The sequence below is a fragment of the Acetivibrio sp. MSJd-27 genome, assembly GCF_018918095.1.
GTDB lineage: Bacteria > Bacillota > Clostridia > UMGS1840 > HGM11507 > HGM11507.
The window spans coordinates 1-42,194 of the sequence record NZ_JAHLPV010000025.1; the positions used below are offsets into that span (position 1 = coordinate 1).

The 42,194-nt window shown below is 46.7% G+C and carries 42 protein-coding genes and 1 riboswitch; of the genes, 37 read left to right on the top strand and 5 right to left on the bottom strand.

The features are described from left to right. Positions 1–269 (bottom strand): transposase (locus KQI32_RS08980; protein WP_216423449.1); only part of this gene is annotated, 269 nt, incomplete at its 3' end. Positions 270–770: 501 nt separating this feature from the next. Here KQI32_RS08980 and KQI32_RS08985 point away from each other — a divergent pair. From KQI32_RS08985 to KQI32_RS09025, 9 genes are read left to right on the top strand one after another with little or no spacing between them, the layout of a single operon-like run. Continuing rightward, positions 771–1,094: a hypothetical protein gene (locus tag KQI32_RS08985; RefSeq protein WP_177689568.1), complete on the top strand. Its 324-nt coding sequence runs from the start codon at positions 771–773 to the stop codon at positions 1,092–1,094. Continuing rightward, a complete protein-coding gene (locus tag KQI32_RS08990; RefSeq protein ID WP_216424755.1) occupies positions 1,087–2,139 on the top strand; it encodes a V-type ATPase subunit in 1,053 nt (350 codons plus the stop codon). The genes KQI32_RS08985 and KQI32_RS08990 overlap by 8 nt, the downstream gene beginning before the upstream one ends. Positions 2,140–2,149: 10 nt before the next feature. Next, complete coding sequence (locus KQI32_RS08995; protein ID WP_216424756.1) at positions 2,150–4,090, top strand: V-type ATP synthase subunit I; 1,941 nt, start codon at positions 2,150–2,152, stop codon at positions 4,088–4,090. 16 nt (positions 4,091–4,106) lie between these two features. Beyond that, positions 4,107–4,529 (top strand): ATP synthase subunit C, encoded by a 423-nt coding sequence (locus tag KQI32_RS09000; protein WP_177689572.1) that lies wholly within the window; start codon positions 4,107–4,109, stop codon positions 4,527–4,529. Between the two features lie 12 nt (positions 4,530–4,541). Further along, a complete protein-coding gene (locus tag KQI32_RS09005; protein WP_177689573.1) occupies positions 4,542–4,850 on the top strand; it encodes a V-type ATP synthase subunit F in 309 nt (102 codons plus the stop codon). Positions 4,851–4,872: 22 nt separating this feature from the next. Further along, the gene (locus KQI32_RS09010; RefSeq protein ID WP_216424757.1) at positions 4,873–5,445 is read left to right on the top strand and encodes a V-type ATP synthase subunit E; all 573 of its coding nucleotides are present in this window, start codon (positions 4,873–4,875) and stop codon (positions 5,443–5,445) included. A 14-nt stretch (positions 5,446–5,459) separates the two neighbouring features. Further along, positions 5,460–7,229: a V-type ATP synthase subunit A gene (locus KQI32_RS09015; RefSeq protein WP_216424758.1), complete on the top strand. Its 1,770-nt coding sequence runs from the start codon at positions 5,460–5,462 to the stop codon at positions 7,227–7,229. A 12-nt stretch (positions 7,230–7,241) separates the two neighbouring features. Beyond that, complete coding sequence (locus KQI32_RS09020) at positions 7,242–8,627, top strand: V-type ATP synthase subunit B (RefSeq protein ID WP_216424759.1); 1,386 nt, start codon at positions 7,242–7,244, stop codon at positions 8,625–8,627. Positions 8,628–8,629: 2 nt separating this feature from the next. Then, positions 8,630–9,247, top strand: coding sequence for a V-type ATP synthase subunit D (locus tag KQI32_RS09025; RefSeq protein ID WP_374197070.1), 618 nt, complete (start codon positions 8,630–8,632; stop codon positions 9,245–9,247). A 585-nt stretch (positions 9,248–9,832) separates the two neighbouring features. Here the strand turns inward: KQI32_RS09025 and KQI32_RS09030 are convergent. From KQI32_RS09030 to KQI32_RS09040, 3 genes are all read right to left on the bottom strand, one after another. Then, the gene (locus tag KQI32_RS09030) at positions 9,833–10,084 is read right to left on the bottom strand and encodes a hypothetical protein (RefSeq protein ID WP_216424760.1); all 252 of its coding nucleotides are present in this window, start codon (positions 10,082–10,084) and stop codon (positions 9,833–9,835) included. A 183-nt stretch (positions 10,085–10,267) separates the two neighbouring features. Further along, entirely contained in the window at positions 10,268–10,573 is a 306-nt protein-coding gene (locus KQI32_RS09035) for a DNA-directed RNA polymerase subunit alpha C-terminal domain-containing protein (protein ID WP_216424761.1), read from the bottom strand. A 52-nt stretch (positions 10,574–10,625) separates the two neighbouring features. After that, positions 10,626–10,955 carry a sigma factor-like helix-turn-helix DNA-binding protein gene (locus tag KQI32_RS09040; RefSeq protein ID WP_216424762.1) on the bottom strand — a complete coding sequence of 110 codons (330 nt, stop codon included), beginning with the start codon at positions 10,953–10,955 and terminating at the stop codon, positions 10,626–10,628. Between the two features lie 192 nt (positions 10,956–11,147). Between KQI32_RS09040 and KQI32_RS09045 the strand changes: the two genes are divergently transcribed. The 10 genes from KQI32_RS09045 to KQI32_RS09090 all read left to right on the top strand — a co-directional run bounded on the left by KQI32_RS09045 (position 11,148) and on the right by KQI32_RS09090 (position 21,957). After that, positions 11,148–11,381: a helix-turn-helix domain-containing protein gene (locus KQI32_RS09045; RefSeq protein ID WP_216424763.1), complete on the top strand. Its 234-nt coding sequence runs from the start codon at positions 11,148–11,150 to the stop codon at positions 11,379–11,381. Positions 11,382–11,781: 400 nt separating this feature from the next. After that, on the top strand, positions 11,782–12,360 hold the full coding sequence (locus KQI32_RS09050; RefSeq protein WP_216424764.1) for a TetR/AcrR family transcriptional regulator: 579 nt from the start codon (positions 11,782–11,784) through the stop codon (positions 12,358–12,360). A gap of 18 nt (positions 12,361–12,378) precedes the next feature. After that, the gene (locus tag KQI32_RS09055; RefSeq protein ID WP_216424765.1) at positions 12,379–15,309 is read left to right on the top strand and encodes an acyl-CoA dehydratase activase; all 2,931 of its coding nucleotides are present in this window, start codon (positions 12,379–12,381) and stop codon (positions 15,307–15,309) included. Position 15,310: 1 nt separating this feature from the next. Continuing rightward, complete coding sequence (locus KQI32_RS09060) at positions 15,311–16,618, top strand: 2-hydroxyacyl-CoA dehydratase (RefSeq protein ID WP_216424766.1); 1,308 nt, start codon at positions 15,311–15,313, stop codon at positions 16,616–16,618. 54 nt (positions 16,619–16,672) lie between these two features. Continuing rightward, on the top strand, positions 16,673–17,428 hold the full coding sequence (locus KQI32_RS09065; protein ID WP_216424767.1) for a putative ABC transporter permease: 756 nt from the start codon (positions 16,673–16,675) through the stop codon (positions 17,426–17,428). A 77-nt stretch (positions 17,429–17,505) separates the two neighbouring features. Continuing rightward, positions 17,506–18,459, top strand: a complete 954-nt coding sequence (locus KQI32_RS09070; protein ID WP_216424768.1) for an acetylxylan esterase — start codon at positions 17,506–17,508, stop codon at positions 18,457–18,459. A gap of 121 nt (positions 18,460–18,580) precedes the next feature. Continuing rightward, positions 18,581–18,688: riboswitch (TPP riboswitch) on the top strand. A gap of 264 nt (positions 18,689–18,952) precedes the next feature. After that, the gene (gene thiW, locus KQI32_RS09075; RefSeq protein WP_374197071.1) at positions 18,953–19,507 is read left to right on the top strand and encodes an energy coupling factor transporter S component ThiW; all 555 of its coding nucleotides are present in this window, start codon (positions 18,953–18,955) and stop codon (positions 19,505–19,507) included. Further along, positions 19,470–20,273, top strand: a complete 804-nt coding sequence (thiM, locus tag KQI32_RS09080; protein ID WP_216424769.1) for a hydroxyethylthiazole kinase — start codon at positions 19,470–19,472, stop codon at positions 20,271–20,273. Before thiW ends, thiM begins: the two co-directional genes overlap by 38 nt. Then, positions 20,270–20,908, top strand: a complete 639-nt coding sequence (thiE, locus tag KQI32_RS09085; RefSeq protein WP_216424770.1) for a thiamine phosphate synthase — start codon at positions 20,270–20,272, stop codon at positions 20,906–20,908. Before thiM ends, thiE begins: the two co-directional genes overlap by 4 nt. Before the next feature lie 335 nt (positions 20,909–21,243). Further along, positions 21,244–21,957 (top strand): HAD family hydrolase, encoded by a 714-nt coding sequence (locus tag KQI32_RS09090; protein WP_216424771.1) that lies wholly within the window; start codon positions 21,244–21,246, stop codon positions 21,955–21,957. Positions 21,958–22,064: 107 nt separating this feature from the next. Here the strand turns inward: KQI32_RS09090 and KQI32_RS09095 are convergent, their stop codons facing one another. After that, positions 22,065–22,259 carry a YlcI/YnfO family protein gene (locus KQI32_RS09095; protein WP_216424772.1) on the bottom strand — a complete coding sequence of 65 codons (195 nt, stop codon included), beginning with the start codon at positions 22,257–22,259 and terminating at the stop codon, positions 22,065–22,067. Between the two features lie 128 nt (positions 22,260–22,387). Here KQI32_RS09095 and KQI32_RS09100 point away from each other — a divergent pair, with 128 nt between their 5' ends. The 18 genes from KQI32_RS09100 to KQI32_RS09185 all read left to right on the top strand — a co-directional run bounded on the left by KQI32_RS09100 (position 22,388) and on the right by KQI32_RS09185 (position 42,008). Beyond that, complete coding sequence (locus KQI32_RS09100; RefSeq protein ID WP_216424773.1) at positions 22,388–22,705, top strand: hypothetical protein; 318 nt, start codon at positions 22,388–22,390, stop codon at positions 22,703–22,705. 132 nt (positions 22,706–22,837) lie between these two features. Then, positions 22,838–23,848: an aspartate--ammonia ligase gene (asnA, locus tag KQI32_RS09105; RefSeq protein ID WP_177691238.1), complete on the top strand. Its 1,011-nt coding sequence runs from the start codon at positions 22,838–22,840 to the stop codon at positions 23,846–23,848. Positions 23,849–23,934: 86 nt separating this feature from the next. Further along, the gene (asnS, locus tag KQI32_RS09110) at positions 23,935–25,329 is read left to right on the top strand and encodes an asparagine--tRNA ligase (protein WP_216424774.1); all 1,395 of its coding nucleotides are present in this window, start codon (positions 23,935–23,937) and stop codon (positions 25,327–25,329) included. 9 nt (positions 25,330–25,338) lie between these two features. Next, positions 25,339–26,124: a tetratricopeptide repeat protein gene (locus KQI32_RS09115; RefSeq protein ID WP_216424775.1), complete on the top strand. Its 786-nt coding sequence runs from the start codon at positions 25,339–25,341 to the stop codon at positions 26,122–26,124. Continuing rightward, positions 26,102–26,887, top strand: a complete 786-nt coding sequence (larE, locus tag KQI32_RS09120; RefSeq protein WP_177691241.1) for an ATP-dependent sacrificial sulfur transferase LarE — start codon at positions 26,102–26,104, stop codon at positions 26,885–26,887. The genes KQI32_RS09115 and larE overlap by 23 nt, the downstream gene beginning before the upstream one ends. 13 nt (positions 26,888–26,900) lie before the next feature. Then, entirely contained in the window at positions 26,901–30,620 is a 3,720-nt protein-coding gene (locus KQI32_RS09125) for a phosphoribosylformylglycinamidine synthase (RefSeq protein WP_216424776.1), read from the top strand. Positions 30,621–30,764: 144 nt separating this feature from the next. Next, entirely contained in the window at positions 30,765–31,589 is an 825-nt protein-coding gene (locus tag KQI32_RS09130) for a purine-nucleoside phosphorylase (protein ID WP_216424777.1), read from the top strand. Between the two features lie 16 nt (positions 31,590–31,605). Then, a complete protein-coding gene (locus KQI32_RS09135; protein WP_216424778.1) occupies positions 31,606–32,832 on the top strand; it encodes an adenosylhomocysteinase in 1,227 nt (408 codons plus the stop codon). Positions 32,833–32,843: 11 nt separating this feature from the next. After that, positions 32,844–34,136, top strand: coding sequence for an amidohydrolase (locus KQI32_RS09140; protein WP_216424779.1), 1,293 nt, complete (start codon positions 32,844–32,846; stop codon positions 34,134–34,136). A 49-nt stretch (positions 34,137–34,185) separates the two neighbouring features. Next, on the top strand, positions 34,186–34,797 hold the full coding sequence (locus KQI32_RS09145) for an NUDIX hydrolase (protein ID WP_177691246.1): 612 nt from the start codon (positions 34,186–34,188) through the stop codon (positions 34,795–34,797). Further along, entirely contained in the window at positions 34,776–36,509 is a 1,734-nt protein-coding gene (locus KQI32_RS09150; protein WP_216424780.1) for a VanW family protein, read from the top strand. The genes KQI32_RS09145 and KQI32_RS09150 overlap by 22 nt, the downstream gene beginning before the upstream one ends. 90 nt (positions 36,510–36,599) lie before the next feature. Continuing rightward, the gene (rsxC, locus tag KQI32_RS09155; protein ID WP_177691248.1) at positions 36,600–37,928 is read left to right on the top strand and encodes an electron transport complex subunit RsxC; all 1,329 of its coding nucleotides are present in this window, start codon (positions 36,600–36,602) and stop codon (positions 37,926–37,928) included. 64 nt (positions 37,929–37,992) lie between these two features. Then, a complete protein-coding gene (locus KQI32_RS09160) occupies positions 37,993–38,970 on the top strand; it encodes an RnfABCDGE type electron transport complex subunit D (protein WP_216424781.1) in 978 nt (325 codons plus the stop codon). Beyond that, on the top strand, positions 38,963–39,508 hold the full coding sequence (locus KQI32_RS09165) for an FMN-binding protein (RefSeq protein WP_216424782.1): 546 nt from the start codon (positions 38,963–38,965) through the stop codon (positions 39,506–39,508). The genes KQI32_RS09160 and KQI32_RS09165 overlap by 8 nt, the downstream gene beginning before the upstream one ends. After that, the gene (gene rsxE, locus KQI32_RS09170) at positions 39,505–40,104 is read left to right on the top strand and encodes an electron transport complex subunit RsxE (protein ID WP_177691251.1); all 600 of its coding nucleotides are present in this window, start codon (positions 39,505–39,507) and stop codon (positions 40,102–40,104) included. Before KQI32_RS09165 ends, rsxE begins: the two co-directional genes overlap by 4 nt. A gap of 1 nt (position 40,105) precedes the next feature. Further along, positions 40,106–40,684: an electron transport complex subunit RsxA gene (gene rsxA, locus KQI32_RS09175; protein WP_216424786.1), complete on the top strand. Its 579-nt coding sequence runs from the start codon at positions 40,106–40,108 to the stop codon at positions 40,682–40,684. Between the two features lie 13 nt (positions 40,685–40,697). Then, positions 40,698–41,489, top strand: coding sequence for an RnfABCDGE type electron transport complex subunit B (locus tag KQI32_RS09180; RefSeq protein WP_216424783.1), 792 nt, complete (start codon positions 40,698–40,700; stop codon positions 41,487–41,489). Between the two features lie 108 nt (positions 41,490–41,597). Beyond that, positions 41,598–42,008, top strand: a complete 411-nt coding sequence (locus tag KQI32_RS09185) for a GNAT family N-acetyltransferase (protein ID WP_374197072.1) — start codon at positions 41,598–41,600, stop codon at positions 42,006–42,008. The last annotated feature ends 186 nt before the right edge of the window (positions 42,009–42,194 follow it).

Below are 42,194 nucleotides of genomic sequence, written 5' to 3' on the forward strand. Positions count from 1 at the left end.
TATGCGATGTTCATGCCAATCTCCTGCATGGTACGGCGCAGCGAGGGGATGCCGTACAGGTGCTGGATGAACACAATTTTGAACAATACCACCGGGTCAATGCTGGGACGGCCGTTGTCGCGGCTGTAAAGCGCATCCACCAAGTCGTACAGATGCGTAAAATCCACCGCGCTGTCAATCTGCCGCAGCAGATGCTCCGATGGAACCAGCTCCTCCAAACATAGGATTTCTACTACATTTCTGCGCAATTCCTGCTCTTTTGCTAGCACACGCCGTCCCTCCCCAGTCTTTTCTTATCTTTATTTTACCACACATACGCAAAAAAGCCCAGTGTATACTGGACTTTTTCGACAGGCTGATGGATACAAAAGAAATTTTGTATCCATTTTTGTTTTTCAGAATGAAAAATTTTTTATAACATAGAAAATTGCGCGGAATCGTGGGCAATTGCATATTTCAAAAAACTTTTTTATTGTATTGAAAAATGTTGTACCGCTATGGACAACCAGCAGTGTGGAAATTTGTGTGTATCGTAGATTTATGATAGAATGATGCTTCAGTGGACATACTATGAATATATCGTTCGAAGATACTTTGAAAGAAACCGTTCGGCAAAGTGACAATTTTATATGCATTTTGACGAAAACAAAATAAAAAAATTATGAATTTTCACTAAAAGTCTTCCCTTTTTTGAAAAAAGGAGTATAATAAGTTATCATTGGATCGCAAGAACGAAGTATTCTGTGAAAGCATGGAAAGGCGGTGGTGACATGAAAGAAATCATCGATAAAATTATTCAGACGGAATTGGAAGCCCAGAAACAGGGAAAAAGGCTGGAACAGCAGGAACAGGAATTCAGAAAATCGCTGGATAAAGAGATAGAAGCTTACCGCGAAGAAAAGATGGAACAGGCAAAACAACGTGTCCGGAAAGTAGAGGAAGCGGAAACAAAAATTTTAAAAGAACAGATTGAAAAAATTGAAGCAAAATATAATCGTAAAATGGTTCAGCTGGAAACGAAATTTCAAGAAAACCGGGAAAACTACCTTCAGACGTTGTTTTCAAGAATAACAGGCGGTGAAAAACATGCTTAAAAACCAATTGGATTACGGCGCTGTTTATGCGAAAGTGAAAGCTCTGTATGGAAAGCGTCTGAAACAGGAGGACTACGATGCACTGACCAGATGCAATACGGTTCTTGAAATCGCTACATATTTGAAGGAGCATACCTGCTATTGTGAAATATTTAACAAAATAGACATCCTGTCCCTTCACCGCAGTGATTTGGAAATTATTCTTAGAAACGAGTATGAGAGCGAGTATACAAGATTTTTCCGTTTCATTGATAAAAAGGATATTGAATTTATCAAATTATTTGAATCCCGAATGAACATCAATGAAATTTTAAAATTTTTGTTGCTGTTCAATAATGGAAGACAGGAGAAATACCAGTGTACCTTGCCGGAAAAATTTTTGGAAAATTATCAGATTGCCTATGATAAGCTTCGCAGTGCGGAGACCTATGAAGCATTTTTGGCAATTGTCAAGCCCTCCATTTACTATGATCTGTTTGTTCAGGCGGCGCCTCAGAAGGATGGGAGAGTGGACATACCGCTTTTGGAAAGTGCTCTGAACACGGCCTATTATAACTATTTGTTTGCCTACATTAAAAAGGAAAGGCAGAAGGATGCAAGAAAGAACATTGATGTTCTGTTGAAAGCGGAGATTGATCTTTTGAATATTATCCGAATCTTAAGGCTCAAGAGGTATTATAAGATTCCAAAAGATGAGTGTCTGGTGTATATGATATCAAATCATTATCAATTTGGAAAGGATTTGGCCGGAGAGATGCTGGACGCACCTGACTTTGAGGCGGCTTTATCTGTGCTTGGCAAAACGCCTTATGGAACATTATTTCAAAATGAGCCGGAAGCTATCTGGGATCAGAAAGTGCAGCGTTATGAATACCGGATCAATAAGAAGATTATTCAGATAAGCCCGCCATCCATTTATTCCATTATCAGCTATCTGAATTTGAAGGAGATTGAAATACACAATCTGGTCAATATCATTGAGGGTGTACGGTACCATATGCCAAAGGAGCAGATAGAAAATTACTTGATCGGGTATCAAAGTTAGGGGGATAGAAATGGCGATTGAAAAATTTAAGCTTTTGACGATTGTCGCACCTGTTGAGAGCTTTGATCATGTGGTGACCAGTACAGTTCTGGATAGTTCTTTTCAGGTGGAAGAAGCGGATAAACTTCTATATCATGTGACAGACAAGCTCCAGCCATTTGAGTTTATCAATCCTTATGATTCTTTGCTGCGGAAGTCGATTGAATTGGCGACCACCTTTCATGTCGATCTAAACTATGAGAGTTTTCAAAACAAAGAATGGAATCTAGATCAGATTGCAGAGTTTTTTTCAGATTTTGGTACAACAATCCGTTCCCTCAAAGAACAGCAGGTAACTTGTGTAAAGACAATGGAATCCAACACACAAATCCTAAAGAAGCTCAAATATATTGAAAATATTGATATGAGTCTGGATGAGCTTTTGAACTGCAAATATACCAAATTCCGTTTTGGACGAATTTCCAATGAAAGCTATGAGCGTTTTAAGGAATACCTGTCGGAGGATAGAAATGTATTTTTTATTCCTACCTCTACAAGCAAACATCATGTTTATGGGATGTATTTCACGACGCAGGAGGAGAGCAAGACGGTGGACTCCTTCTTTGCCTCTTTGAATTTTGAACGGATTTGGATCCCTGGTGAGCACGGAAAGCCGAAAGAAGCCTATTCCAATATTCAAGCTGAAAACGAGAGATTGAAAAAAAAGGAGTCTGAACTTGGAAAACAGATAAAGGGATATCTCAACCAGAATCGGAAAGAGTTTTTAGCATGCTATTCTTATTTAAAATTTTATCATACGGCTTATGAACTGCGAAAATTTGCACGAAAAACAGAAGAAATGTTTTTTCTGGTGGGATGGATCCCACAGGATAAATTTAAGGAGTTCACAAAAAAATTGGAAAAGTTGGATATTCAATACGCAACCGATCAGGAGACGTTGATGTATCTAATGGAAGAGCCGGAGGAAGTGAAAAATTCCGCACCTCCTACCAAACTAAACAATAAAGGTTTTTTCCGTTTTTTTGAACAGTTTGTCACCATGTATGGTCTTCCAAGCTACAACGAGCTGGATCCCACACCCTTTGTAGCAATTACCTACACGCTTCTGTTTGGAATCATGTTTGGTGATATTGGACAGGGGTTGGTGCTGGCAATCGGAGGTTTTCTCTTTTATCGGTGGAAAAAGCTGAAACTGGCGCGGATTATCAGTGTAGTTGGACTATCATCCACATTTTTCGGCATCCTGTATGGTTCGGTTTTTGGCAGTGAGGATTTGCTCCCTGGCTTTAAAGCCATGGAGAACGGGAATACCATCAATATCACCTTGATGACGGCCATCGTTCTGGGGGTATTGATTATCACTATCGCTATGGTAATCAATATCATCAATGGCTTTAAACAGAAGGATATGGAAAAGGCGCTGTTTTCCCCCAATGGCTTTGCGGGTATGGTGTTCTACTGGGCAATTATCATCGGCGTCCTGCTCTTGATGGGGAAGGGCATCAATGTTTTCTCTGTTCTGTATATTATTTTGTTCGCAGTGCTGCCGCTGATTTTGATGTTTTTGCGGGAACCCCTAGGCAACTTGATTTCCGGAAATAAGGCGAAGGTCAAGAACAAAGGCGAATATGTCGTCGAAAATCTCTTTGAGCTGTTCGAGGTATTGCTGTCCTATATCACAAATACCATCAGTTTTGTCAGGGTCGGCGCCTTTGCATTGAACCATGCAGGTATGATGCTGGCGGTATATATTCTTGCACAGACGGCAGCGGGGACGCATAACCCTGTGGTGCTGGTGTTGGGAAATATCCTGGTGATCGGGCTGGAAGGATTGATCGTAGGGATTCAGGTACTCCGTTTGGAGTTTTATGAGATTTTTTCACGGTTTTACAGCGGTGAGGGAAAAGAATATAAGCCCCTTACCGTAGACTATCAAACAAAAAATATTTAATTTGGAGGTTCTAATTATGATGTATTTATTCACGTTGGGTTTGGTTGTTGTGCTGATGCTGCCGTTGTATGCGATTTACAAAAAGAAGGTTACCGGGAAAAAGGCAAAGTTCACGCTGGGGGTTAATCTGGCTTCCTTTGCGGCTTTCTGCGGGATTGTGATTCTGGCATCCACACATGGAGCAATGGCTGCCGCAGGTGCGGAAATGTCCCCTGCTATCGGTATGGGCTTCTTAAGCGCTGCTTTGGCGACCGGCCTTTCCTGTATCGGAGCTGGTATTGCGGTTGCATCCTCCGCAAGTTCGGCTTTGGGCGCAATCAGTGAAAATTCCTCTATTTTGGGAAAATCTCTTATCTTTGTCGCATTGGCGGAAGGGGTTGCGCTGTACGGCTTGCTGATTTCCATCCAGATCCTGAACAAATTGCCCAGCTTAGTATAAGCGGTGACAACAATGAAATTTTATTTGATTTCCGACAATATTGATACATTGACGGGAATGCGTCTTGCAGGGATCGAGGGAGTAGTGGTCCACGAGGCGGAGGAAACGAAAAATGTGATTGAAAAGGCTGCTTCGGATCGGAATGTGGGCATTCTTTTGATTACAGAACAATTGTCCAATCTCTGTAAAGAGACAGTAGACAGGATTAAAATGGAGCAAAAAATGCCCCTGGTTGTCATCATTCCGGACCGCCATGGTACCGGTCGTGACAAGGATTCCATCACCCGCTATATCAATGAGTCAATCGGGTTGAAGCTGTAATAAAAGAGAAGGTGGAGAAGCAATGAGCGCAGAACAAAAGCTGGATCGCTTTAAGCAGTCCATATTAAATGAGATCTCCCGTCAGGAAGAAGAAATGCACGATCGGATGGAGCAAGAGCGGAAATCTGCTTTTGAGCAGGCGGAAAATGAAATTCTGGCCCAGTGTTATACATACATTAAGGGCGAGACCGCGAGGCTCCAGACGGAAGCACACCGCAGCGGGTCCGAGAGAACGCTTGAGATGAAAAAAAGTGTTCTGAGAAAACGGACCGAACTGTGTGACGGGTTGTTTGAAGAGCTGAGAGAAAAACTCAAACAATTTTTAAAGTCTGAGGAATATATTGGATATCTGAAAAAGGAATTGGATGAGATCCGAAAAATGATTCCGGATGAAACAAATATGGAGATTTATCTGAGCCGGGAGGATGCCGGAAAGCTTGCTCCCGAGAATATGAAAGTCTGTGAGAAAAAATTTCCACTCGGCGGGTTTGAGCTGATCGCCCGTGATGAGAAAAAGTTTTTCGATGCAAGGCTGGACAGCAGACTGACGCAGATGCGTCAGGATTTTATCAATCTGTTTGATATCACGGTCTGATGGGAGGGAGAGTTATGGAGAACGAGAAAGGTTACATCTATGCCATCAACGGCCCTGTTGTCATAGCCAAAGGCGGCTGCAGTTTTTCCATGCTGGAAATGGTATATGTGGGAAAACAGAGGCTTGTGGGTGAGGTCATTAAGGTTTCGGATGACGGCGCCACCGTGCAGGTTTACGAGGAGACATCGGGGCTGAAGGTGGGAGAGCCGATTTACAAGACCAATCAACCCATGTCCGTACTGTTGGGACCGGGCATTTTGAAAAGTATTTTTGATGGAATCGAAAGACCTTTAAAGGTGCTGGAGGAAAGAAGCGGCGCTTTTATTGCCACCGGCTTGAATGTGTCTTCACTGGATGAGGAAAAGAAGTGGGAAGTTACGATAACCTGTCGGGAAGGGGATGAATTGTCCTCCGGTCAAGTGTATGCCACCTGCCCGGAAACAGCCTCTATTCTTCACAAATGCCTTGTTCCGAACGGAGTCAAAGGCAGAGTAAAGAAAGCTATGCCAAACGGGTCTTATTCCATTCACGATACCGTGGTCGAATTGGAGGATGAGACGGGAAACAAAACGGAACTGACCCTATGCCAGAAATGGCCTATCCGGAATCCAAGGCCGGTCAAAGAGCGGCTGGAGCTGTGTAAGCCTTTGATCACGGGGCAGAGGGTGATCGACTCCCTTTTTCCGGTAGCGAAGGGGGGCGCGGTTGCGATCCCGGGAGGCTTCGGTACCGGCAAGACCATGACGCAGCATCAGCTGGCCAAATGGTCCGATGCGGACATCATTGTCTATGTGGGCTGCGGCGAGCGGGGCAATGAGATGACGCAGGTTCTGGAGGAGTTCTCCGAACTGATTGATCCGCGGACCGGCGCGGCTTTGACGGACCGCACGGTTCTGATTGCAAATACGTCCAATATGCCGGTGGCCGCCCGTGAAGCGTCGATTTACACTGGTATCACGCTGGCGGAGTATTATCGGGATATGGGCTACAATGTGGCGATTATGGCGGACTCCACCTCCCGGTGGGCGGAAGCTTTGCGGGAGATATCCGGCCGTTTGGAGGAGATGCCGGCGGAGGAAGGCTTTCCGGCTTATCTGCCCTCCAGAATTGCTGAATTTTATGAGAGGGCGGGCTATGTGGATTCCCTGTGCGGCGAAAAGGGGAGTGTTACTATCATCGGTGCGGTATCCCCTGCCGGTTCTGATTTTTCCGAGCCGGTTACCCAGAATACCAAGCGTTTTACGCGCTGTTTCTGGGCGCTGGACAAAAGCCTGGCTTACCAGAGGCATTATCCGGCGATTCATTGGATGGACTCGTATACGGAGTATTTTGACGATTTGATACCCTGGTATCAAGAGCATGTCTCTCCGGAATTTCCAAGCTGCCGCGGGCGGATTATGCACATTCTGCAGGAGGAAGATAAGCTGCAGCAGATTGTAAAGCTGATCGGCGCGGATGTTCTTCCGGAAGATCAAAAGCTGATCATGGAGATCTCCAGACTGATCCGGGTTGGATTTCTGCAGCAGAATGCCTTTCACGCGATTGATACGTATGTCCCAATTGATAAACAGCTTCGGATGATGCAGGTGATTCTGCATCTGTACGACAGGGGAATGGAGCTGGTCAGAAAAAGCATTCCGCTGTCTCAGCTGAAAGAGACAGGGATATTTGAAGATATCATCAAAATCAAGTACGATGTCAGGAATGAAGAGATTGACAAAATGGAATCTTATCGGCAGAGAATTGACACTCTGACAGATGAAATCCTGAAAAATAATGAGTAAGGCGGTGATCGTATGGATTTTTCCTATATGGGACTAAATGAAATCAACGGTTCTCTGATTGTGCTGGATCACGTTGCGGACGCGGCTTATGATGAGATTGTAAAAATAGAGACAACCGAAGGAAAGTCTTTGCTTGGAAAAGTCATTGCGATAGAGGATCAGAGGGCGGTCATTCAGGTTTATGAAGGAACAAAGGGACTGTCCCTGACCAATACAAAGACCAAATTTACCGGACGGCCGATGGAGCTTGCCCTTTCCAAGGAGATTTTAGGGCGGATTTTCGATGGGGCAGGAAAGCCTATCGATGGCTTGGGGGAAATCTATGCGGAGAAAAAGGTGAATGTCAACGGGGTGCCGATCAATCCGGTTTCCCGGGAGTATCCCAGAAACTATATACAGACCGGCTTTTCCTGCATTGACGGCATGAGCACCCTGATCCGTGGGCAGAAACTGCCCATTTTTTCCGGCTCAGGCATGAAGCACAACCAGTTCGCCGCTCAGATTGCCGCCCAGGCGAAGGTCACGGATAACTCGGAATTTGCCATTGTATTCGCGGCGATGGGCGTAAAAAATGACGTGGCGGATTTCTTTAAGAACAGCTTTGCGCAAAGCGGTGCGCTTTCCAAGGTTGTCATGTTTCTGAATCTGGCCAACGACCCGATTATCGAGCGAATCATCACGCCGCGATGCGCTCTGGCAGCCGCGGAATACCTTGCCTTTGACTGCGGGATGCATGTTCTGGTCATCATGACGGATATCACCTCTTATTGCGAGGCGCTGCGGGAATTGTCCTCCTCAAAAGGGGAAATTCCGGGCAGAAAGGGATATCCGGGCTATCTGTATTCCGATTTGGCTTCCATGTATGAACGGGCAGGAATGATAAAGGGAAAGGCGGGGTCTGTCACACAGGTTCCCATCCTGACGATGCCCAACGATGACATCAGCCATCCGATCCCCGATCTGACCGGTTATATTACCGAAGGGCAGATTGTTTTGGATCGTGCGCTAGACAATATGGGCATCTATCCGCCTGTTTCTGTCCTGCCGTCCCTGTCCCGTCTGATGAAGGACGGAATCGGCGAGGGGTTTACCCGCGCGGATCATCCAGACTTGTCCAATCAGCTCTTTTCCGCATACTCCAAGGTGCAGGAGGTACGGTCTCTGGCACAGGTTATCGGGGAAGACGAGCTGACGCCCACTGACAAAAAATATCTGGAATTCGGTGAGGTTTTTGAACGGGAATTCATCAACCAGGGACAAAATGAAAACCGCACGATGGAACAGACCTTAGAGCTTGGCTGGAGAATCCTCTCCATCCTGCCCGTTTCCGAATTGGATCGGCTGGATCAGGCGCTTTTGGATCAGTACTATGTGAAATCGAATGAGGACGGTGAATAGCTGTGCAAACCAATGTATCTGCGACAAAAGCCAATCTGATGGCAATCCGCCGTTCTCTGGAGCTTGCACAGACCGGCTATGACCTGATGGATCGAAAACGAAACATTCTGATCCGGGAGATGATGGGCTTGATCGATACGGCGAAACGGCTTCAGAATCAGATTGATATCACCTTTCGTACTGCCTATGAGTCGCTGAAAACCGCCAACATCACGATGGGGCTTTCCAATGTAGCGGAGATCGCCCAGTCTATACCGGAGGAAGACAAGATAAAGATACGGTTCCGCAGTGTGATGGGGGTGGAGGTTCCGGTGGTGAAGTTAAGGGAAGAGCATCCCACCCTGCCCTATGAGCTTTCCACCACCAATTCCGCTTTGGACGCGGCCTATATGAATTTTATGCGTGTGAAGAATTTCACTGTTACTCTGGCGGAGGTGGAAAACAGCATTTATAAGCTTGCCTCCGCAATCAAAAAAACGCAGAAGCGCGCGAATGCCCTGGAAAATATCATTATACCCAATTATCAGAACTTATCCAAACAGATTGTGAGCGTACTGGAGGAAAAGGAGCGGGAGGAATTCACCCGAATGAAGGTTATCAAACAACAAAAGCAAGGATGAAAAAACGGGCTGCTTGGGCAGCTCGTTTTGTTTTATTTATGTTTGTTTTCAGAAGATAAGACAGTCAACTTTGAAATGAATTTCTATTTATGCATCTTTATCATGGCTTTTCTTCGGAAGATCGCTATATTTATTGTAAAGATAGACAATCCATTTTGCATCAAATAATTTAAGTAAAAAATATACAAATGTCAATCCAAGGATTGTTCCGACAATTACAAATTTTCTGTAATAGTTAAATGGTGCCGTAATCACATTAAATATAACCAATACAAAAATACTAAATATTATCTGACTTGCTTTTGCATATTTTAATTTATGATAATGAAATTCATAACCACATAGCGGGCATATCATATAGGGTGCGTACCAGCAGAATTTTGGTTTTGCCCTTTCTTTGCAATGCTTGCATTGTATCTCTTTCATATCTCCATTCCCTTTCAACAGATATAACATTCTGAGTTTTCCCATTATATTTTGTATTTGATTCTTCGTAACGAACCTATTTTGTGCACCAGAGAATTCTTCTGATGAAATATTATTTATAAGGAAATCAAGAGAACTCTCTTGCTGAAAAAATTCTGCTCAGTCGCTCTTGTCTTCTCTTTCTTTTATCACAAAAGCGGGCACGAAATAGAATACTGCAGTGACAGCAAGAATGATTGATAACAAAACAATAGAAGGTACTATTTCATCATACAACGGAATCATCTGAATATCAGGATGATTTTTATGGAAACGAAACCTCCGTAATACAATTCCCAACACATTACCTATACCAACACCGACACACCCAAAGAAAAAGCTTTTCAGAACTTTTTTTATATTTTTCAGCATCGTTATGACTTCCTTTCTATTGCCATATTATCAAAAATACTGAAAAAAGTAAATATACCTAAAAATCAAACATGGGGAAAGATAAATGCATAATGATTTCAGGATAGTAATTTTATATCCTTTCAAAAAGTCTTTTCAATCTGTACAACCAATTTTCAGAGGCGGAATGCCTTTTATAAAAAATTATTCCAGAATCTTTTGAATTGCCGCCCTCAAAGGCATGCTTGTCCGTGCTGCAGCCCGTTCTGTCCAGGCAATATAGCCATACTCCCGCATTTTGCGGGCAATTTCAAGGATGGAAACCTTCCCGATATTAGGGATACGTATGATATCATCGAAACAATGAAATGCGAGTAATTGCTCACAGTCATAAATTCCGGCTTTCGTCAGTGCGTGAAAAGTTCGCATTGAAAAATCCATATCCGCGATTTTTGGTTCCCGTTCACCGAATCCGTATTGCACCTCTTGACTGACAGCCCTTCCCTTCAAGATATTTTCCACCTGTTTATACAGGTCATCAATAACAGCATTTTTTCATCGATCAAATTGCTTTTTTCTTGCAGCTGTTTCCGTAACGTATTATTTTTTCTAAAATCGCGGAAACACACATCCGTCTTACTCTTGACGGCTGACGGAGTTTCCTCAGCGCTTTGACAAGAATCTGCCGGGCACGTTCAATACCTACTCCGCCGATCTCCTTACCTACTTGTTTGTACGTCAGCCCATTGCGGTAACGGCATTCCAGCGCAAGCTGCTCCCGTTCCGTTAAGGTACCTATCATGTCCAATACACCGCGCACATAAATATCCCCATCGTCCTCCTTTTTCAAAGCCGCACAATAAATGCGGGAGGCATATTCATTGTTTGTCATACCGTTTATCTCCTTCTGATTATAGTTTCTATAATTGAAATGTTTTTCAATAAAATTACGCTTTATTGTATAGCAAAACATTTCTTTTATTTTCATATATACATATAAATTAGAAGGTATTTTTCTTTACATTATTTCTCTATTTTTCTCACGAAAAAGCAGATATAATACATTAGGAGTGAGGTGATTTTTATGAAATATAATAGAATCAGGGATTTGCGAGAGGATAAAGATTTAACACAAACCGTTATGGGGAAAGCAATTATGGTTGGACAAACAACTTATTCCAGCTACGAGAGAGGAATCGCAAATATTCCAACGGATGTGTGGATTCGTTTGGGTATATTTCATAATGTCAGCATTGATTATTTGGTTGGATTGACTGATGTGAAAACACCTCCACCGCGTAAAAGAGAAAGGAATTGATAGGATCTTTTTAATACAAATTTATGTAAATAAAAAGTGCGTTGCAAAGCAACGCACTAAAAAACGCATTACTCTACTTGTTACCACGCAAGCCACAATATATTCAGGAATAAAATATTGCGAAAAAGAGTATGCGTTTTTAACATTAGTTAAAAACACAAACTTTATTCCTGAATTATATTTCATAATTCTATATTTAGTTGGCTTACGTGGTAGCATAATTATAGCATACCTTTGCTTATTTGTAAATAAATATGTCAATTGTTATCTTGCGGCTGTTGTTAGTGTCCAATATGTATTGTACACTAACATTTCAGAAGTGACTTTCAGTCATTTTTTATTGACTGACGGTCATTTTCGTTGTATAATAAAGAAAATTGTCGAAAAAGGACAGATGAGAATGACGCAAAAGAGAATGCAAAAGCGCAGGATGATAGAGGAATGTGCCAAGGGGCTTTTTCTGAAGAATGACGCCGTAAACACTTCTGTCGATGAGATAGCGGCGCTGGCCGGCATTGCAAAGGGAACCTTTTATCTGTATTTCAAAGATAAGGAAGAATTGATTGGCCGGGTCGTGAACAATTTATGCGTGGAACTGCTGGAAAAAGCGTTTTTACATACGCAGGACGCTTTGTATTCGGATATTATACAGCGCCTGATCGCAATGGCAGAATATATCATCGACTATTACGAGGAGAATCCCTGTGCAATCCGTCTGGTGAAAAACAATCTTTCGGTGGGGCTTCTGCAGAAGGAAATGTATAATTTGTCCGAATTGGATTTCAAGGGCATATGGACAGAGCTGGTGGCATATTGTAAACAAAAAGGTTTCAGCAGAAGAGAGACCTATGACCGGCTTTACCTTATTGTTGAGCTGACCAGCTCCGCCACCTATTTTTCCATTGTGGAGGGCAAGCCGGATTCCATTGAACAGATGAAGCCTATTATACTGGATAATGTGAAAAGGCTTTTGGGCTGACAGGGAGGAGGAAAAGCAATGTGCTATAAACTGGGGATTGATGTGGGCTCCACCACCTTGAAAGCAGTGGTGCTGGACCATAACAATCAAGTGATATATAAAAGCTATGAACGGCATTTTTCCAAGGTTCTGGAAAAAACAGTTGAAAAAATAAGAGAGCTTGACCGCCTTCTGGAAGGACAGCATGTCAAGGCGGCCATCACAGGTTCGGCAGGGCTGGGCGTGGCAAATGCCAGCGGAATGGATTTCGTTCAGGAGGTTTTCGCAACCGCGGGGAGCGTCAAACAGCTTTATCCCCAGACCGACGTCGTGATTGAACTTGGCGGGGAGGATGCGAAAATCATCTTTTTGCAGGGAGCGATTGAGGAGCGGATGAACAGCACCTGTGCCGGAGGGACAGGCGCGTTTATCGATCAGATGGCCTCCCTTTTGAATGTTTCGGTGGATGAGATGGACGCGCTGAGCCTGAAGCATACCGATGTGTATCCGATTGCCTCCCGCTGCAGTGTATTTGCGAAAACCGATGTGCAGGCGCTTCTGAATCAGGGAGCCTCCAAGGAGAATGTGGCAGCCAGTATTTTCGGAGCGGTTGTTTCCCAGACCATTGCGGGGCTTGCCCAGGGCAGGCCGATTGAGGGGAACGTGCTATTTCTCGGCGGACCTCTGGCATTTTTGGACGGCTTAAAGGAACAGTTTGTCAAGATTCTGAAGCTCAAGCCGGGAGAGGCAATTTTTCCGGAGCTGGCGCAGTATTTTGTGGCTCTCGGCGCCGCTTACTATGCGGAGGGCTTGGAGCGGACCTATTCCTATCGGGAGCTTTTATCCATATTTGAAAATCTGACGGATTTGGGAGACAAACCCCAGGGGGCGGAACCGCTGTTCCGCAATGAAGCGGAACGGCAGGAATTCATCCAAAGGCATGCGAAAGCCCATGTGGAAAAGAAGAGCCTTGCGGGATACCGCGGAAAAGCATACCTGGGAATTGACGCCGGAAGCACCACCACCAAGGTTGTGCTGATGAGCGGCGAGAAGGAAATTCTTTATACTTACTATGCGTCGAATCAGGGAAGTCCGCTCAGCCGGGTGCAGGAAATTTTGAATGAAATATATGAGCAGGGCGGCGAAGGACTCATCATCGCAGGCAGTGCGGTGACCGGATACGGGGAGGAAATCATCAAGAACGCCTTTGATATTGATCTGGGGCTGGTGGAGACCATCGCCCACTATACAGCGGCAAAGCATTTCAATCCGGAGGTCGATTTTATCATTGATATCGGCGGACAGGATATCAAATGCTTTGACATCAAGGACGGAACCATAAACAGCGTCATGCTCAACGAGGCTTGCTCCTCCGGCTGCGGTTCTTTTCTGGAAACCTTTGCGAAATCTCTTGGATACGATATTGAGGAGTTTGCAAAGCTTTCCCTGCGGTCGGAACATCCGGTGGATCTGGGAACCCGCTGTACCGTATTCATGAATTCCTCGGTCAAACAGGCGCAGAAAAACGGCGCTTCGGTGGAGGATATCTCGGCAGGGCTTGCGCTGAGCGTTGTCCGAAATGCAATTTATAAAGTCATCCGTGCCCACAGCCCGGATGATTTGGGCAGGCATATTGTTGTGCAGGGGGGAACCTTCTTAAACGACGCGGTGCTCCGAAGCTTTGAGAAGCTGATCGGGCGCGAGGTAGTGCGTCCGGATATTGCCGGCTTAATGGGGGCATATGGTGCGGCGCTGTTTGCGCAGAGCCATGTGCAGGGGGAAAGCCACACCATCCGCAAAGAGGATTTGAAGCATTTCACCCACACCTCCAAGGTGACCCGCTGTGGGCTTTGTACCAATCACTGCGGGCTTACTGTCAGCACCTTTGCCAACGGAAAAAAATATATTTCGGGAAACCGCTGTGAGCGCCCCTTGAAAGGCGCGGAGGCGAAAGGGCTCCCGAATCTTTATCAGTATAAATTGGATAAGCTGAAGGAATACTGCCATGCAGAGGGCAAACGGGGGAAGATAGGGATTCCGCTGGTGCTGAACAATTTTGAAAACCTGCCCTTTTGGACGACCTTTTTCCGGGAGCTGGATTTTGAGGTAGTCACTTCGGATATGTCCTCGAGAAAGCTGCACGCGGCGGGGGAACACACCATTCCATCCGACACGGTATGCTATCCGGCCAAACTGGTGCATGGGCATATCATCAATTTGCTGAACAAGGGGATAAAAACCATATTCTATCCCTGTATGACATATAATTTTAATGAAAATATTTCGGATAATCGGTATAATTGTCCTGTGGTTGCCTACTATCCTGAAGTGATCGAGGGGAATGTGAAGATGCCGGACGACGTCACCTTCCTTTATCCCTATCTGGATCTGGAGAACGAGAAGGTGTTCATCAAAAAGATCCACGAATTCCTAGGCAGGCATTTTGACGGGCTTTCCCTCTGGGAGGTAAAAAAAGCCGCCAAGGCGGCCTATACCGCATATTATGCGTTTAAAGCCGACATCGCAAAGGAGGGAGAAAGGGCATTCCGGTACGCAAAAGAAAACGGATTGAAAACCATCGTGCTGGCCGGCCGGCCCTATCATATTGACGCGGAGATCAACCATGGAATCGATAAGCTGATCTCCACTTTAGGCTTTGTTATTTTGACAGAGGACAGTGTCGCCGGTATGGGGGAGGAACAGAAGGTAAGCGTATTAAATCAGTGGACGTTTCATGCCAGAATGTACCGCGCGGCGGAGTGGGTAACCCGGCAGAAGAATACCCAGATGGTTCAGCTGGTATCCTTCGGCTGCGGGATAGACGCCATCACCACCGACGAGGTGTGCGACATATTGAGAAGAAAAGGAAAACTATATACCCAGATTAAGATTGATGAGATAAACAATCTGGGAGCGGTGAAAATTCGGCTGAGAAGTTTGCTGGCCGCAATGGAAGAAGGATGTGATTGATATGTTTGAAGAGATACAGAAGGTGGAGTTCACCAAGGAGATGAAGAAGGATTATACCATTCTGGTGCCCTCCATGCTGCCGATTCATTTTCAATTGATTGTGCCCATCCTGCGGGACAGCGGATACCATATCGAGATTGCCGGCGGGGATACCCGGCAGATTGTGGAGGAAGGGCTGGCTGACGTGCACAACGACATATGCTATCCCTGTCTTCTGGTGATCGGGCAGATGATGGCGGCTTTGAAAAGCGGGAAGTATGATCCGGATAAGACGGCGCTGATGATCACCCAGACAGGGGGCGGATGCCGTGCGTCCAATTATTTATCCCTGATGCGCAAAGCACTCAGGAGTATTGGATATCCGCAAGTCCCTGTGATATCCCTGAACTTTTCCAATCTGGAAAAGAACAGCGGATTTCAGTTTACCGTTCCTATGCTGGTAAAGGCCGGAGAGGCGCTTTTATACGGCGATTTGCTGATGTGGATTTATAACCAATGCGCGTCTCATGAGCTTCATAAGGGTGACAGCAAAAAAGTGCTTGACCAGTGCGTAGACAAGCTGACAAGACAGTTTCAGAAAAACAGATACGGCGGTTTAAAAAAGAATTACCGCTCTATTCTTGACGCATTCGCGCAGATACCGCGGGATGACGCGGAAAAGCCAAAGGTAGGGATTGTGGGGGAAATCTATATGAAATATTCCCCTCTTGGAAACAACCATTTGGAAGAATTTCTGATTCAGGAGGGGGCGGAACCGGTTGTGTCCGGTGTGATGGATTTCCTTCTGTATTGCTTTACCAACCGTTTTGTGGACAGGAAATTGTACGGGTTCAAGCGATTGACGGATCTTCCCACAAAGCTGGGAATTCAGATTCTTTACGGCTTTCAGAACGGCATTATCCATGCAGTGAAAGAGCATGGGGTATTTCAGGCGCCTACGCCTTTCAAGCACCTGATAACCCTTGTGGAGGGGACGATCAGCAGAGGTGCAAAGATGGGCGAGGGGTGGCTGCTGACCGCCGAAATGCTGGAATTGATTGACAGCGGCGTGAACAATATTGTCTGCACGCAGCCGTTCGGATGCCTGCCGAACCATATTGTCGCGAAAGGGATGACAAGAAAAATCAAAGACCGGTTTCCAAAAGCGAATATTGTTGCGATCGACTATGATCCCAGCGCCACAAAAATTAATCAGGAAAACCGGCTGAAGCTGATGCTGGCCAATGCGAGAATGGAGGAAAAAAAGGCATCTGGTGTACATCAGCCGGAAAAACAGCCGTCAAAAATCGGGGAAGAAATATTGGTGTAAAAAACGTGCGGGGAGTCCTTTTCAAGGCTTTCTGATGTGTGCGGAGGTGGAAATGTGCTGAATCTTGTAGCAACCTGGTTCCTGTATTTTGTGATTTACAGCTTCCTTGGGTGGATGTGCGAGACGGTCTACTGCTCCATACCAGCCCGGCATTTTATCAACCGCGGCTTTCTGAACGGCCCCTTCTGCCCGATTTACGGTGTGGGTGGGATTGTTACAATCGCTGTGCTGGAGCCGTTTATCAGTGCGCCTGCTGTGGTTTTTGTGCTGGGAGTGGTCTGGACCTCACTGTTAGAGTATGCAACCAGCTGGGGCATGGAGACGCTGTTTCATTATAAGTGGTGGGATTATTCCAATCGCTTTCTGAATATCCGCGGAAGAGTGTGCCTTTTGAATTCCATTCTGTTCGGCATTCTCTGTGTTGTGCTGATGTATTTTATTCATCCGCCGGTCGAACGGTTTCTTCTCCGAATGTCCGTTCTTTTGAAAGCGTGCTTAAGCGGCGGATTTGCCGTGTATTTTATCGCGGATCTCATTGTTACGGTAAAAGCAGTTCTCAATTTGAATCAAAGACTGGAAAAACTTCATATGCTGAAAGAGGAAATCAGTGCAGGGCTCAAGGACAAGCTCGACAGTCTGGAATCTCCCTCTGTTCGGTTTAAGCGTCTGATAGAAGAGCGGCGAATCTTCCAGCACAGGCTGATTCGTTCTTTTCCCCATTTGAAATCAAGCAGATACAATGAGCATCTTCAGAAGATCAAAGAGGCTGTCCATGCCCGCAGGAAAGGGAAGAAAGCGGACAGGAGATGAGGCTTGATCTTTCTTTTCCGTAGTGATAGAATAAAAAACAAAACAAAGCCTATCAGGCAGACAGGAGTATAGGAAAGATGGATTACATAGAGAAAATCACACAGGGGCTGCTGGCTTACCCCTATGAGGTTACCAAAAGGCCGGACTTTGACGCCTTCTGGGAGAAGAATCTGAAGAGTATAGAGGGAAAACCGCTGGAAGCGGAACGAAAAAAGATCGATTTTCCCAGTCCGTATATTGATGTATATGATATCAGTTATCTGGGGGCGGATGAAACCAGAATCCATGGCTGGCTTCTGATCCCTTCTTTTCTGAAGAGGGAAACCTATCCGTGTCTTCTTCACTATCACGGTTTCTGCGGTTCCAGGGGAGAGCCGATCGAATTCTTATCCTGGGCTATGACAGGCTGTTGTGTGCTGTCGGTTGACTGCCGTTCTCAGGGAGGCATCACGGGGGACGCCCACTGTTATGACAGCGGTCTTATCACCAATGTGACTTCCCAGGGAATCCTGGATAAAGACGATTACTATTTTAAGCATCTTTATTTGGATGCAGTGCGGGCGCTTGATTATGTCTGTTCTCTTCCGGAGGTGGAGAAGCAGAAAATTGTGGTGGAGGGGGGCTCTCAGGGAGGGGCTTTGTCTTTGGCAGCCGCATGTCTGGACGACAGGCCGAAAGCGGTGATGTGCGATGTGCCCAGCAACTGCCAGATCGATAAACGGATCGAAGGGGAATACGGTTCCTTCGCGGCGGCGGCAAATTATCTTAGGAGATATCCGAAGGATGCGGATAAGGTGTTTGAAACCGTCAGTTATTTTGACATTGTCAACATGGCGGACAAAATCAGCTGTCCGGTTTTCGCATCGGTTGGCGCCAAGGATGATGTATGCCCTGCCCGTTTTTTTATGGGTGCCTACCAGCGCATGAATGTGCTCAAGCAGGTGCAGGTATATCCTTTCTTTAAGCATGCCGTCAGCTCGGAGCATCAGGAAAAAAAGATGGCTTATCTGAGAAAAATTATAGAAGAATAGTACTTTCCCTGAAAAAGGAAGAGAACGAATTTATATGCCTCCTGATTTGCAGGGGGAAAACGCTTTGTAAGATCATTTTTGCCTTGCAAAAGTATCTTTATCCTGTTATAATAATAAATAAGAGAATGAAACGGGGAGCTTGTAGACAGGCTGAGAGGAAACCGGCAGGTTTCGACCCGCAACCTGATTTGGATAATGCCAACGTAGGGAAATATCAGAGATTGATAAAAGCGTTTGCATTGCTGCAGACGTTTTTTCGTTTTTGTGAAAACGATCGGCTTGCCGCAGAAAAACAGGCGGAGGGGGAGCGCCCTGCACCTGTGGGGTAAGCTTTTACATAAACAGCGATGGGAGTCCGTGTTTCGGAATGAGAGGAAGTAAGAGAACTTCGACCGACCAAAAATCCATACCGTGGGATCTTTTTGGGCGGATTGTCGCTGTTCTATCGGAAAGTGGATTTTTGGGACAAACAAAAACAAAAGGAGTTTTCAAAATGCTGAGACAAAAATCCACACTTTACAAAACCATTGTTCTTGCCATGCTGGTCGCAGTCGGCGTGGTGATTTCGCCAATTCTGCGCATCGAGGGAATGTGCCCTATGGCTCATTTCATAAACGTTACCTGCGCCGTCCTGCTGGGACCTTGGTACTCGTTGTTGTGTGCTGTTCTGATCGGGGTGATACGCATGACGTTTATGGGAATTCCGCCTCTGGCTCTGACTGGGGCTGTATTTGGCGCATGTCTTTCCGGAATCCTGTACCGCGCGTCCAATGGAAAACTGATTTTCGCAGTATTGGGGGAAGTGATTGGGACAGGTATCATCGGTGCGGTTGCATCCTACCCCGTGATGACCTATCTGTGGGGGAAAACCGGCTTGACCTGGATGTTCTATGTTCCCTCATTCACCATGGGGACTCTGATCGGCGGCTCCATCGCATACATCTTCCTAAAAGCGTTGAGCAGGAATGGAATGCTCGCAAAATTCCAACTGAGCTTGGGGGCTAAAGTTTATGACAAACCGCATATTGGAACTAAAGCGGCGGATTAGAGAAAAAAAGCCGCTGATACACTGTATCACCAATCCGATATCCATCAACGACTGTGCCAACGCGGTGCTGGCGGTTGGCGCGAAGCCGATCATGGCGGAGCACCCGCGGGAGGTCTCTGAAATCACGGCGAGAGCAAGGGCGCTCTGCGTCAATATGGGCAATATCACCGATGCCAGGATGGAATCCATCCTGCTGTCCGGCAAAACGGCAAAAGCGCTGGATATTCCTCATTGCATCGACATGGTGGGGGTGGGATGCAGCTCTCTGCGGCTGGAACTTGCACGGGAGTACGTCAGGCAGTGCAGACCCCAGATCATAAAGGGAAATTTATCCGAGGTCAAAGCGTTCTGCGGGCTTCCGGCTCACGCGGTTGGGATCGATGCCGGAGAGGAAGAAAACGCATTGCCGGAAACGATACGTATGGCAAAACAGCTTGCACGGGAGATGGATTCGGTTGTTTATATCACTGGAGCGGTCGACATTGCGGCGGGGAAGGAGAACGTTTTTCTGATACGAAACGGAAATCCGATGCTGTGCCAAGTAACGGGGACCGGCTGCATGGCAAACGTCCTGGCCGGAACCTTTTTGTCAGAGAGGAGGCCTTTGGAGGCAGCCGTTCTGGCGGCCGCACTGCTTGGCATCGCGGGGGAGACGGCTTGCGGGGAACGCGGGCTTGGAAGCTACCACATTTCGCTGATAGACAAGCTCTCCGTCATGACGGAAAAAGATATCAAAGAGCATATACGCATTGAGGAGATAACATGAAATTTGATTTGACACTGTATCTGGTGACGGACAGCACGTACCACACCGAAGAGAGCTTTTTGTGGACAATTGAAGAGGCCTGCAAAGGCGGTGTCACACTGCTGCAGATACGGGAGAAAGAGCGCAGCGGCAGGGACTATCTCGCACTTGCGCGGAAGGTGAAGGAGATCACCGTTCGCTATGACATTCCTCTGATTGTGGACGACAGGATTGATATCGCTTTGGCGGTGGATGCTGCTGGGGTTCATGTCGGAAGAAGTGATATCCCGGTCTGCGAGGCGAGAAGATTGCTTGGAAGCGGCAAGATCGTCGGCGCCACGGCAAAAACGGTGGAGCAGGCAAAAGAAGCCTTTGCAGAGGGGGCGGATTATCTTGGCGTGGGGGCTATTTATCCCACCACGACAAAAGTGATTACCGTGTTGACCGAGGTTTCCACACTGAACGCAATCTGCAAGGCAGTTCCTATTCCGGCGGTCGCGATCGGAGGACTGAACAAAGAGAATATGGATATTCTGAAAGGCGGGTGCATGAGCGGGGTTGCAGTGGTTTCAGCGATTATGAAAGCAACAGAGCCAAGGCTTGCCGCGGAAGAATTGAAGAAGAAAATACAGTCGCTGAGAATGGCGAAGGATTAAAAAACACCGTGGGATCGATTCGTTCGATTGATTCCACGGTGTTTTTCGCAGGAGGGTAATGAGGCAACAAAAATTTATCATAAATTACGGAATATATTTATAACTGCGGGCAAGATATCCCCCGCCTCTTAAGGCGGCGGGTTCCATATCCGCAATCAGCGGGAGTACAATCTCCCGCTGATTGCGGCACTGCTATGCAGTGCCCTTGTCCTCGTTGAATGACGGGACAAGCCCTTATTGAATACGATATCATTCAATATCTCTGCGTAAGCTCGATTGACTTTGTCTGTGGAAAGCGGTATACTAAAAAATAGTTTGTTCAGGAGGTTACCGATATGATAAAAACCGTTTTGTTTGATTTGGACGGCACCTTGCTCCCCATGGATCAGGATGTCTTTGTAAAAGCGTATTTTAAACGCCTGGCGGAGAAGCTGGCGCCCTATGGATACGATCCAAAAAAGCTGATTGACGGGATATGGGCGGGAACGGCCGCTATGATAAAAAATGACGGAAGCCGCACCAATGAGGAAGTATTCTGGGACTGTTTTTCTAAGATGATGGGAGAAAGGGTTTTGCAGGATAAAGAGCTGTTTGACGAATATTACCGGGTGGAATTTCAGGAAGCGGCGAATTCCTGCGGTTACACGGCGGACGCAGCGTCGACGGTAGAAATGCTGAAGAAGGAGGGCTACCGGCTGGCTCTTGCCACGAATCCGATTTTCCCCTCGGCTGCGACCGAGAGCCGAATTCGGTGGGCAGGGCTGGATCCTGAGATCTTCGAGCTGTACACCACCTATGAAAATACCGGTTACTGCAAGCCGAATCCGGACTATTACAGGGACATTCTCCAAAAAATGGACTGTGGTCCTGATGAATGCCTGATGGTGGGCAACGATGTGGAGGAGGATATGATCGCGCGGACGATCGGGATGAAGGTATTCCTGCTGAAGGATTGCCTGATCAACCGGAAAAATGAGGACATTTCCGGCTTTCCCCAGGGCGGGTTTTCGGATCTGTGCCAATACCTCAAAGAGGAGAAGTGTAAGTAAATACCGGAACTCCTCATTTATAAGAGGATAAAAGCCTTCGGCAGCATTTTTTGCTGCGGAAGGCTTTTTTATAACACAGAAAATTGCTTTTTCCATTAAGCAAGTAACTATTCAGTGTTTTTACACTGTTGTCTATCTTCTTCTAAATTATCCAAAGCAACCCGAGTTGCTTCAATGACAAACATTGAAAAATTACAATCGGTTCCGGTTATTTCTTTTTCTACTCTGTCTATTACATCATTAGGAAAACGAATCGTTTTATTTGTGGATTTTGGAACTGCAGGAATTTTAAATTTTCTCATTATCATTCTCACCAACATATCAACAAAATATTTCTGTTGATAATGGTATATTACTTTTTGCAATAAATATGCATTATATATTGCATTGCAATATATAATGTGTTAAAATATAGTAGAGGTGATAATAAATGTTTGATAATTTATCGGAAGAGGAATTGAATCAATATTTTGAAATGATTTACGGAAGAATGAGCGGCCTGTCCGATCCGGAAACTCTGCCCTCAGCGCTGGCGGAGTCTGTGCCGGATGAATTTGAAGCGGGAGCTTCCTGCGAAAAATGGTATGCGGAGATTGTCCGAAATTTGGAATCCTTGAAGAGTACGCCGGCGGATTTGACAGAAGATCAAACGGTTGTGAAAATAATGGATGCTTATGAGGAAATTCAGCGCTGTCTGTGCAGGAAAGCCTTTGCATACGGCTATCGGCTGGCGGCGGAGAAGCATTAGAGCGTCGAGCGCTATGTGCTGTAAATATATTACTTTATTCATTAAAAAATGTAACTGTTTTGGAAAATCTCCTTTTCTTTCCCCGGAAACTGTGTTAGAATAAAAACCAACGAAGAAATAGGAGGAGATTGAATGTCCAAGTTGATAATCCCGAAGGATTATAAATCTTATCTGTCTGTTCTCGAAACGGAACAAGCCATCAAACACATCAAAGATCACTTTCAGGCTGAGCTTGTGAATAAGCTGAATTTAAAACGGGTCTCCGCTCCGCTGTTTGTTCTGCCGGAAACCGGTCTGAACGACAATTTAAACGGTGTGGAACGACCTGTCAGTTTCGAGGTCAAAGGCATCGGGAACAACCGGGTAGAAGTGGTTCATTCCCTTGCAAAGTGGAAGAGAATGGCTCTGAAAAAATACGATTTCAATCACGGGGAAGGCCTGTACACCGACATGAACGCCATCCGCCGCGATGAAGATTTGGATAACCTCCATTCCATCTATGTGGATCAGTGGGACTGGGAAAAAATTATCTCCCAGGGAGAACGCAATGAAACGACCTTAAAGGGAATTGTGGAAGACATTTATGCCGCTTTGAAGGACACGGAACGGTTTGTCTGTGAAAGCTATCCTCAGATTCCGAAGATACTGCCGGATAAGATTACCTATATCACTACCCAGGAGCTTCTGGATAAATATCCCGATAAAACGCCCAAGGAGCGGGAAAACGCCATTGCGAAGGAATGCGGCGCAGTGTTCCTCATGAAAATCGGCGGCAGGCTGAGCAATGGAGAACCCCATGACGGGCGCGCGCCCGACTATGACGATTGGGAATTGAACGGCGACATCCTTCTGTGGTATCCGGTTCTGGAACAGGCCTTTGAGATTTCCTCCATGGGGATCCGGGTGGACGAGAAAGCTTTGCTTTCTCAGCTTAAGGAAGCCAGATGCGAGGATCGCATCAAGCTGAAATTCCACACCGATTTGTTAAACGGGCACCTGCCTTATACGGTGGGGGGAGGCATCGGTCAATCCCGTCTCTGCATGTTCCTTTTAAAGAAAGCACACATTGGCGAGGTCCAATCCTCCATCTGGGATCAAAAAATGATTTGCGATTGTGCGATGAATCATATTGAATTGTTGTAGAAAATGTGGTATAACTGAATATATAGAAAATAAGGTAGTATGGTATACTACCTTATTTCAATTCGGTTGAAAGGAATCAATGAACAATGGACTATGTAAGTGTAAAGCAGCTGTTTCGGGAAACCGAACGGCTGGGAGGCAAAGAAGTAAAGGTAAGCGGCTGGATCCGCACCATTCGGGATGCAAAAAATTTTGGGTTTATCGAATTGAACGACGGCACCTTTTTTAAAAGCGTGCAGGTGGTTTTTGAAAATGAAAAAATAGACAATTATAAAGAGATCGCAAAGCAGAACGTGGGGGCGGCTTTGACGGTATGCGGCATTCTGGAGCTGACGCCGGAGGCCAAACAGCCCTTTGAAATCAAGGCGGCTTCCATTGTTGTGGAAGGGGCTTCCGCACCGGAGTATCCGCTGCAGAAAAAGCGCCATTCCTTTGAATTTCTGAGGACGCAGGCACATCTGCGGGCGAGAACCAACACTTTTTCCGCCGTGTTTCGCTTAAGGAGTGTGGTTGCCTATGCGATTCACAAATTTTTTAACGAGAATGGTTTTGTCTATGTACACACACCTATTATTACAGGCTCCGACTGTGAAGGGGCAGGGGAGATGTTTCATGTAACTACGATGGATATGGCGGATATTCCAAACACGGAGGACGGTAAGGTGGATTATTCCAAAGACTTTTTCGGAAAGTCCACCAATCTGACGGTCAGCGGCCAGCTGGAGGCGGAAACCTATGCCATGGCCTTCAAGAATGTCTATACCTTTGGTCCGACTTTTCGCTCGGAAAACTCCAACACAGCGCGCCATGCCGCGGAATTTTGGATGGTGGAGCCGGAGATTGCCTTTGCCGACCTGAAGGACGATATGGATCTGGCGGAGCGCATGCTGAAGTTTATCATTCAGTATTGTTTGGACAATGCGCCCGAGGAAATGGAATTTTTCAACAGCTTTATCGATAAAAACCTGCTGGAACGTCTTCATCACATTCTGAACTCTGAGTTTGGACATGTGACCTATACCGAAGCGGTAGAGATTTTGGAGAAATCCGGACAGAAATTTGAATATCCCGTGAAGTGGGGAATTGATTTGCAGACAGAGCATGAGCGCTATCTGACCGAGCAAGTGTTCAAAAAGCCCCTGTTCGTCACCGATTATCCCAAGGAGATTAAAGCGTTTTACATGCGTCTGAACGACGACGGAAAAACGGTGGCGGCGATGGATTTGCTGGTGCCGGGTGTCGGCGAGATTATCGGCGGAAGTCAGAGGGAAGAACGGTTGGATGTCCTGCTTTCCAAAATGGAAGAACTGGGTCTCAAGGAGGAGGATTACTGGTGGTATCTGGATACCCGGCGCTTTGGCGGCTGTAAACATGCAGGATTTGGTCTGGGATTTGAGAGGGCGATCATGTACCTTTCCGGTATGCAGAACATCCGGGATGTACTGCCCTTCCCGAGAACCGTTGGCACGGCTGAATTTTAAGGAGGCAACATGAATCCATTTGTACTGCTTATTTCACTGTTTCTTTTCTTTTTTATTCTTTTTAATGTGGTGCCTAAGTTTCCATACCTGTTCATCTGGAGAGCGACCAAAATGATCTCCAAGGGCCAGGTGGAAAAAGGGCTGGAGGCATTCCGTAAGGCTTGCCGCTATAAAAAGATTGCACCTTTCACCAAGGTGCGCTATGCATTCACCGAGCTGAAGCTGGGCGATGTACAGAAGGCGAGGCAGATGCTGATGCAGGTCAGTGCGGATCCGAAAATTCCGGTCAATGTGAAATACGAGGCGAAAGCCGTTTTTGCCTTGGTACTCTATAAGGAAGGAAACCTGGGGGAAGCCAAAGAGGTCATGGACGAGGTCTATGAAAATTATAAAACCACCAATGTATACTGCACGCTGGGTTATCTTTATAACATTTTAAACGATCCGCAGGACGCGGTGAAATTCAGCGAGGAAGCCATGGAATATAATGACGAGCATCCAGTGCTTATGGATAATTACGGACAGGCCCTGTACCTGGACGGACAGTATGACAAAGCCTTGGAGCTCTATGAAAAGCTTATGACCAAGAAGCCGAATTTTCCAGAGGCTTACTATAATTACGCCCTTGTGCTCCAGAAGAAAGGGGACTATACAAATGCCTTTGAAGCACTGTGTAAGGCGGTCAAATGTCCGTTCAACAATCTGAGTACGGTATCCAAGGAAGAGGTTTGCAGCCTGCTCAATGAGATGGAAGAAAAGAAGGGCGAACTGCTTGAAAGCAACCATGAAGAATAAGTTGATTTTGCAGAAAGAAGAGCAATTGTATCAGTTGCTGAGACAATTTGATTCCGTTGCGGTGACTTTGTCCGGCGGGGCAGACAGCGCGCTTCTCTGCCGTTTGGCCGCGGAAGCGCTGGGAAACACAAAGATTACGGCGTTGACAGCGGCGGGCAGCATGTTGCCCGCAGAGGAACTGCAGGCCGCAGCGGCACTCTGTGAACGCCTGCAGATACGTCATGTCGTTCTGCCGGCGGAGGAGTTTTCGGTTGACGCTTTCCGGTTTAACCGGAAAGATCGTTGCTATCACTGCAAAAAGAATATGATGGAAAAGTGTATAAATTATGCAAAAGCCCATCATATTGCCGCTGTGCTGGATGGCACGAACGCGGATGATTTGGGACAGGACAGGCCGGGTCTGAAAGCAGCGGAGGAATTGTCGGTGGGCAAGCCGCTGGCTGATTGTGGTATTACGAAGCCGGAGGTCTACACTCTTTTAGAGAAATTCGGTCTCACGGATTATGTAAAACCGTCCATGTCCTGTCTGGCAACCCGCTTTCCAGTCGGCGAGGAGTTGACAGAGGAAAAGCTGGCCCTCTGCTGGAAGATAGAAAAAAAGATCCGGCGTCTGGGTGTGCAGGGATATATGCGGGCAAGAATACTCGGCGATACCGTAAAGATAGAAGCAAAAAAAGAAGAACAATATAAAATCGTTTCATCTCCTATCAAACAGGAAGCGGAAAAACTGGGGTTCAAAACAGTTCTTTTGGAATTAGAGTAATGGAGGATCATAGATGAAAATAGTTCGCGTTTTTTCAGAAAAGAGACCTGAGTTTGCCGTGGAGGCAAAGGGCGTTTTAAACGACTTGACCGAAAACCTTATGATATCCGGTCTGCAGGACGTGCGTATCCTGGTTCGCTATGACGTGCAGGGGATCGATGAGGAAATTTTCAAGAAAGCACAGAATACTATTTTTTCCGAGCCGCAGGTGGATACCCTTTCCTTTGAGGAAGCAGATTTTGCGGGCTATAAGGTTTTTGCGGTGGAATATTTGACCGGACAGTTTGATCAGAGAGCCGATTCCGCGGCGCAGTGTATCCAGATCCTGACCGGACAGGCAAAGCCGGATGTGAAGGTTGCAAAGGTGTATGCCGTCAATGACGCGGTTTCCGATACGGATATTGAAAAAATCAAACAGTATGTGATCAACCCCGTTGATTCAAGAGAAGCCGGATTGAAAAAACCGGATTCACTGGATATGCAGTTAAGCACGCCCGACAAGGTAAAGGTGTTTGACGGTTTTATCCAACTTGACGAAGACGGGCTTTTTGCGTTTCTGAAAGAAAACGGTTTTGCTTGCGATTTGAATGATATCAAATTCTGTCAGGAGTATTTCCGGGATGTGGAAAAACGGGATCCCACCGTGACCGAAATGAAGATGATCGATACGTACTGGTCGGATCACTGCCGTCACACCACTTTTTCCACCAACCTAACCGGAGTGGAAATCGAAGATCCTGTTATCAAAAAAGTATATGACGAATATCTGGAATCCAGAAAATTTGTTTATCGGGATAAAAAGGAAAAACCGGTGTGCCTGATGGATCTGGCAACTATCGCCATGAAGGAGCTGAAAAAGAAAGGCGTTTTGGATAACCTGGATGAGTCTGAGGAGATCAACGCCTGCTCCATCGAGGTGGAGGTTGATGTCAACGGAAAGCCGGAAACCTGGCTTGTGATGTTCAAAAACGAAACCCATAACCATCCCACGGAGATCGAACCTTTTGGCGGCGCGGCAACCTGTCTGGGCGGTGCAATCCGCGATCCGCTGTCAGGACGTTCCTATGTCTATCAGGCAATGCGCGTCACCGGAAGCGGAGATCCGAGAAAAACCGTGGAGGAAACCTTAAAGGGCAAGCTGCCCCAGAGAAAGATTTCTACCGTTGCGGCTCACGGTTACAGCTCCTATGGCAACCAGATTGGTCTGTCCACCGGTTTGGTTCGGGAGATCTATGATGAATCCTATATTGCAAAGCGTATGGAGATCGGCGCGGTAGTTGGCGCAGCTCCGAAAGAAAATGTCATCCGCACCGAACCCCAGCCGGGCGATTTGATTGTCCTTCTGGGAGGCAGAACCGGACGGGACGGCTGCGGCGGGGCGACCGGTTCCTCCAAGGCGCACACCGAGCAGTCCATCGAGACATGCGGTGCGGAGGTACAGAAGGGAAATCCGCCGGAGGAACGGAAAATCCAGAGGCTGTTCCGGAAGAAGGAAGTCACTACGCTGATTAAACGCTGTAACGATTTCGGCGCCGGCGGCGTCTCTGTCGCAATCGGTGAACTGGCGGATGGACTTGTCATCAATCTGGACAAGGTACCGAAAAAATATGCAGGGCTGGACGGAACCGAGCTTGCCATCAGCGAATCCCAGGAGCGTATGGCGGTTGTTGTCGCCAAAGAGAACGCGGAACGGTTTGTCCGTGAAGCGGCCAAAGAAAATCTGGAGGCAAACGTGGTTGCCGAGGTGACTGCGGAAAAACGGCTGAAAATGTTTTGGCAGGATGACTGCATCGTAAATATTTCCCGGGAATTTTTGAACTCCAACGGCGCGCCGAAATATGCGGAAGCGAGGATACCCTCCTGCGACAGAACGAATCTTTTCCAAAGTGTCACTGCGGGGGATGGCTCGTTTGCAGAGAAATTTAAAGAGATTCTTTCCAATTTGAATGTCTGTTCCCAGAAAGGATTGGGAGAAATGTTTGACGGCACCATCGGTGCCTCCAGCGTGCTCATGCCCTTTGGCGGGAAATATGAATTGACGCCGGCGGAAGCTATGGCGGCAAAGATTCCGGTACAGAACGGAGAGACCAAAACCGCTACGGTGATGGCTTACGGCTATGATCCGAAATTGGCGGAGAGATCCCCCTTCTACAGCGCGCTCTATGCAGTGATCCAGTCGGTGGCAAAGGTGGTTGCGTCCGGCTGTGACGTGGATGAAATTTATCTGACCTTCCAGGAGTATTTTGAACGGCTGGGCGAGGATGCCCTGCGGTGGGGCAAGCCTTTGAGCGCTCTTCTGGGTGCATATCTGGCGCAGAAGGAACTGAATATGGCAGCCATCGGCGGCAAGGATTCCATGAGCGGCTCCTTCAACAATCTGGATGTTGTGCCGACGCTGGTGTCCTTTGCGATTGCACCGGCGAATACCGATGATATCATCTCGCCTGAATTTAAGAATACAGACAGCAAAGTGGTTTATCTGCCGGTTAAACGGGATGAAAATGGAATGCCGGATTTCGAAGCGTTTTTGGAAACCTCCAGAAAGCTGTATCGTTTGATTGTTGAAAAGAAAGTGACCGCGGCATATGCGGTTCCCATGGGTGGTATTGCGGAAGCGGTTCTGAAAATGGCGTTCGGAAACAAAATCGGCTTTGCTTTTGAAAAGACAGAAGGCTTGTTTGAGGCCAACTACGGCGGCTATATTCTGGAAACGGCGAAGGATTTTGAAATGGAAGGCGCGGAAATCATCGGCTTCACCAACGACAGCAGAATCATTTCCATTGGGGAGGAAATCATTTCTCTGGAAGAACTGATTCTGGCGTTTACAAAACCTCTTTCCAAGGTGTATCCGGAAACCCACAAGGAGGATAAGAAAACCTTTGAAATGCCATACTATACAAAAGACAGTGCGTCTGCTTCCAAATATAAGACAGCAAAGCCGAAAGTGCTGATTCCGGTGTTCCCCGGAACAAACTGCGAATACGATACGGAACGCCAGTTCCGGTTTGCAGGCGCGGAAACCAAGATTCTGGTGTTCCGCAACACTTACGGGAATGATATTGCAGAGTCTTTGGAAGCGATGGAAAAAGAAATCCGTTCCTCCCAGATGATGATGCTTCCCGGCGGTTTCTCCGGCGGGGACGAGCCGGACGGATCCGGTAAGTTTATCGCTACTGTGCTGAGAAATCCGCGGATTACTGACGCAATTCACGATATGCTCTATCAGCGTGACGGTCTGATGCTGGGAATCTGCAACGGTTTCCAGGCGCTGATTAAGCTGGGGTTGGTTCCCTTCGGAAAAATTATCGACACGAATGAAGAATGCCCCACTTTGACTTACAACACCATCGGACGGCATATTTCAACCATGGTCAACGTGAAGGTGATGAGCAATCTTTCACCCTGGTTCTCCCATGTCAAACCGGGCGAGGTATACAAAGTTCCAGTATCCCATGGGGAAGGACGTTTTGTAGCCAGTGAAAAGATGATTGAGGAATTGAAGAGGAATGGGCAGATTGCGACCTGTTATGCCGCACCGGACGGACAGATTACCGATGATCCCACCTACAATGTCAACGGATCTTACTGTGCAATTGAAGGGATCACTTCTCCGGATGGAAGAGTACTGGGCAAAATGGGACACTCCGAGCGGATCGGAGACAATCTGTATAAAAACATTCCCGGCGAATTTGACATGCAAATTTTCAAATCCGGGGTGGAATACTTTAAGTAACCTCGCCAAAACGCCTCTTTCCTTTTCCATATTATGGAGAAGAGAGCGGATAGATAATATTTTTATTTTGCGAGGTTGAAACGCTTATGAGGTGGCTTTTGCTTTGCAAAAGCAATTTTATCTTGTTATAATGAGGAATCGAGTATGTTGAATAACTTTAACGAGGCGGTCTACGATATCAAAAAAGTATTTGGTGAAAAGCTTCCCAAAACCTGCGTGGTTTTGGGATCGGGGTTCAGCAAATTTACGGAATTTATGACGGAGAAGAAAGAATTGCCCTATGGGGAGATTAGCGGATTTCCCCTCTCCACCGTACCCGGGCACAGCGGTAAATTGATACTGGGATGCATCAACGAAATTCCGGTTCTGGCGTTCAGCGGACGGTTTCATTATTATGAGGGCTACACCATGAAGCAGATTGCGTTTCCCGTGCGGGTGATGAAGCTGCTCGGCGTGGAAAATTATATTGTAACCAACGCCTCGGGCGGGATTAACGAGGATTACCGTGCGGGGGATTTGGTTCTGATTTCCGACCATATTAAGTTCTTTGACGACAGCCCTTTGCGGGGAAAAAATCTGGATACCTTTGGCGTCCGCTTCCCGGATATGACACATGCGTATCACAGGGAGCTGATCGAAACGGCGAAAAAGGCAGCCGGGGAGATTGGAGTCGATCTGAAAGAAGGCGTATACGCTTTCATGAGCGGTCCCAGCTTTGAAACTCCTGCGGAAATCCGTGCTCTGCGTGCGCTTGGAGCGGATATGGTGGGCATGTCGACGGTGCCGGAGGTCATCTGCGCCAACCATATGGGAATGAAGGTGTTGGGCATTTCCTGCGTCTGCAATTTGGCGGCGGGAATTCTGGATCAGCCCCTAACCCATGAGGAAGTTATCGCAGCGGGAGAACATGCGGCCGAGAAATCGGTTGCACTGCTGACGCGAATCATAGAAAAAATAGAAAATAGATAGAGATGAGGGAATAGATATGTCATTGGTTGAAAGCGGAAAGAAAAAAATTGAATGGGTTTCCCGCCACATGCCAATATTAAATACGATAAAGAAACAGTTTGAAAAGGAACAGCCGTTCCGTGGAAAAAAGATTACAATTTGCATTCATCTGGAGGCAAAGACGGCCTATTTTGCGACCGTGCTGAAGGCCGGCGGCGCACAGGTGGTGGCAACCGGTTGTAACCCGCTTTCCACACAGGACGATGTGGTGGAAGGTTTGCGGTCCTATGGTGTGACGGTATACGCAAAGCACAGTGCAACAGAGGAAGAGTACAACAACGATCTGAGAAAAGCGCTGGAACAGCAGCCGGATATCATACTGGATGACGGCGGCGATCTTACAGCGATCATTCATCATGAAATGCCGGAGCTGATTGAGACGCTGTACGGCGGAACGGAGGAAACCACAACCGGCATTCTGCGTCTGCGGGCGAGGGAAAAAGAAGGACAGCTGAAATTCCCTGTTATCTCTGCCAATGACGCTTTCTGCAAATATCTGTTTGATAACCGTTACGGTACCGGACAATCTGTCTGGGACGGTATCAACCGAACCACGAATTTGATTGTCAGCAGCAAAAATGTGGTCATTGCCGGATACGGCTGGTGCGGAAAGGGTGCGGCGATGCGCGCCAAGGGACTGGGCGGAAACGTGATTGTCTGTGAGGTCAATCCCATCAAAGCGATTGAGGCGGTGATGGACGGCTTCCGCGTTATGTCTATGGAGGAAGCCTCCAAAATTGGAGACATTTTTGTTACAGTGACAGGCTGTAAGGACGTTATCACCAAAAAGCATATGGAGAACATGAAGGATGGTGTCATCCTGGCAAATGCCGGGCATTTTGATGTGGAAATCAATAAGCAGGATTTGGCGGCTGTCTCGGTGGAAAAGAAAACGGTTCGGGACAATATTGAGGCTTATATCACCAAGGACGGCAGGCATCTGAACTTGTTGGCGGAGGGCAGGCTGGTCAATCTGGCCGCTGGCGACGGACATCCGGCGGAAATCATGGATATGAGTTTTTCCATTCAGGCACTCTCTCTGAAATACATCAATGAACATCACGGGGAGATGACCAACAAGGTCTATAACGTGCCGGAAGAGCTTGACCGCTATGTGGCGGGGCTGAAGTTGAAAACACTGGGTGTTTCAATCGATAGGCTCACCGAGGAGCAAGAGCACTATATCAACGATTTTATGGAATAGAGGGTCTTGTTATGCTGTTGAAAAACGCGACAATTATTACCATGGATGAGTCCAATCCGGTGCTCTATCATGGATATATCGGAACCCGGGATAAAAAAATCGTTTTGGTATCCGAACATCTGGAGGAGAGGGAGACGGCATACGGCGAGGTGATTGACGCCAAAGGCAAGATTGTTATGCCGGGGCTGTGCAATGCCCATTCCCATGTGGCTATGACGCTGCTTCGGGGATATGCGGAGGGCTATTCTCTGCAGGAATGGCTTTTTCAAAAGATATTCCCCATTGAAGATCAACTGGAACCGGAGGATATCTATTGGGGTACCATGCTGGGGATTGCCGAGATGGTACGCACCGGAACGACGCTGGTCAACGACTGTTATTATTTTATGGACAGAGCGGCTGCGGCGTATTCGGAAACCGGTTTCAATGCCAATATTTCCCGCGGTCTGATGAACGATCAGTTAAAGGAGGACTACAGCGATGATTATCGTCTGAAGGAAATGATCGAGCTGTTTGAGTCCTATAATGGGAAGTACGATGATCAGATTCGAGTGGAATGTTTCCCTCATGCAATTTATACCTGTTCGCCGCAGTATTTCAGATATATCGCGAAAGTGGCGGACAAATATGGAATACCAGTGACTTCTCATATCTCGGAAAACGAAACAGAAAACAGGGAGTGCCTGGAAAAGTACGGGAAAACCCCTGTTCAGGTTTATCAGGAATCCGGATTATTGAATCGGCCGGTCAATATCGCCCACGGCGTTTGGCTGACGGATGATGACTTGGAGATTGTGCGCAGCAGCGGGAGTACCGTCACACATAATCCGGCCAGCAATTTAAAGCTGGGCAGCGGCATTGCAAACATTCTGAAGTACAGTAATATGGGAATTAACATTGCGCTGGGGACGGACGGCTGCTCCTCCAACAACAATCTGAATCTGTTTGAGGAAATGCACCTGGCAGCCCTGTTGCTTGCCGGAACCAATGATCCCTCTCTGGTAAAGCCGTTTGAAATATTGAAATTTGCCACGGTAAACGGAGCAAAAGCAATGAACCGCACGACAAAAGGGATTCTGAAAGAGGGCTATGACGCTGACTTTATCATGGTAAATAACACGGAGCCTTACTATTATCCTCAGCACGATCCGGTAAACAATATTCTGTATACGGCGCAGGGGCCGGATGTCTGCCTTACTGTAATTGGCGGCAGGACGGTTTATCAGGATGGAGAATACAAATCGCTGGATATCGAAAAGGTAAAAGCGGAAATTATGCGGATTAAAGCAAGATTATTCGAATAGGAAACCAAAATCATATTGTATTCCTGATAGAAAGGAGGAGGTGTTATAAATGCTGGAAAGTTATGTGGAGAGGGAATTTAATGAGTTAAAGGCGGCTTATAACACTTCTGCCGTAATCAAGCAAGCGGATTTGACCTTTACGAATAAAAAATTCTTTCAAAATTTTAAGAAGAATCTGAATACCGATCGCCGGGGTGAGGTTGTTTTTCTGGTGGAGCGGAAGAACGGAAAAAAGATTGTCATAAAAAGCGGTAAATATCCAAGAGGGATTTACCGCATTCCCAGCGGGGGGATTGGATTTGAGGAGAAGGCGATCGACGCGCTTTCCCGAGAGATGAAAGAAGAATTAGGAATAAATTTTACAATTCAATCATTTTTGGGACTGGTTGAATATAAAATAAATTATAAGGATGAAGCATTAAAATTTTATTCCTATCTCTTTTTACTAAAAGAGGTAAGCGGTAATCTGATAGAGGATGCCACGGAGGATGAGATCACAGAATATCTGGAAGCAGACGATGAAAGATTGATTCAAATCGGGGATAAGATGAGGGAAATTAAGGGAGGATGGTATGACTGGTGTCAATTCCGTTCTCAGGCAATCTATTTTTACAAAGACTATTTGAAGGAGTTATACCAATGTCAAAAAAGAAAAAAGTGATTTTAATATCCGGTATTGCAGCAGTGTGTGTGCTGCTGCTGTGCGTCTCTGCTTTTTTTGTCTCCGCAGTAGGGGAATTGGACGGCGATACGGTCTATGAAGGGATCTATTTCAAGGATATCCCGCTCGGTGGGAAAACGCAGGAGGAAGTAAAACAGATTATTTCAGATTATGAGGAGAACATGCCCAGCCAGGAATTTACCGCAAAGTTCCATGACATTTCCATCACGTTTTCTCCCAGTGCGGTCGGATTTAATTACAATGCGGAGGAGATGGCGAAAGCGGCTTATGATACATACCGGACGGGCGGTAAACTGGAACGTGCTTTTCAGGTCTGGAAAGCAAAAAACGGAAAGGTTGAAATCAAGTCCAGTTATTTGAACGATGAGGAGCTGTTTAAACAAACTGCTAAGACGCTTTTATCCGAGCAGGGGATTACAGATGCTCCTTATACGCTCGCTTATTCTGACACAGCTGTAACAGTGACCATAAACGACACAGGGGAGTATGTGGACATCGATGCTTTTTACAGCCAAATGAAACAGCGGATGGCGGTAGAGGACTACACCGTTCTGGAACTGCAGGGTATGCCTATCGGCGTTCCTTCTGCGGATGACATTTATAATGCTATCTATGTGAAAGCGGAAAACGCGAGAGCGGAAACGGTTGACGGCAAGACCAAAATCATCCCTCATGTGATCGGAAGATCAGTGGATAAAAAATCTCTGGAAGAGCATTTGAACAAAGGAGAAAAGAGTTTTCAGCTGAAACTGAACAAGACGTATCCCACAATCAAGACAGAAAATATAGAAGGGCAGTTTTTCCATGATGTGCTGGGAACTTATCGGACAAATTACAATGCGTCGCTGAAAGGCCGAACCCAGAACGTGTCGCTTGCAGCGAAAAAAATCAACGGTACGGTTCTAAACAATGGAGATATTTTTTCCTTTAATAAAACGGTAGGAAAAAGAACGGCAGCGGCAGGTTTTTCGACTGCCACCATCTTTACAAATGGAGAGCTGTCCGAAGAACTGGGCGGTGGCATTTGCCAGGTTTCTTCCACTCTTTACTACGCCACCTTGCTGGCGGATCTAAAAATCGTGGAGCGCAGAAACCATATGTTTACCGTTTCGTATGCGAAAAACGGATTGGACGCCACGGTAGCCTATGGTTCTATCGATTTCCGCTTTAAGAACAACTATTCCGCACCGATCAAGATTCTCGCAAGTGCCAGCGGAGGCATCATGTCGGTGACAATCCTTGGAACGAAGGAACAAAATAAAAAAGTGGAGCTGGTTACCCAGACACTGGGAACCACGCCGTTTCCCACGGAGTATGTTGAGGTTGACAGCCTGAAAGCTGGGCAGCAGCGTGTGAAGCAAAACGGACTGAACGGCTATAAAGTTTCCGCCACCAAGATTGTGAAAGACGGGAACGGGAATGTGATCCGCAAAGAGAGCCTTGGAACAAGCGTCTATCAGCCGCTGAAAAAAGTGATTGAGGTCGGAAAGGGAACGCAGGTTTCCAACCCTCCTACGCAAACACCCACACCGCCGACGAAACCGCCGGTACACACGCAAACGCCGGAACCCACTGTCACACAAGAGCCTACAAAACCTCCCGTGACGTCTGCCCCGCCGACCAGTCAGCCCCCAGTTACTCAGGAACCGACGGAGACATCGGAAGCGACTACAATGCCAAATAACGAATAAGAATAGTGCGGGATCGAAAATCCCGCACTATTGTTAAATATTAAACAAAGCAATAAAGGAAAAACAAGATAGAACAAAAGGAGAATGCTTATGAAGAAGTATACCTTCCGGGGGGGGATTCATCCTCCGGAACACAAGGAGCTGACAGAGCATAAGCCAATTGTGAAATTGGATGCGCCCAAGATGGTGATTCTGCCGCTCCGTCAGCATATCGGCGCCACACTGGAGCCTTTGGTGAAGGTTGGAGAGCATGTGTACATGGGACAGAAAATCGCCGACAGCGATCAATTTGTCTCGGCTCCGGTACATAGTTCTGTTTCGGGAAAAGTGATGAAAATAGAGGAGTATTTCCATCCATCCGGAATGAAGGCTCCGGCTATTTTCATTGAAAATGACGGAAAGGACGAGTTGGATCCATCGGTCAAACCAATCGGCGATTACCGAAAGCTGTCGCCGCCGGATATTGCAAAAGCGGCAAGGCAAGCGGGACTAGTTGGTATGGGAGGAGCCGGATTTCCAACACATATTAAACTGATGCCTCCCAAGGATAAAAAAGTGGAATATCTGATCATCAACGGCGCGGAATGTGAGCCTTATCTGACCTCAGATCACCGTGTGATGCTGGAAGAAGGAGAAGAGGTTCTCTACGGCCTGAAAGTCATGATGCACAATTTCGGTGTAGATAAAGCCTATCTTGCCATTGAAGAAAATAAGATGGATGCGGCGGAGCATATGCAAAAGCTTTTAAACGGGGACAACTCCATAGAGGTATGCGTTTTAAAAACGAAATATCCTCAGGGCTCTGAAAAGCATCTGATCAAAGCGGTTTCCGGCAGGGAGGTTCCCAGCGGAAAACTGCCGATTGACGCGGGAGCTGTGGTGAACAATATCGACACTTGTACCGCTCTTGCCAGGGTAATGAAAACAGGAATGCCGCTCATCCGCAGAATTGTAACGGTATCCGGTCTCGGCGTAAAGAAGCCGTGCAATTTTGAAGTTCGTATCGGCACTGATTTTCAAACGCTGTTTGACGCGGCAGGCGGCTTGAAGGAGGACGTGAAAAAGGTCATTATGGGCGGACCAATGATGGGAATTGCACAGTATGACCTGCGCACGCCGGTTGTGAAAGGAACCTCAGGTTTACTGGCCCTTTTGGAAAATGAGGTTATTTGGGAGAAGGAAATGCCCTGCACCCGCTGTGCCAAGTGTGTAGACGGATGCCCTATGGGCTTGATGCCTCTTTACCTGTCGGCTTACTCCAAAAAGGAGGACTATGATATGATGATCAAATATCATATTACCGACTGTATTGAATGCGGTTCCTGCTCTTATGTATGTCCCAGCAGGAAGAATCCGCTGCAGCGGATCCGCATTGGCAAGCAGCTGACCATGCAGAGACTGCGGGAACAGAAGAAATGACCGCGGTTTGTGCGGCACAGGACGTTTCTTGTCCAAGTTAAAAACGAAAGGATACATCATTACAATGGATAAAAAGCTTTTGGTGAGTTCCTCACCTCACATACATACCAACCAGTACATTACCAAAATGATGCGTGATGTGCTGATTGCCCTGTTTCCAGCACTGCTGGCGGGCATTGTGTTTTTCGGCTACCGGGCTCTTGTGATAACCTTGGTGTCGGTCGCCTCTTGTGTGCTGTTTGAATCCCTTTGGAACCGATTTATGAAAAAGGAGGATACCATCGGCGATTTGAGCGCCTGTGTCACCGGTGTTCTTCTGGCGTTTTCCATGCCGGCAAACGTGCCGCTTTGGCTTCCCGTTGTGGGCGCACTGTTTTCTATTATCATCTGCAAGCAGCTGTTTGGCGGTTTGGGGCAGAATTTTATCAATCCGGCACTGGGAGGCAGGGCCTTTTTGATGGCTTCCTGGCCTGTTTTGATGACTACCTTTGTGATGCCTTTTCAGCCGATGCCGCTTTTTTCGTCGGTCGCAAACATTGATGCGATCTCTTCCGCAACTCCGCTGGGGCTTATGAAACTGCAGGGAGAGATGACTGGATATATGGATCTATTTATCGGACAGATTGGCGGCTGTATCGGAGAAACCTCTGCGCTGGCACTTTTGATCGGCGCTGTTTATCTGATTTGCCGCAGAGTGATTAAGCTGTACGCCCCTTTGGCTTATCTGGGCAGCACAATGCTGTTTGGCTGGCTGATGGGTTATGACGGCTTCATGACGGGAGATCCTCTGTTCCATCTGCTCTCCGGCGGTCTGATGCTGGGCGCTTTCTTTATGATTACCGATTACACGACAACTCCGACGACAAATCTGGGAAGTGTGATTGCAGGTATTATCGCCGGGTTCTTTACGATTTTGATTCGAGTCAAGGGCGGGTATCCCGAAGCGGTTACCTATTCTATTATGCTGGTGAATATCATAACTCCCTTGATTGATAAATGGATTCTTCCAAGACAGTATGGGAGGGTGAAAAAGCATGCATAAAAAAGAAAGTATTTTAAAATTAGGACTTGTGCTGTTCTTTATCTGTGCGCTTGTCACATTGGCACTTGCCGCAGCCAATTACATAACGGCACCCAAGATTGCGGCCATCACAGAAAAACAGGAAAAGGAAGCCAGAGCGGAAGTGCTTTCCGGTGCGGATGATTTTGAAAAGCTGTCCGATATGGTATACCGCGGTGTCAAAGACGGGAAAACGGTTGGCTATGCGGTGAACACCAACCCTTCCGGTTTTGGCGGCGAGATTAATATGATGGTGGGTCTGGATGAAACCTTTCAGGTATCCGGTGTAAAAATTGTGAGTTTTTCGGAGACACCAGGTCTTGGAAGCAAGGCAAGTGAACCAAAGTTTCTTGACCAATTTAAAGGGAAAGGCGCCGATGTTTGCGTCGTAAAAGGCGGTGCGAAGAACAGCAATGAAGTGGTCGCCGTTTCAGGCGCAACCATTTCATCCAAGGCTGTCACGGCCGGAGTAACGGATGCCATTAAGCTGGCAAAGGAAGCGGGAGGTGCAAAAGAATGAAGGAAATGCTGAAGAAAATCATCAATGAGAACCCCGTTTTTGTACTGCTGCTGGGAATGTGTCCGACTTTGGCGGTTACCACGACAGCAAACAATGCGATTGGTATGGGCTTGGCGGCTACGGTTGTTCTGATTGGCTCCAACGTGGTCATATCCTGTTTGAGAAAAGTGATTCCCCAGAAGATACGGATTGCGGCTTACATTGTTATTATCGCCGGGTTTGTCTCGGTTATCGAAATGCTTTTAAAGGCATATTTGCCGGATTTGGCGCAGTCTCTGGGGCTGTTTATCCCTCTTATCGTGGTGAACTGCATTATTCTCGGGCGCGCGGAAGCCTTTGCATCCAAAAATGGAATCGGAGCTTCCTTTATGGACGGCTTGGGGATGGGGCTTGGTTTTACCTTTGCACTTTTGATTTTGGCAGTCGTGAGGGAGATTCTCGGCAATGGAACCCTGTTTGGACTATCCCTGTTTCCGGAGGGATTCCAGCCTGCGATCATGATGATACTGCCTCCCGGAGGATTCATTACACTGGGATTGGTTCTGGCTGTTATCAATATCATTAAAATCAAAAGAGGAGGTAAGGTAAATGATTAGTATGTCGACCATTTTTTCGATTGTTATTACCTCGATCCTGATTGAAAATATAGTGCTTGTCAAATTTTTGGGGATCTGCTCCTTTATCGGTGTTTCCAAACGGACAGATACCGCTCTCGGCATGGGCATGGCGGTTACCTTTGTCATGGCGATTGCATCGGCGGTTACCTGGTGCGTGCAGACCTATCTGCTGGTTCCATTTCATTTGGAATATCTGCAGACAATCTCTTTCATTTTGGTCATCGCCGCGTTGGTACAGCTGGTTGAAATGGCAATTCAGAAATTAAGTCCCTCGCTCTATACCTCTTTGGGGATTTATCTGCCGTTGATTACCACCAACTGTGCGGTTCTGGGGATCGCTATTTTGAATATCGATAAAAATTACAATTTTATAGAAGCACTGGTATCCGGCGTGGCCGCCGCTTTGAGTTTTACCATTGCCATTTTTCTGTTCGCAGGGGTTCGGGAACGGCTGGAGAATTCTGAGATACCGGAATGGATGAAAGGATTTCCCATCGCATTGGTTACCGCCGGCATTATCGCGATGGCTTTCCTTGGCTTCCAAGGCTTAAAGATATAAGGAGGGTGAGAATATGTTTATGGAATTGGTCTTTCCGGTAATCGCCCTCGGTGTGATGGGGTTGCTGTTCGGATTGATGCTGGGCGGCGCTTCAAAAATATTCAAGGTGGAAGTGGATGAAAAGATTCCTCTGATTCTGGAAGTTTTGCCGGGCGCGAACTGCGGCGGATGCGGATATGCAGGATGCAATGCTTATGCAACCGCAGTTTCGGAGGGCAATGCCCCGCTCAATGGCTGCCCGGTAGGTGGCAAGGAAGTCAGTGACCAAATTGCACAGATCATGGGTGTTTCCACTGGCGAGTATGTAAAAAAAGTTGTCCGGGTGCACTGTCTGGGCTGTTATGAAAATGCAAGGCAGAAATATGAATACAGCGGGATTCAGGACTGCATTGTGGCCAGCAAGCTGGGCGGGGGACAAAAGGATTGTCCCAACGGATGCCTGGGGCTAGGCACCTGTCAGAGAATCTGTCCTTTTGGCGCAATTGAGATTGAGGACGGACTTGCCCGGATCAACGAGGACAAATGCACCGCCTGTGGAAAATGCGTCCAAGCCTGTCCGAAGAATGTGATAAGCCTTGTTCCGCAGGAAAAGAAATACATGGTTATGTGCAACAATCATAACAAGGGACCGATTGCCAAGGATTTGTGTAAGGTCAGCTGTATTGGCTGCAGGTTGTGTGAAAAGGAATGCCCCTTTGACGCGATTCATGTGAATCACTTTGTAGCGGAGATCGATTATGACAAGTGTAAAAACTGCGGAAAATGCATGGCGAAATGTCCGCGCAATGTGATTGTAAAGCTGTAAAAAATCTGTGCAATAAAAATTTTTTGCTTGAGATACATTAAAACGGACTATGCGTAAGATTATTTGCCGAGGTGAATCATTATGACTTTTCAGATAAGAGAATGCAGAATGGAGGATGTCGATTCCATCCAGCAGCTTAACTGTAATGAAATGGGCTATGAGTATCCATCCGATGAAACAAAAAACAGGTTGAAGGATTTATTGAAAAGTGATAAGGATAAAATTTTTGTTGCATCAGTAGAGAATGCAGTTGTGGGGTATGTACATGCCTGCGATTATGATGTGATTTATTTTCCGCATATGAAGAATATCATGGGTATTGCCGTATCAAAAGAATATAGCAAACATGGTATTGGAAAAGCTTTATTGGCAGAAGTTGAAAAATGGGGAAAAGAAACAGGGGCTTTCGGAATTCGTTTGGTTTCCGGAATGGAAAGAACCGAAGCACATGTGTTCTATCGCAGATGCGGATATATTTCCGGGAAGCAACAGTTAAATTTTAAAAAAATTTTTCAATGACAGATGAGAAGAATCTGTATATAGAAATCCCCTTTGAAAAGAGTATATCTTTTCAAAGGGGACTTTTTTGGTGTCTTTAGACGTGGAAATAAACCCCCAGTTCTACTGGGGGAAGATAAAAAGCTTAAGCATATGCAAATAAAACCTCCTGAGATATAATAGTAAAAGGTTTGGCAACCGCATTAC

What these genes read in the sequence shown, in the direction of transcription:
- KQI32_RS09160 (WP_216424781.1), top strand. Translation starts at nt 37,993, where the DNA reads ATGGATAAAAAGCTTTTGGTGAGTTCCTCACCTCACATACATACCAAC.
- KQI32_RS09030 (WP_216424760.1), bottom strand. Translation starts at nt 10,084, where the DNA reads ATGCTGAAAAATATAAAAAAAGTTCTGAAAAGCTTTTTCTTTGGGTGT.
- KQI32_RS09010 (WP_216424757.1), top strand. Translation starts at nt 4,873, where the DNA reads ATGAGCGCAGAACAAAAGCTGGATCGCTTTAAGCAGTCCATATTAAAT.
- asnS (WP_216424774.1), top strand. Translation starts at nt 23,935, where the DNA reads ATGGACTATGTAAGTGTAAAGCAGCTGTTTCGGGAAACCGAACGGCTG.
- KQI32_RS09115 (WP_216424775.1), top strand. Translation starts at nt 25,339, where the DNA reads ATGAATCCATTTGTACTGCTTATTTCACTGTTTCTTTTCTTTTTTATT.
- KQI32_RS09140 (WP_216424779.1), top strand. Translation starts at nt 32,844, where the DNA reads ATGCTGTTGAAAAACGCGACAATTATTACCATGGATGAGTCCAATCCG.
- KQI32_RS09125 (WP_216424776.1), top strand. Translation starts at nt 26,901, where the DNA reads ATGAAAATAGTTCGCGTTTTTTCAGAAAAGAGACCTGAGTTTGCCGTG.
- KQI32_RS09020 (WP_216424759.1), top strand. Translation starts at nt 7,242, where the DNA reads ATGGATTTTTCCTATATGGGACTAAATGAAATCAACGGTTCTCTGATT.
- KQI32_RS09165 (WP_216424782.1), top strand. Translation starts at nt 38,963, where the DNA reads ATGCATAAAAAAGAAAGTATTTTAAAATTAGGACTTGTGCTGTTCTTT.
- thiM (WP_216424769.1), top strand. Translation starts at nt 19,470, where the DNA reads ATGACAAACCGCATATTGGAACTAAAGCGGCGGATTAGAGAAAAAAAG.
- KQI32_RS08995 (WP_216424756.1), top strand. Translation starts at nt 2,150, where the DNA reads ATGGCGATTGAAAAATTTAAGCTTTTGACGATTGTCGCACCTGTTGAG.
- KQI32_RS09185 (WP_374197072.1), top strand. Translation starts at nt 41,598, where the DNA reads ATGGAGGATGTCGATTCCATCCAGCAGCTTAACTGTAATGAAATGGGC.
- thiE (WP_216424770.1), top strand. Translation starts at nt 20,270, where the DNA reads ATGAAATTTGATTTGACACTGTATCTGGTGACGGACAGCACGTACCAC.
- thiW (WP_374197071.1), top strand. Translation starts at nt 18,953, where the DNA reads ATGCTGAGACAAAAATCCACACTTTACAAAACCATTGTTCTTGCCATG.
- KQI32_RS09100 (WP_216424773.1), top strand. Translation starts at nt 22,388, where the DNA reads ATGTTTGATAATTTATCGGAAGAGGAATTGAATCAATATTTTGAAATG.
- KQI32_RS09000 (WP_177689572.1), top strand. Translation starts at nt 4,107, where the DNA reads ATGATGTATTTATTCACGTTGGGTTTGGTTGTTGTGCTGATGCTGCCG.
- KQI32_RS09040 (WP_216424762.1), bottom strand. Translation starts at nt 10,955, where the DNA reads ATGACAAACAATGAATATGCCTCCCGCATTTATTGTGCGGCTTTGAAA.
- rsxC (WP_177691248.1), top strand. Translation starts at nt 36,600, where the DNA reads ATGAAGAAGTATACCTTCCGGGGGGGGATTCATCCTCCGGAACACAAG.
- KQI32_RS09045 (WP_216424763.1), top strand. Translation starts at nt 11,148, where the DNA reads ATGAAATATAATAGAATCAGGGATTTGCGAGAGGATAAAGATTTAACA.
- KQI32_RS08985 (WP_177689568.1), top strand. Translation starts at nt 771, where the DNA reads ATGAAAGAAATCATCGATAAAATTATTCAGACGGAATTGGAAGCCCAG.
- KQI32_RS09135 (WP_216424778.1), top strand. Translation starts at nt 31,606, where the DNA reads ATGTCATTGGTTGAAAGCGGAAAGAAAAAAATTGAATGGGTTTCCCGC.
- rsxA (WP_216424786.1), top strand. Translation starts at nt 40,106, where the DNA reads ATGTCGACCATTTTTTCGATTGTTATTACCTCGATCCTGATTGAAAAT.
- KQI32_RS09145 (WP_177691246.1), top strand. Translation starts at nt 34,186, where the DNA reads ATGCTGGAAAGTTATGTGGAGAGGGAATTTAATGAGTTAAAGGCGGCT.
- KQI32_RS09130 (WP_216424777.1), top strand. Translation starts at nt 30,765, where the DNA reads ATGTTGAATAACTTTAACGAGGCGGTCTACGATATCAAAAAAGTATTT.
- KQI32_RS09180 (WP_216424783.1), top strand. Translation starts at nt 40,698, where the DNA reads ATGTTTATGGAATTGGTCTTTCCGGTAATCGCCCTCGGTGTGATGGGG.
- KQI32_RS09070 (WP_216424768.1), top strand. Translation starts at nt 17,506, where the DNA reads ATGGATTACATAGAGAAAATCACACAGGGGCTGCTGGCTTACCCCTAT.
- KQI32_RS09150 (WP_216424780.1), top strand. Translation starts at nt 34,776, where the DNA reads ATGTCAAAAAAGAAAAAAGTGATTTTAATATCCGGTATTGCAGCAGTG.
- KQI32_RS09015 (WP_216424758.1), top strand. Translation starts at nt 5,460, where the DNA reads ATGGAGAACGAGAAAGGTTACATCTATGCCATCAACGGCCCTGTTGTC.
- KQI32_RS08990 (WP_216424755.1), top strand. Translation starts at nt 1,087, where the DNA reads ATGCTTAAAAACCAATTGGATTACGGCGCTGTTTATGCGAAAGTGAAA.
- KQI32_RS09060 (WP_216424766.1), top strand. Translation starts at nt 15,311, where the DNA reads ATGTTTGAAGAGATACAGAAGGTGGAGTTCACCAAGGAGATGAAGAAG.
- KQI32_RS09055 (WP_216424765.1), top strand. Translation starts at nt 12,379, where the DNA reads ATGTGCTATAAACTGGGGATTGATGTGGGCTCCACCACCTTGAAAGCA.
- KQI32_RS09090 (WP_216424771.1), top strand. Translation starts at nt 21,244, where the DNA reads ATGATAAAAACCGTTTTGTTTGATTTGGACGGCACCTTGCTCCCCATG.
- asnA (WP_177691238.1), top strand. Translation starts at nt 22,838, where the DNA reads ATGTCCAAGTTGATAATCCCGAAGGATTATAAATCTTATCTGTCTGTT.
- KQI32_RS09095 (WP_216424772.1), bottom strand. Translation starts at nt 22,259, where the DNA reads ATGAGAAAATTTAAAATTCCTGCAGTTCCAAAATCCACAAATAAAACG.
- KQI32_RS09050 (WP_216424764.1), top strand. Translation starts at nt 11,782, where the DNA reads ATGACGCAAAAGAGAATGCAAAAGCGCAGGATGATAGAGGAATGTGCC.
- KQI32_RS09005 (WP_177689573.1), top strand. Translation starts at nt 4,542, where the DNA reads ATGAAATTTTATTTGATTTCCGACAATATTGATACATTGACGGGAATG.
- rsxE (WP_177691251.1), top strand. Translation starts at nt 39,505, where the DNA reads ATGAAGGAAATGCTGAAGAAAATCATCAATGAGAACCCCGTTTTTGTA.